Raw genomic sequence first — 57,671 nt, forward strand, 5'->3', positions numbered from 1 at the left:
GTATGGAATCAAATAAAATCAGATTTGATTGATGCGAAAGAGTTGCTGAGCAGCGATTTTCGTGATATAAGCCTTTTGTCGAAAACGTCAGAACGGGTGAGGCCAACAAGATGGAGCGCAAGCGCACTTCTATCCAGAGTATATTTATACACAGGCGAATATAATGCAGCTATCTCAGAAGCGACAAATGTAATTAACGAGAAAAATTTGTTTGATACTGTTGAGATTGAACACGTTTTTTTGAAGAACAATCGAGAAGCGATTTGGCAGTTACAGCCGGTGGATGTTGGGTTTAATACTAGAGAAGCACGGACGTTTGTAATCCCTCCTTCCGGATTTACAGGCGAGTCGTACCCCGTTTACATGAGTGCTAACTTGATAGAATCATTCGATTTGCGGGACAAGAGGTTACAGACATGGGTAGGTTCGATATCTTTCAACGGTGACATATATAGGTTTCCATACAAATATAAGCTATATGAACAGACTGGGGATTTAGAAGAGTATTCAACTGTGTTGAGATTAGCTGAGCAATTCTTAATTCGAGCTGAAGCACGACTGCGGGTGAATGATTTAGTTGGCGCTGTTGATGACATCAATATAATAAGAAAGAGGGCTGGTCTTGACGATTTGGGTTTGAGTACACCTGAGAATATATTAAAATCCCTTATTAAGGAAAGGCAACTAGAGCTATTTAGTGAATGGGGGCATCGGTGGTTTGATATGAAGCGATTGAAAATAGTGGATGATGTTATGACCAAAGTAGATGCGGAGAAGGGCGCTGAATGGAGTGCTTATAAGCAGCAGCTTCCAATTCCCTACTTTGAAATGCGTTCAAATCCATCTCTTGTACAAAATAACGGTTATTAATATCTGCATCTTTAGTCACTCATAATATTTTTCCAAACTAGACGAGTAAGAATTCTTAAGATGTTATATCACTAGTTGATGGTATAATTGTAGTCTATCTTAAAGATATTTAATGTATCACATAGTAATGTGTCTTTTGGGGCGCTACTATGGCCTTAACTCTTACATTCCTGATGTTCTCTACTGCAATTTTCAATTTTCAAATGCCCTGTTAGTTTTAAACAATAGGAGCAATATGTGTATTTATTCACGCGTTGTGACGCATTTGAGATTTATTCCGCTTTGCGAGTGTAAGACGCCGTAATGCGGCATAATGTTCATTTTTTAGGGGGACACATTATGGTGCGGTAGAAACGGAGTAGACTGAGGGACGTGATGTTATGAGAAACAATATGAGTAATCTCAACCAAACTATAAATTGTTAGTAATGTTAAAGAAATTATACTTAAGTACTGTTCTATTTTTCATGCTAAGTGCGTTTTTTGCATTTGGCCAAGATAAGATGTCTTGGAGAATGCAGCCAGTAACGATTCATACCCGTTGGGCTAAAGATGTAAATCCAAATAATCCTTTTTCAGAATATCCACGTCCACAAATGGTCCGGAGTAATTGGTGTAATTTGAACGGCTTGTGGGAATATACTATTACTGATTTGCAGAACGCTGTGCCATCCAGGTACGAAGGCAGAATATTGGTTCCATATCCGTTGGAATCAGCGTTATCAGGTGTGGAAAGGTCTTTACAGCCATATCAGAATCTTTGGTATATGAGGACTTTTGATAAACCTGTTCTTAAAGATGGAGATCGCGTATTGCTTCATTTCGGTGCGGTGGACTGGCAGGCAACAATATATATAAATGATAAGGAAGTTGGTAGCCATACAGGGGGATATCAAGCCTTTACTCTGGATATTACAGAGCAGTTAAGACGTGGTAAGAATAGATTGGTTGTCAAAGTATTTGATCCGACTGACAAGGGGATTGGACCTCATGGTAAGCAAGTACTTAAACCAGGTAACATATATTATACTTCTTCGTCTGGCATTTGGCAGACCGTATGGATGGAAACTGTGCCTGCAGATTATATTACGGGGTTTATGATGACGCCAGATATTGACAAAGGCACTCTAAATGTTAAGGTCAATGCACCAGCTGACGCTTCTATTGAATTGGTTGCTAGCGAAACAGGTAGGGAGGTCGGTAAAATAGGTGGCAAGGCTGGGGCTTTGTTAGAACTACCAGTTAAAAATATGAAGGTATGGTCTCCCGAAACACCCTTTTTGTATGACTTGACTATAAAGCTCATAAAGGGTGATAAGATAATAGACACTGTAAGAACCTACTTTGGAATGCGAAAGATTGCTATACAGAAAGATGAAAGAGGGGTGGATCGCATCTTCTTGAACAATAAGCCTTACTTTAATTTTGGTACACTGGACCAGGGATTCTGGCCGGATGGCTTGTATACAGCGCCTACGGATAGTGCACTGAAGTTCGATATAGAAATCATTAAGGCGATGGGATTTAATACAATCCGTAAACACATCAAAATAGAACCAGCGCGCTGGTATTATTACACCGATAAGCTAGGCATGCTTGTTTGGCAAGACTTAGTTAACCCTAATCAGAGATTACGCGACGGTGCTAAAGAGCAGTACGAAAAAGAAAGTAAGGAAACTCTTGAACAACTGCATAACAATCCATCTATTACAACGTGGGTTATATTTAATGAGAAATGGGGTGCTTATGATCAACAACGGATTACTGAATGGGTTAAAACCATTGATTCTTCCCGTATCGTGAATGGCCACTCTGGCGAAATGTTATATGTAAATAATGAACTTCGTAGTCCAAGTCAGAATCCATGGGTAAGCTCTGATATGACGGATGTTCATTCATATCCGTTCCCTCGTAATGCCCCTAAGCTGCTTGGAAAAGCACGTGTTCTTGGCGAATTTGGAGGCATTGGTGTTCCTGTTATTGGACATCTTTGGGATGATCTGGTGACAGGATGGGGGTATGACGGTATTGTTTCCCCCACTACCATGCAAAGGCAGTATAAGAAAATGATTGATTCGATAAAAGTATTGGAAGGGTTAGGGTTAAGCGGTTCTATATATACTCAACCTTTTGATGTTGAGGGCGAGCAAAATGGTTTAATAACATATGATCGGAATGTGTCTAAAGTTCCTTTATCTGTAATCAGAAGTATAAATTCAATAGTGACTAATAATGTTCTGTCGGAAGCGAAATTGGAACAGTTATTCTCGATCCGGAACGCCGCTGAACAGGATTCGATATATGAGGAAGAAATGAGGAAATTCAAGGTGGGATCTAAGGATTCTCTTCTTTTGCGAAGAATTTCAATATTCGCGCGTGCCAAGAATGACGCTAAAACCGCAGATGTCGCTTCAAATCAGTATATAGAATCGTTGGTTGATCCATTTCAATGGCATAACTTAAAGTTTATTGTGAGTTTTACAGATGAATCAAAAGATGTAGGATTTAATTTCCTCTTGCGGAATTATCAATTAATAGACTCAATATTGGGAGAAAATATAGGTGAGAATGCATTGCTAACAATCTGTTATAACGAAGAATTAAAGCCGCTGGAAATGAGTGAAAAACCCAATTGGGATTCTAGTGAGAAAAGGATTTTATCGAAGTATGGTATCGTTGGACACATATTTTACTTGAATCGAAAGGCAATGTTAGCGGTGGATAGAGATATTCGAACTTTTGTGTCTGCTAAGAACACTTTGCATGAAAGGTACCCAGGCTCAATATCGCCAGTGGATATGAATAATGACGCCTGGACGGTATTTGAAAAATCGGACGATAAGGGATTATTGTCAACAGCATTAGGCTGGGTGAAAAAGGCGATATCAATGGAGGAGGAAAATGCAGCGTATATTGATACATATGCTAACTTATTGTATAAATTGGGTAGTAAGAAAGAGGCCATATCGAATCAAGAGAAAGCCGTTAGATTAGCGCCCAAAGAGAAAAGTTATCTTACTACATTGTCAAAAATGAAAGAAGGTGGACAAACGTGGTAAACTGTTAATCAATCTCTATCTCCTAAATTTTAATCGTATGTATTTAATAAATTCGGAAAAGAAAATTTATGCTCGATGAATAAGGTTCTTAAAACGCTTGTTTTTTTTCTTCTATTTCACAACTGTATTATATTTCAAATATTTTCTCAAGATAAAGCAATAGACATTGATTTCTTAAAACATCAGGACTCTCATGAAACGGATTTCCAAATTAGTAACAGTAAGGAATTCTACGCGGTTGTTCATAGGGGAGAAAATATAGCGGATTCTATTGAAGTTCGGACGATAGATGGAAAGAGAATATTGAAGCTCCTTCCTGAGGATTTAGTAACATCTGGTAGATTTAGCCAAAACGGCGAATGGTACATTTATACATCTTCCAATGGGAATAATGGATATTATAATTTAAAAGAGAAAAAAATAAATGTCATTTCTGGTGAAACCTGCCGATTCATTGATGGCGACAAGAAAACTTACGCTCTATACAGGTTGGACACGAATTGGTATTTGAAATGTCTGGAGGACCGGAGGACAATTCAGGTTGCAATCAAACGAGCTGAGGATCTAATTATCGCTGGGCATATGATACTTTGTCTAAATGCTGATTCAATTGTAACTGTGAATCTTGAAAAGTATGAAAGAAAAGTTATCAAAAAAATAGGAATAGATATATCTGCTGTGATAATTGACAATAATGCCCAGAGGGTCGCTTTTGCCGGGAGACAGTCTTTAAATAAACAGATAATCGACGGGTTGTACTACTTTACAATTGGAGATACGGAATTGATCGCTGGACCTTTTGTAAAAAGGGACCAACAGCAAGAAAAAGAAGAAAGTAAAGCGGTTGTACCGGTGTCATTTGCAAAAAAGGGAGAGGTTTTGATTTACAAAGTTCGCTCGAAGATGGATATGCGGTATTCTGATAGCAGCTACTCAGTGAAGGTTGATATTTGGAATTATAAAGACCCGGTTTCGCTTTCATCTAAATCTTCAATGGAAGATAATTCTTATGAAGAGCACTTTGAGGGAATTAAACTAACTACTGGTGATACATTTCAGGTCTCAAGGCCTGGCGAAATGGTTATTGGAAAGACCGATAATAATAATTATTGTATATTGGAAAATTCCTATAGAAAGTACGATCATTTCTGGAGGAAAGATTCATGGCAAACAGTAACAATTGCAAATATTGGAGATTCGAGCAGAAAGGTTATTATTAATAAAACGAACGATAATATTACTGATATTAAGCTTTCTCCAAACGAAAAATTTGTTATTTGGTTTAATAATACCGATAAGCAATACTATTGTTACAATATAGCCCGTGAGCAGACAAGCTGTATTACAGATAAGTTGCCGGTCGCCATATATGAGAAGGCTGATTTTATAGCAAGTATGAAGCCTTACGGAGTCGCAGGTTGGTCGGATGGTGATTCATCAATTTTAATAAATGATGAGAATGATATTTGGATCATCGATGTTTTGGGCAGTAAATCTCGCCGTATTACTAGTGGTATGGGTAGAAAAAAGGGATTAATGTTTAGGTTGATGCCGAGTCATGCCTTCGAAACCGATTTACTAGTTCAACGGAATGATGTTATAAGACTTGTTGTGTATGACAAGACTACAAAAAGAAACGGATTTGCGTATATAAACAGTTTGAATGATTCTGTTCCACACCTTTTAGCTATGGAGGACGCATTGTTCTATTTCCCCAAGTTATATTATGGAAATGGTTCAATAGACATGGGAGGTATACCTCCAACCCGTTTGGCTGATGGTGATTTTCTAGTGCGGCGTCAAACAGTGGAAAGTGGTATAAGCTATTGTCTAACTAAAGATTTTAGGCACTTTACGGAGGTTTGGCGAGACAGTCCGCCAGTTGGATATGTCTGGATGAAGACAGAACTACATACATGGAAAAATAGCAAGGGAGATTTGCTGCAGGGAATTCTATATAAACCCTCGAACTTTGACGCCCGAAAAAAGTATCCTGTAATCTTCGATTATTACGAAAAAAGGAGTGATGAATTACATCACTTTATGAAACCTCGTTTTTCTACCTGTAGAATTGATATACCATATTATGTAAGCAACGGGTACTTGATTTTTGTTCCGGATATTATATATAAAGCGGGAGAAACGTGCCAGTCAGCAACAGACTGTGTGGTCTCTGCGGCGAGGTATTTATCGACTTTTGATTGGATAGATACGATGAAACTGGGGCTTCAGGGGCACAGTTTTGGGGGGTATCAAACAAATTGTATTATTACTCACTCAAATCTCTTTGCGGCTGCGTGTGAGGCGTCGGGTGCGTCGAATTTAACAAGTGCAAATGGAGAATTATTTGGTGTTAATTATCAAGGTGGAGCGAGACACTTTGTATATGAGGAGTATCAAGGAAATTTACGGTCTCCTATGTTCGAAAATCCTGATTTGTATATTAAAAATTCCCCCGTTTTTTTCGTTAAAAATGTATCCACTCCATTGTTGATAATGCATAATAAGGATGATGGAGCAGTGTTGTTTTCTCAAGCTGTCGAGATGTATTTGGGTCTTTATAGGGCTATGAAACCTGTTTGGCTGCTTCAATATGATGGTCATGGACACGGAACGTGGGGGGAGGCGTCTGTTGATTTTACCATTAGAATGAAACAGTTTTTTGATCATTATCTGAAGGGCGAGAAGGCCCCAGTTTGGATGTCAAAAGGTGTGCCTTATTATTTGAGATCAAAATACTCGGGTCTGGATTTGGAAGATATTCCTATCGAAGAGTAGTTGTGTTTTAACTTGAAGAAGTTGTGATTTAATCTGACAGTTGGGTTAATTTTAAGTTACCACACTTTATCATTAACCCTTTAAACTGCCAGAAATGAATACAGCAGTAAAGTTAATCAAAAACAAGGTTGGCCTATTAAAATTGGCCGAAGAATTAGGCAATGTCTCTCACGCCTGCAAGTTGTTTGGTTATAGCAGAGATAGCTTTTGTAGGTTCAAAGAACTGTATGATGAAGGAGGAGAGCTGGCATTGCAGGAAGTCAGCAGGCGTAAGCCCATATTAAAGAATCGTGTGGAGCCCTAGGTGGAAAAGCCTGTGGTTGAAATGGCGATTGAGCAACCGGCTTTCGGACAACTTAGAGCCAGCAATGAATTAAAGAAGCAAGGCATTATTATCTCACCTGCAGGCGTGCGGGGAGTATGGCTAAGACATAATCTGGAAACATTTAAGAAACGTCTAAAAGCTCTGGAAGAGAAATCTGGAAGTGAAGGCCTGGTTTTAACTGAAGCTCAGGTCATCGCATTGGAAAGAGCAAAAGAGGAAAAGGTTGCTCATGGCGAAATCGAAACACTTCATCCTGGTTATCTCGGCGCACAGGATAACTATTATGTAGGCACTATAAAAGGTGTCGGAAAAATCTATCAGCAGACATTTATTGATACCTACACTAAGGTCGCGTTTGCCAAAATATATGACCGTAAACACGCTTTGGTTGCAGCAGACATGTTAAACGACAGGGTATTACCATTCTATGAGGAATATGGAGTACGCTTGCTGCGTGTATTAACTGATAGAGGCACTGAATACTGTGGAGCAAGAGATCATCATGAATTTGAGCTCTATTTAGCATTAGAGGACATAGATCATGCTAAGACTAAAGCGAGAAGCCCTCAAACCAACGGAATCTGTGAACGATTTAACCGTACGGTTCAAGACGAGTTTTACTCGATAGCCTTCCGGAAGAAGATCTACACTTCTCTTGAGCAGATCCAGACCGATTTAGATGAGTGGATTGATCACTACAATCGTAATCGGACACATACTGGTAAATACTGCTTCGGACGAACTCCTTTACAAACTTTCGAAGAAACAGTACCTTTAGCAAAAGAAAAGCAGCTGGACGAGCTACCGCCAACTGCCTAAAATATTACCCGACTGTCGGATCAAATCGGAGCTATTACATTTAAATGTAGGCAGCCCAACACTGGGCTGCCTCATTCAATTTAATCACTCAGGAAGCAGGTAAACTGTGTTAGCAGGGCAACCAGCTTGTGGATTCCTAATAGTTGTAATAGAAGTAATGAATGTGGTAGTCGCATCAACAGGATCGGTTGTGTACGTAGAAGTGAAAGAAGACGTACATAAGCCGTTAACTCCTGTCTTGTACCACGTTTTAACTGGGGCGAAAGCGGCTTCTTTAGCTTTGAATGCAAAAATACCACCAGCTACTGCCATTAGGGCAACTGCGCCCAAAACGATTCTTGCTTTGTTCATGGTTTATTCGCCTTTCTAAATCAAAAGGCTAAACTTTAGTTAACAAATTATTGGCGCCTACTCTTTTCTACAGGTTTTCGGCTTCCCCATTTATTATTCCGACGTCGAAAAAAATTAATCAATTAGTTTGAGCTTTTGTTTCAGCAGACATTTTCCACCACCGAAGCAAATGGGCCTAGAGTGTTATTAATACAGCATCTATTAGTCTAGTGAAGGCTGAAGTGAACTCATTGCCCTTCTCGGTTCCATGGCCTAAATGTCTGAAGCCTTTAAAGAAAGTCATAGGAACGCTTCGCTGAATTTGACCGACAACAGAAGTCGATAAGTTAACGTTGGCAATTTCACCCTGTGTGAATATGACATATTTATGAAAGGAATTATAAAAGATCCTTTAGCATAGAATTTGGTTTTTTAATTGTCGTTTCCTAAAGCTAATAGTTTAGGTCAACAGAATATTTTATGTAAAGTCTACCGAGAAAGTAAGACCGTTACGAACTTTAACGTATGGTATACAATTCACCACTTTAGATATGGTGTGATTAAATATCAATGTTCATTTTCAATAAAAGTTTAGGTTAACGTGATCATCAGGTTTGTTCCCTTTGTCATTTCAAAGATGATACTATTTTTTTGATTATAGAACTGTATATCTGTGATATTCCCTATGTCCAAAGAGTTTCTCTCTATGTACCAAATGCAACACTAAAGCAGTGAGTGCCACTGAACCTAGGGCGGGAGCGGAGTGTTTGGAATAATCGTGTAGTACGTTGGTGAAAAGTTAGAGGTTCTTCAGCTCGTTTTTACTGATGTCGTTCTTTTGTTTAGTCAGATCTCATGGGCAAAAATAGATGAAAAGGAAGATTCCCGTCGCGAATTAATATCAATATCCTTACATAAAAATTCACGTAAAACCCGCAATCCTTATTTCCCTAGTTTTACCAAAAAAAACTATGGCAAGAACTAAAAATCCATTATTCACCGGCGCAAAAATGGCCCGCGGTAAAATAGCTCCCGGTTTTATCTTAAAAACCCGTGGCGAAAAAGCATTTATCAGTAAATGCCCCGACATGAGCAACGTCGTTCCTTCCGAATTACAGCTCGAATATAAAGATCGATTTAGATCCGCTGTAGAATATGCAAAGAGCATCGTCAGTGATCCATACAAGAAGGCCGCCTATAAGGTAAGGAAGGGTAGTACAGTATACCACTCTGCTATTAAAGACTATCTTGAGAATAATTGACGAAGCAGATCATCGTCAACCTGTGCCAACTATTGTTGTATCTCCATCCTCATATCATACTTCACAAAACAGAGTATATCCTATCGCTCTTAATTGGATGATTCCCCGGTAGCAATCCGGTATCAACGGTGTACCAATGGCCTTAACTTACGTTCATCTTATGTTCAAGACGTAAGTTGAACGTAAGTTAAAGCCATTGGTACTATAGTGGTACTACATACACTAAGGATTGTAACATATAAATTTTCAAAAATTCACGTCTTATAATGATCTTTAAATAATTATTTTTCAGTAAATTAGATAGATATTGTTAATCTCCTGTCTGACATAGTTTACACAACACACTAATTATTTTTTTATTATTAAAAGGATTTAATATGAAAAACACTTCAGTTAATCTCGCCTCAGGCAATTCCATTCTCTGTGCCCCCATTGCTGTTCAGTCTACCCCTATGCTATTACTATACCTACTACGACTACGACTATCCCTACGACTATGTTTCCTACCTGGTTCCCACAATTATTTCTCTCTCTTGCTTAAACCCTATTCGTTAATCTCCATACTCAAATTATATGAAGAATCGTATGCTTATGCTTGCCAAAGGCGGCATTCACGAAATGCTTAATAGTGATACCATCGTCTATATCCGTGTTAATCTTACCTATAGCATCATTAAGTTTTCAGACGGCCGGTCCCAGGCAATTGCTCTTAGTCTGAAACAGTTTGAGAAGTACCTCCCGCCAGATTTATTTTGTCGCACTCACAGAAAGTATATTGTTGCCCTTGATCATGTTAAGAGCGTCTCCCGAGGTGATATAACGGTCACGGGCGGAGAGGAAATACCACTTAGTAAGGACTTCAAGCAAAAGTTTTTCAGCCATTTTGTGGTAATTACCGAAAAAACGGAATTGCAGGAAGAACCTTTATGAGACGGTTTGGGCCTCTTATTTGTTAATTTGGGCCCTTAGTATAGATACTTCAAAACCGCTTTAAAATCCTTCCTAACATTGTATCATCAATCACGGCCAAAGGGGCCGCACCTGTAATAGGAGAGAGGTGCCTCCTGTTACACCCGGCGGTAGTGATGGTGGAGATCTTTCTTTTTATAATCCGTAAAAAAAAATAACATGGCAAAAATAATAAATCAGGAAAATCCTATGATGAACGGCGTGACCGGCACAATAGGTAACTTAACCTTCGCTACGAGAAAAGGGCAAACAATTTCCTTTCCTAAGCGGGGGCCTAATAAAAAGCCACCGACAGAAGAACAGGTGGCGGTTCAGCTGAATTTTGAACGCTTTGCAGCATACGCTCAGGAGGCAGTCGCTGATCCGGTAACGAAGCTGATGTATGCAAAGGCTGCAAAGAAAGGGCAGACCGCCTTTAATGTGGCTTTTCGCGATGCCGCCAGGCCGCCACGGATACCGCAGATCGATACCAGGAAGTATCGTGGACTTGTAAACGATGTGATCAAATTCCTGGTCAAGGACGTCGTTCCTGTAGAATCTGTAACCGTCAGGATCCTGTCTGCGGCCGGTGCGGAGCTCGAACAGGGAGACGCAGCCCGGAGTACGGGCAACTACTGGTCGTATAAGGCAACGGTTGCTAATCCTGCAGTATTTGGTACCCGTGTGCTGGTTACTGCAACTGACCTGCCGGGTAATGTTACTGAAGCGGAATTCGTGATCTAGTGATCATTTAAACGAGAGGTGCTCTGGCCTTATAGCCAGAGCGCTTCTTTATTAATTGGCAGCCGCACTACCAATTAACAGAGATTCGTTTATCCTCCCTTAATCTTCAATTTTAAAGTGAAGAGTAAGAGAGGATAAGTATCTCAAATGGAATTCAAATGAATTGAAACATCTCTCCACCCCCTCACTCATTAAAAAAACAGTAGCTAATTTCTCCCAGCTATTTTGATAAACCATTTTTTAAACTAATTTTGTCTACATAATTAGTAGACTAAAGCCCGTTTGTATCCCACCAGCACATAACGGCTATTACCTATCAATACTTTAGCAACCTTCAGCTCCCGGCAACTGCTGCCGGCGGGTATTCCATTATCTAAATTGTTCGATGTGAAAAAACATTTACACGTCAGTATCATGCTATGCTTACTGGTGGGGCCTTTATTGAGTAATGCACAGACTGTAGCTCCTCCCGACACCACCATTGCTGCTTCCATGAATCGCGCACTCAGCGAAGTGATCGTTGTCGGTTACGGTGCGCAGAGTAAAAAGGCTGTAGTGGGCGCGGTAACGAGCATTAAGGCGGCAGGTACAAAAGACAGACCTGTGGCTAGTTTTGATCAGCAGCTGCAGGGCCGTGCTCCAGGTGTGCAGGTAAGTGCAAACACCGGTGTTCCGGGGGATGGTATTTTCTTTCGTATCCGCGGTACGACTTCTATCAATGCGGGAAACGACCCTTTGTACGTAGTAGATGGCGTATTCATCAATAACCAGTCATTACAGAAGGTGACTACCCAGGGACAGGCAAATAATCCGCTGGCGGATATTAACCCTGCGGATATTGAGTCGATCTCCATTCTGAAAGATGCTACGGCTACTGCCATCTACGGCGCCCGGGCGGCGAATGGGGTCGTATTGATCACGACGAAGCGCGGCGCCTATAATAGTCGCCCGAAAGTAGCTTTCAATACTTACGCCGGCGTGGCATGGGCGCCCGAATTGTGGGAACTGGTAACAGGTCCGGAGCATGCAACTATTATCAACGACGCCTGGGTCAATGATGGGAAGCCTTTTGCTACAAGGCCTTTCAGACCCAAATCAGAAGGTGGTCGCGGCCTGCCGGAAGAGCAGCCTACATACGATCGCCTGCATGATATTTTCCGCACCGGCGCTATACAAAATTATGATCTCTCGCTGTCGGGTGGTAATGAGAAAACGAGGTATTATCTGAGTGGTGGTTATAACAAGCAGTTAGCCAATATCCGAACGAACGACTATCAACGCGCCAGCCTGAAAGTAAATCTCGACCAGCAGGTCAATGACAGGATACGGGTAGGGACCAGTAACTCCCTGTCACGGTCCCGCCGTACCAATGCACGCGTGGGGGATGGACCGCAGGGAGGGATATTGCAGGCGGCCCTGCATACCCCGACATATCTGCCTAAGTTCAATGATGACGGCACCTATGCTAAATGGGCGGGTTTTGACAACCTGGATGTGCTGATCAAATACACGGATATGCATTCTACCAGCACCCGTTATATTGGTAACTTATATGCGGAAGCCGATATTTTGCGTAAGCTGAAGTTCCGTACCAGCTGGAGCCTGGACTATAACGACTACGATGAATATGAATACTGGAACAGCTATACCAACCGGGGAAGCGCCAGTAAAGGCCTGGCTACATCCAGCGTCAGTAAGAACATTGTGTGGGTGAATGAACAGACATTGTCTTACAGGACCAGCCCGGGGCAACGTCACACACTGGGGATACTGGTAGGTAATTCCGTTCAGGGCAATATCGCGCAGCAAACATTTGCACAGGGTACCAATTTCCCCAGCGATGCTTTTAAACAAATTGCTTCCGCTGCAACTACTACAGCTTCCTCCAACCGCGCAGAGAACAGGCAGGTATCTTTCTTCTCCCGTGTGGAATATAACTATGAAGGAAAATACCTCGCGGAAGCGAATTTCCGTGCAGACGCTTCCTCTAAATTCGGCACAGACAATCAATGGGGTTATTTCCCGTCTCTTGGCATAGCATGGCGGGCAAAGGAAGAACGCTTCCTGCAGGCGGTAGACGCTATCAGCGATCTGAAAATAAGAGCGAACTATGGGCTGACGGGTAACCAGAACGGTATCGGCAATTTCGCGTCCCGTGGCCTCTGGGCAGCTGGTTCGAACTACCTGGACAATCCCGGTACGGTGCCGCTGCAACTGGCTAACCCCGAACTGGGATGGGAAACCACCCGGCAATGGAACCTGGGCCTTGACCTCGGACTGATAGATGATCGTATCAGCATCGAATTTAACTGGTATGATAAATATACCTCCGATCTCTTACTGAACCTGCCATTGCCTGTCAGCAGCGGATTCCGCACCATTGCCAGCAATTCAGGCGAGATCAGTAACAAAGGTTTTGAGCTGGGTATCAACACCACGAACATCCGCAGCAAGAATTTTATATGGCAAACAGGATTTAATATCTCCCGCAACATCAACAGGATTGAAAAGCTGAATATCCCGATAGATGCCTCCTATAACGTGGAAAGAATGGCGCAGGGTTATCCCATGCATGCTTTCTTTGTATATCGCCAGTTATACGTCGATACAAAGACAGGAGATGCGGTGTATGAAGATGTCAATAAAGATGGTAAGATCACTGCGGCTGACAGGCAGATGACCGGGCAGGCCACACCTAAATTCTTTGGAGGCCTCAATAATAATGTGAGCTATAAAGGATTTGATCTCGCTGTGTTCTTCAATTTCCAATGGGGTAACAAAGTGTACAACAGCAACCGCTTCTTCCACGAATCAGGCGGTACACGGGATGACCGCAGGGCCATCAACAAAAACCAGCTGAACCGCTGGCAGAAGCCAGGTGATGTGACCGATGTACCAAGGATCACTACCATCGGTACTAATTACACACTCAGTCCTATCAGCCGTTTCCTGGAAGATGGCTCTTTCCTGCGGTTAAGTTCCCTGACACTCGGATACACAGTGCCCACACCATTGGCCAATCGTATTCACGCCAGCAACATCCGTTTTTACCTGAGTGGTACCAATCTCTGGCTGCTGAAAAAATATAAGGGACCAGATCCTGAGGTGAATGTTACTTCCGATCCCAATGTACAGGGATACGATCTTGGAACACCGCCACAACCACGCACGGTACAATTTGGTCTGAACCTTACACTTTAAAATGATGAACATGAGACTAAGCATATATCTTTTAGCAGGCATCTCCCTCTTGGGCGCGTCCTGCAAGAAGTTCCTCGATGTACAACCCGAGCAACAGGTGGACGATTCGCAAGCTATTACCAATCTGGGAAGTGCAGAAACGGCGGTAAATGGTCTTTATAACCTCTTGGGAAATGACAGTTATTATGGCTCCAATTTTCAGGCATTGTCTTACCTGTCTGGCGGCGATATCCAGTGGACAGGCTCGCAGTCGGCGCCGGCGCAGATAGCTAATCGTCAGATAACGGCGGACAATGCTAACGTCGCTTCTTCCTGGGCGGCCATTTACCGGACCATCCTTTCTGCCAATTACATTATCGATGTCATTCCAAAACTTGCTGATCCGCTGTTCACCCAGGTGAAGAAAGATCAGCTGACAGGAGAAGCCTATTTCGTCAGGGCGTTATCGTACTTTGATCTGGCCCGGGGCTGGGGAGGTGTGCAATTGATACTGACGCCTACACGCCTGCCGGGCGATCATGCAGGTATTAAAAGAAGCAGCCTGGACGAGACCTATCAACAGGTGCTCAGCGATCTGAATAAAGCAGCGGAATTGTTGCCACTGAGCACCAACAGGAACAGGGCTACCCGCAAAACTGCTTGGGCCCTGAAAGCCCGTTATTTCCTTTACCGACAGCAATGGGACTCCGCAGACCTGTATGCCACCAGGATCATCGATGATGTAGCCAATTACCGGCTGCTAAAGCCCTACAATGCTTTCTTTGCTAATAATGCAACGGCAACTGCAGAATCGGTTTTTGAGATCAGTTACAGTGTATCCTTTAAGAACGGGCATTTTAACTGGTGGCTGCCGCCCGCCCTGGGAGGCAGAAGGGAATGGGCGCCTAATGCACAGCTGGTGGCGCTCCTGAACGATCCTGCTATTGGCGGTAACAGGAACGCCCTGATCGGTCAGACCGCTCCCCCCGGGAACCTCTGGTATGGAAAGCTATACTATCGTACGCCCACCGGTACCGATCCGGCTTACCTGATAAGGATAGCAGAGCTGTACCTGATACGCGCGGAAGCCAGGGCGAAAAACGGGCTGCTGACGGAAGCCCTGCAGGACCTGAATGCTATCCGCGACCGTGCCGGCATTGCTCCCAGTACGGCAGACACCAAAGAAGCGATCCTGCTGGCTATTGAAAACGAAAGAAGGCTGGAATTTGCGTTCGAAGGCGACCGCTGGTTCGACCTGGTACGTACCGGCAGGGTGGCGAATGTATTAGGGCTAACAGACAAGAACCGATATGTATTCCCGATACCGGCAGATGAACTGCTGGCAGATGGAAACCTGGACCCTAATCCCGGTTATTAGAAGCTGTATATTCAAGGAAAACCTGGTATGACGATGAATAATACCATCCGTAATAAAAAAATGCGATTATAAACCCTTTAAATACGATCTGATGAAACAGTCGATCATGTCATTTTTTTTCGCCGGCTTCCTGTTCCTGGCTGCCGGTGCTATTGCACAGCAAAACACAGGCGCTGATACACAATCATCAAACACAGCCAGGGCCGGTGTTACACAGTCATCAAATATGGCTGCAGCTTCCGTGGAGGCTGACGCTGTTGTAGGTCCTCAGAAAGGCGCCCTGATCATTGTCGGCGGTGGCAAAGTAGGGCCGGAAATATGGGCACGCTTTATAGAGCTGGCTGGCGGTCCTAACGCCAATATCGTAGTGATCCCTACGGCCGGTGAAGATTCAGCCCTTGCTACCGGCAAATCATTCGAAAAAGAACTGCTGCAGGATCTCGGGGTGGCCCAGGTAACAGTACTACACACACGTGATCCTAAAGTCGCCAACACAGCAAGCTTTGTAGCGCCGCTGAAAAAGGCAACCGGTATCTGGTTTCCCGGTGGCCGCCAGTGGAAAATTGCTGATGCCTACCTGCACACATTGGCAGAAAAGGAGATCAAAGCGGTGCTTACCCGCGGTGGTGTAATAGGGGGTACTTCTGCAGGTGCCACCATCCAGGGCTCATTCCTGCTGAGGGGAGACACCAAAGGCAATAGCATCCTGGAAGGAGACCACATACATGGGCTGGACCTGATCCATCATACCGCTATCGACCAGCACATCCTGCGCCGTAACCGGCAGTTTGACCTGGTAGGTGTGATAAAGGCGCATCCTGACCTGCTGGGCATCGGTATTGACGAGAGTACGGCCATCGTGGTGCAGAAAGATACGTTTGAAGTGATCGGAAACTCCTATGTAGCTATTTATGACATTGCCCATATCAACGAAAAACAGAAAAGTCCTACGGGGGAATATAACACCGATGGGCCCTTCTATTTCCTCGGCAGGGGACAACGATTCGATCTGCAGCAGCGTAAAGTGATCACAAATACCAGCCGTTCCGCAGTGGTAAATACACCCAGGCTGAGTAACAACTAGGTGATCAGTTAGTTGTGCCACAGCAAAAAAGCCGTCCTGAAATATATCGGGGACGGCTTTTTTTTCTTAAAATATAGCAATAATATTACGCTATCCTAACCGGCAGGCATCCATAAAAACCAGACTATGAAACTTTGCGTAGCACAGGCAAAAGCAGTAAAAGGAGACATCCGGAGTAATATCGAAAACCATAAAAAGATCATTGATCTGGCTATTTCTCACGGTGCTGACACCATTATCTTCCCGGAATTGTCCATAACAGGTTATGAGCCCACATTGGCGAAAGACCTGGCTATTTGTATGGACGATGCTTGCCTGGACGATTTTCAGGAGATCAGCGACAGCAGGCAGGTGACAATCGGGGTAGGGGTACCGCTGAAAGCAGATACGGGTATCACGATCAGTATGGTCTTATTCCAGCCAGGTAAGCAACGGGAAGTCTATGCGAAGAAGTACCTGCATGCAGATGAGGATCCTTATTTCGTTAGCGGACAAAGCACTATCAGCATGCTGGGAGAAGAAAGCGATGTAGCACTGGCTATTTGTTATGAGCTGTCTGTGCCGGCACATGTGGAAGATGCCTATAAATGCGGTGCAGTGGTATATGTTGCCAGCGCGGTGAAATCGACAGGAGGGATCGATAAAGCGATTGCCAGGCTGTCTGAAATAGGAGAGCAGTATGAAATGACGGTATTGCTGGCAAATGCGGTAGGGGAGTCTGATGGATTTGAATGCGCGGGAAAGTCCGGCATATGGGATAATACCGGCGCGTTGATAAGCCAGCTGGATGCCAGCAGCGAAGGCATCCTGGTATTTGATACAAAGACACGGAATGTGGTTACTGCTACCCTGTAATGAATGACTGGCAAGTTTTAGTAAAAGCATAAAAGCGATCCGGCCATCCGGACATCTCCAAAAGTGTCTGACTTTTTGGGGACGTCCGGATGGCCGGATCGCTTTTATACCTGAAAATTATTGTACAAGCAATTTACCCGTATGCCTGTTCTTCCCATCAGACACTTCAACAATATACACACCGCTATGCAGGCTGGATATATCCAGCGTAACCCTTCTCTGGCTGCCTTCACCATATCTTACTGTGCGTTGCACATTTCCTGAGGCATCAATAATACGGATACTGCTGATAGCAGCTGCAGTACTTTTTTTGGTATCGCCGGGAATCGTGATCACCACCTGGTTCCTGGCCGGATTAGGGCTGAGCAGCATGTTGTAATTTCCCATATAGGTAATGGTCATCTCCGATGAATCGGCAGCGGTCGTATCTTTCCGCATGCGGAAACTGCAGCTGTTGGTGAAATAATAAGGCAATGTTTTCACCTCACCGATACAACCGTTGGTAGCGCCTACCTGGAAATAATGCTGTGTACCGCACTGACCGGCAACCACTACATCACTTTGTTTGGAGCTGGTAGTTTTCTTCAGTACACCGTCTATATACCAATAATAAGGAGGTGGAGCAGATGTCACTACTTCACCGTAAATGCCATAATAAGGCGCGGGCACCAGTTGGATATTCGTGATACCCACATCCGTTACAGGGCCCAGGTGAATGCTTTTGTTGGCTACATTGTTGATGAAACAGGTGCCGCCAACGGTAGCGGTTAAGGTGATATCGCCCGTTCCTAGCCTGTTTACGGTCACCTGGTTGCCGGAAGCTGTTAATGTGGCCATAGCGCTGTTGGAAACCGTCCAGACTACAGGCACGCCGGCAGGAACACCTGAAAGGGTATATGTTTTACTGCCGGTGCAGATCAGGTTATCGCCCGACAGGGAGAGTGACAAAGTCGCATTCGTCAATGCAGAGACGTTAGTGGTATTAGTGGTCAGCGCATTACTGCCGGACGGGTCCAGCCAGTTGCTCAGGCGACTGGCATTGGTACCGCCGCCGGTCCAGGATACATCCAACCTTCCATATTCACCACGCCGTTGTGCGCAATAATTACCCTGGTTCAGCTGATCGCCATGCAGCTGACCTACCACCCTGTGGTTCATGTCGTACAGGGGAGAACCGGATGATCCGGGTTGCACGGTGCCCTGTTCGAAGACAGACACCCAGTGATTGTTAGTACCTCCCCAGGAGCTGACACCGGCAAGGTCAAAATCACGGCTGAATTTCATCAGGTCTCCCGCAGGATGATGCAGGCCCACAGTACCTGCCGGTGCTGCGGTATTTCTGTTCCAGCCGGAATACCTGATCCCTGAGTTAGCGGGAGGTACCTGGTTCAGCTCCAGCAGGGCAAAATCGGATGCTACACTGTTGGCCCGCAGCGTTGCGCCGTTGAATTGTACGTCTTCCAGCCAGCCGCTGTTGCCGGTGCAGGTATTGCTCCAGGTCTGGAACTGGAATACCCAGTTGGCAACACTGCCGGCAGCCAGGCAATGGTTGGCGGTCAGGAAGAATGGCCTGTTGGTATTACAGGTATTCATCACCAAGGCCCCGGTGCAGGACTCATTGCCATTCACCACGATCATGGCAACAGAATTTCGTTCATTATCCCAGCCTGTGGCTTCCGGGCAAACAACGTTGATGTTGCAGGAGGCGGATTGCCCGGGATTGCCATAGAAGTTGGCGCCAAATTGCTTAAATCCGAAATTGACCTGGCCAATCTTCAGCGCGGCCTGACCTTTCTCTTCCGCGGGCAGCTTCAGGGAGAGGCTTAAGGTATCGTCCTGGTAGACCCGGGAGGCCCAGACCTTGTACTGGTTGTTTTCCCTGGCAGTGATGCTGTCGGTCAGCTCATAGCGGGTGTAAATACTTAGCACCGCATTGTCCGGTAAAATGAATGATTTAAAGTCAACAGAGATGTTCTTTGCACCTTTTGCAGCCAGCGCCAGGTCGTAGGTTATAAACCCATTGTCTTCGCTTACGGCAGCGGTGGATAGTACGTCGATGTCTACCTGTTTTGATACAGCGAAACGGTTAACATATTCCAGCGGTACGCTGCCTGCCTGTGCCTTTAAAAGTTTGTTGAGGTCGGGAGGGGCTTCCAGGGTGGTAACAGGGATCTTCTTCACCGCTTTTCTCGCAGCGGGCAGTCCTTGTGGGAAAATGCGGGTTTTGACCTGGGCATGGCTGTACGATGTGAACAGGCATGCCGCCACGATCAACATGAGTCGAGGTAATTTTGGGATCATATGTTACTGGTTTTTAGTCCAGGGCGTAATTGAGAGACACTCCGATGCCTGCTCCCCGTAACACTTTATTTCTTGTCCCGGAGGAGGTCTCTTCTGGAAACACTGCGTCGGTTTTCCAGATGTCGAAAATTGGCAATAGCAGGGTTGGGCCTATTCCAAACTTGTTATAATGTTTAATAATGCTGAAGTTAAGCAAGGCAGATGCGCCGAAGTACCTGCTTTCAGTTCGCTTTTTGTCCTTGCTTCCTTCCGGGTTATTGGTAAGATGATATCGCTGTGAAATTGTGTAATAGTTTTGAAGATCCAGTCCTATAAGGGCCTCGCAACTGTTTGTCATGGGAAGGCTTTTTTCCAGTCCTATACTGGCGCTAAGGGTATTATACCAGTATTTGTCGGTCTGAAAAGGGATGAGCAGGGGACTGATGTAATTGATGTTCCTTGCTTCACTTTTCCCGGTTAAGGTATTCGTTCTCTCAATATGATTAAAGGTATATTTATAATAGCCGATGCCTGGTTTGATGGCCAGCGTCTTTGATACCGGCAGCTTGTAAGCCAGTCCTATTCCAAAACTGCTGCCCCGCATTTTTACTTCATCTGTACTGGACCTGTCGTCGATCACATAAGAAAATTTAGGGTACCAGTCCAACCGGTAGTACGGACGTAATTCCAGGGCGCCTTTCTGACCGAATGAAAAACAGCTGATGAACATCAATGCAGCTACGAAACAGGTTACTTTCACGTTCTCTGGTTTATGTGGTTGATAATGAATGGTGATTGGGTGACTGGGTAAATGGTGTTTTGTTATGCCATGGTATTTATTGAGTCAACTTATAAAAGAGTTCAGGGACGTATATTGGTACCATGAATATACAAAAAAGCGGTAAATATTCAAATAGCGGTGGTATGTCACTTTAAAAAGAAATGCGATCTGTCGAAGCAATAGTGACCATCAGTGTCCATCTATCTTGCTATCACGGTGAGGGCAACAGGGATAGATAAAGCTATCAGAAAATCGTTATTTGTTAACATGCTATTAACTGAAGAATGCAGCAAATTTTGTAGTATGCATGTTAGTGAACGACAGAATGCTCAAAATAACTTTCGGGGTGCTTAACTAATCTACAGGATCAACATCTGAAATAACCAGAACGTAAACGATTGGCATTTATAATGTAATTAAATATGCCGGCCTATAGGTCGGGGGACTTTACACTGCTGCATGCTGCCGCCAGGCATGGGACATTTACGCTAATGCATCATCACATCACTCACCTTCAAAAATCAATACGCTATGAAAAAGATTAAGCTATTATTCTCTGCATTGGCGCTGCTCGCCGGCACCACCAGCGCTATAGCTGTAAATATGCAGTCGGCCGGTTCCGGTATACTGTACGACTGGATAGACTGGAACGGCGACACAATACTCTGGGGCGTAACCAAAGAGCAGGCGCAAACGTTCTGTGCTCCCTCTATTAATGTTTGCCTGCGTGCGAAGAACAACGTGTTAATTTATACCACCGGCGATTTACCCTGGTAGTATACCAGCCTAACCAACCCGCTGCTGCCATGGAACTAGTAATAACCGGGATTTTGAACCAGGGATGGATTTAAACTGATCTGCGTCGCAGGAATGGGCCAGAGCGCAGCACTGTTTTTCCAGCCTTGCTTCAGGGATTGCAGTACACTGTCCGTTTGGCCTGTTCGTTTCAGGTCCATCCACCGGTGTCCCAGCTCCGCGAAATACTCGGTTCTTCGCTCATGTAGTATTGTTGCCAGAAGATCGTCTGCATTTATTCCTGCATGGGTATTGGATATAAGCGGAAGGCCCGCCCTTTGGCGTATGGCATCGACATCACTTATGGCGGCGGATAATTCGCCCAGTCTGGTACGGCATTCTGCACGGATCAGGTATAATTCTGCCAGGCGAAGTAATACGGTATATTCTGATAGTTTGACATCAGTAGCCGATTCAGGTCTTTTTTTATACTTGAATGGATAGGAATAGCTGATGCCGTTCACTATTTTACTGGCTACCCAGCTGGTTTTCCGTTTGTCGCCTGTCTCAAAGGCATTTAGCAATGCAGGTGTTAGCGCAAAGTTAGGCCGTATATTGCCCGATGGTATAAACAGCTGACCATCCAGGGTCTGATACCGTTTAATTACAGGCTGTATCTGTAACAGGGCCTCCCGGCTGCTGATCAGGAATACACTGTCTGCCGGGACCAGTTGGTAAAGGCCGCTGTTGATAACGGCAGTTGCCTCTGCTGCAGCCTGTGCCCAGTTTTTCTCGTAAAGGTAAAAGCGGGCGAGTAGGGCTTTGGCGCACCATTTATTCACCCTTGCCCGCTCATGCGTTGGGTATACCGGGGACAGTAGTTCCACGGCATCGTCAAGATCTGTGAGGATGGCTGCTTTTATTACGACAAGGGGTGTGCGCGGCATATGCTCATTAAAGGATTGATCGGTAATAGTTACTAATGGCACATCACCAAAATATTGTATCAGGTGAAAGTACAGCATAGCTCTTAAAAACTTAGCCTCTCCCACCAACTGGTCCCGTAGGGCTTTACCTATTGCCTGGCTGGCTATCAGGCCCTCTATACAGGCATTGGTGCGGTAAATAAAGTAGTAGCTGTTCTTCCAGAAAATGCTCTCTAAGGTTGTATTGCCCGAAGTAAGGGTACTATTGGAAAACTCAACTACCGGTACAGATAGCCCGGTATAGATCAGTTCATCTGCATATATACCGGCATATACGGATGCACCTCCACAGAAAATATTGGTGTTAGATGCAATCCCCTCATAAATACCTGTTACTGCGGCAATAGCCGAATCGGCATTCTCAAACACCTGCCTGCCCGCTACTTCATCCAGGGGCACATCTGCTGTTATAAGAGAGCAGGCTTCTAAAACGATTGCGATAAGTACAATATAGCCGGTTATTTTACTGCGTATCATCATAATTGTCGAAATGATTGCTTGTTACAGAGATACTTTTATGCCGAATGAGACTGTCCTGAGTGTTGAAAGTGACAGTACGTTTGCGATTTCCGGATCGCCTGCCGGGTAGTTTGAAATGGTAAAAAGGTTACGCCCAATGAAGAAAACGCTGGCATCCCTGCAGTGCAGGAGGGACTTCAGCTTTTTTGGCAGGGTATAGCGCAGGGACAATTCCCGTAGCTTGGCATAACTGGTATTGGCATAAGACCGATCTGAATTAATGATCAGGTTTTTGTTGCCATTTACTGCTCCTCCCGGCAAACTGGAAAGCTTTTGGTATTTTTTCCCCTCATCGCCAGGCTGCCGCCAGCGGTCGCGCAGGTCGGTGATCTGGTTCGACATACCACCAGGGTATTGATCGGCCAGCATCATAGGGTACAGATAGGAGAGTCCCATCTGTTTCCGGATGTCCCACACCATATCCAGTGTCATATTTTTCCACGAAAAGCTTAATTCAAAACCGGCCAATAGCCTTGGGTCGAGAGAACCTATCTTAGTATAATCATCTTTGTTATAGCCCGGAACACCGTCGAGATCTTTCATCTTGTATAAGCCATCCGTCTTATCCACTCCTTCCGATTGGAGCTTATTTAAGACCGTTACCGGCGCATTCAAAAGCAGGGTGCCGTGGTAGGGGGATGTCTCCAGCTTTTCAAAGGCTACCACTTTATTACTGGGAAGGGTAATATTAGCCGCGAGGGAAAGCCGTACAGTGGAAGATTTCACCACATTGGCGCTTAACACCATTTCAACACCGGTATTTAAAATCACAGCGGGACTGTTACGCAGCATGTTGCTGAAGCCTGACTGGGCAGGCAACTCTGTTTGTAAGATCTGGTTATAGCTTTTGTTACGGAAATAAGAAAAGCTGGTTTGTATTAGGTCTTCCCCAAAAGTAAGATCAAGGGCCATTTCTTTTTTAAGACAACGTTCCCATGAGAAATACGGGTTGTAGGGCGCCTGGGGACTAAGCCCCTGTACTCCCTGATAAGGGTTGTTTGTCGGATTGGAGGCCCATACGGCCTGGTATTGGTTATCTTCCACCAGGTCGCTGCCTGTGAGGCCAATACTGCCACGCAGTTTGCCGAAACGCAACCAGGGCAGGCCGGATTTAATGAGAGCGGCTTCCGAAAAGATCCAGGCGCTTCCCAGCGACCAGAAATAACCGGAGTTCTTTTCCGGACTGAATCTGCTGCTTGCATCTCTCCGCAGGCTGGCATTGACGATGTATCTGTCCAGCCAATGGTATTTTAGCTGCGCAAAAAGAGCACCGTATTTGTAAGCTGAGGTCTTTTTAAAATTGACTGATAAGTAGGTGGCTTTATCAAGTTTTGACAGATCTGCATCATTGGTATAGCCTTCTGCTGTGATGATGCGGTTGGTAGTAGTGGTGTACTGGAAAGATGCACCTGCTAACAGGGTAAGTCCCCGTAAATAAAGCGGCTGGTATTCTATTATTGGTTCAGCAATATATCCCAATACATCTTTGCCTGCAATGGTGGCACTGCCGGTGAGACCGGCAGATAAGAAAGGGTTCTGGCTGGCAATGGGCAGTTTATCATTTTCGTTGGTATTTAAACCACTGATCCCCAGGTTGGTTCTGACTATAAGACCTTCAAAGGGTTTCCATTGCATGGAGGCGCTGATAAGATAGTTCCTTTTCGCCAGAGAATACCGTTTCAGGAAATCAGCATAGGGATTGTTCAACCCCGGCTCCCAGTACAGGTTATTATGGTCGTCCCGGCTTGCCTTTGCATTGGGCGGTGTAAATACTGCTTTAACAGAACTGTTAAACGAATAGACACCATCTGCAGCATAAAAACCATAGGTGCTTACCTTAAAGCTGGTATCTTTACTGATGTGATCTAACGTAAAGTTCACACCTGCTCTGTCATAACGCAGATCCCGTCTGAAAACGGATGTTTCTTTGTAGTAATTGCCCCCAATGCGTACCCAGGTCCGTTCATCTCCAAAACTCAGGGCCAGGTTTCCGTCCGTGATGATAGCCGACCTGCCCATTAGTTCCTTTTGCCAGTCTGTGTATTTAAAACGGTCCCATACCGTGAGGTCCGGGGCATAATTGATACCAGGGTCTTTTCCCGGTATAAGCCCGTCGTTACGGAAGGCCTCCTCCCGCATATCCAGGTACTCTCCGGTGTCGAACAGATGGTACTTGTGGGCCACTTTACCCCAGCCTCTGAGCAGGGTAGCGTCCAGCATCAGTTTACCGGGTTTCCCTCTTACTGTTTGAATAACTATTACGCCATTCGCGCCCTTTGAACCATAAATAGCGGTAGCTTCGGCATCCTTCAGTACGGTAATGGATTCAATTTCGCCAAACATCTGGAGGCTGAACGAACTGATGCCGCCATTCACATTTTGGGAGGAGAGGGAAGACCCCAGGTTGGCGACAGGCAAACTGCCCGCGTAGGGGATCCCGTTGATCACCAGCAGTGGCATAGCAATGCTCATCAGCGAATTTCGCCCCCGTAACTGTATTGTAACAGCACTACCGGGCATGCCGCTGGTTTGATCTATTTGTAAACCCGGCACCTTGCCTTGCAAGGCGGTAAGCGCATTACTGCTGCCTGCCTGTTCTGTGGGTATAAGCGTTACCCGCGTTACAGCACCCACAACAAATCTTTTGGCTCCCTCGGAGTATCCCGTAATGACTACCTCATCCAGGGACTTGTCAGCCGGCTTCATTTGAATGCGGATGGTTTCCTGGCCGTTAAGAGCTACCCGCCGGGTTTCATAACTCATCAACTGCACCTCCAGCGTGGCATCTGCGCGGGGAACCTGCAATTGAAACCTGCCTGCCGTATCAGTATTTGTTCCCCAGTTTCCTCCTTGTACCCGTATATGCACGCCGGGAAGCGGTAGCAAGGCTTCATCCGTAATGATGCCTGTTACCACTTTATTGGCGGGTGCCGGCTGCGATGGCTGGCTTTCTGCCGGCATTACCCACTCGGCAGATGGCGGATAGAGGATGATATTCCCATCTGCTGTCCATCGGCAGGTGTACCCTAAGGGTACAAGATATTGCTGTAAAAAGGCGTCAATGGTCGTCTCCCGCAGTGGTATGGTAATACGGGTGGCCCTGTTGTAGGTACCCAAAAAATGGGGGCCCCCCTGTTCTTCTATACGCTTAAAAACGGTTTTTAACAGCGCACGGGTGAATGCCAGTCTTACTGACTTAGCTCCCGGTGTGGAATTGTGTTTTTGCCCAAGCGAGGGACCAATGAATAAAAGTAAAGCCAGCACCATCAGGTATAGGCCCCTGCGGCATACAGCGTTTTTCATAATTAATTAAATGTATTGTACCGTAAAGAGTCCTTTATAAATATGTTCCCATATATAAAGTCTCAGCAAACGGTACAAAAAGACAAATGGTAAAAAAAATATTTATGGATGTTCCAATGCGGCTCCAGGTTGGTTTTTTTAGGGGAAATGGCTAAAGGGTGGCAGCTAGTATTCCACCGGTAAAAGTTTTTTTTAATTTTTTTTTTCGTCTTGTGTTCAAAATGCCATTTTGCCAAGACTTATTATTAGAATCTCCTTCAAAATAACATCTGGAAGATCAATCCGATAAGTATCAGTGACATTTAAACGTGCTTTTATTTATTCACCTTTAAAATATTTAAAACATTACTTAATAATGACACCAGAACAAGAACAAGAACTGATGAAGTGTTTAAAAGAGGGGGATAAAAATGCATTTAAAACCATATATGAAGAATATAAGCCGGTTGTCGAACAGTCTCTGAGAGCACAGGGTTTAGGGGAAAACGATATAAATGACATTCTGCAGGAAGTATTCTGCAGCCTTTGGGAAAGACGTGCCAAACTTGACGTAACGACCGGTTTAAAAGTGTATTTGATAGGAGCCGCACGCAAAAGACGTTACACACTTTTTCGAAACACGCAAACCAGTGCTAAAAGGCATGTGCTATATGAACATAGCAAAGGAGTTCTGGCAACAGACCTGCAAGCCAAACAGGAGTTGTATGAATTATTACAGCGGCAACTGGACCAGGTGGATAAAATAGAAAAGGAGATTTTTAACGCAGCGTATGAAAATGGCAAGAAACCAAAGGAGATAGGAGCGCAATTTGGTATTGAACCGCATAAAGTCAGGCGTATACTAAAAAAAATTCGCGGGGTTTTCAAGACATATATCAATAAGTAACAATGATCCTGCAAAAACAACATTGATTCCTGCCCAAAAAAAACCAAATATGAAAAAGACTACTGATTATATAACCGCCCTTATTATAGCTCGCATCACCGGATCCATCACTCCACAGGAAGAGGTCCTGTTAAATAACTTATTGGAAAAATTTCCCGAAGTAAGGGCACTTTCTGATTTTTTGAATGAAACCCCACCTCCGGTAAATATTCCTGATCGCGACATCCTCGAACAGGAAGCGATGAATATTATCAGGATGGCAGAATCCCGTAATCAGATGACGTCTGCGTCTCATGTCAGGCTGAAAAGAAGGAGGTACGTCCGCCCAACAACCATAGCCGCCTGCATGGTGGCCATAATAGCGGTAGGCGTTATAGCGAGGTACCTTATTCAACAACGCCCACAGAACGTACATACCGGAAGAAAGGATGCCGTCAGCGTTAGCCTGCTGATAGGCGGAGATACGGTGCCGTTATCAGGTGAAAAACTAACCATCGATCCCGATAAGGGTTTACTGATAGACGATGCTTATCTGCTACGCACTTTAAAGAATATTAACAAAGATCTTACAGCCACCCTGGCGGTACCGGCAGGCAAGCGGTACGCACTGGAGTTGAGCGACGGCTCCAAAGCTTCAGTCAACTCTGCTACTGAGTTAAAGTTTCCATTGCGTTTTAAAGAACGGGAGCGTGCAGTGAACGTAAACGGTGAAGCCTATTTTACAGTGAAAGCCAATGCCAGCAGGCCCTTCATAGTGCAGTTGCCAAACAGTAAGGCAATTGCTATGGGAACCGAGTTTAATGTGAATAGCTATAATGAACAGCAACCGAGGATCGCCCTGGTATCTGGCAATGTACAGGTGACCAATGGCCATAGTACAGCCCTGCTGAAACCAGGGGAGGTAGCTACCGGCTTTGACAGGCAGCTGAAGGTAGGTCCGATGGATAAAGATGAGACAAGTTGGTTAAACGACGAAATATACATACACGACGCCAGCGAAAAAGAGATCGTGAAACTTACCTGGATATATTGGCAAAAAAAGCTAACGATAGATAAGCCATTGGAGAATAACATGATCAGCCTTATTATCGACAGAAGGAAGCCGATCGATTCGTTCCTGGTACAACTGGCTCCCTTAGACAAAATCCACCCGGACGGTGACGGCTATCGTATTGAAAGGTAATGGTAATAGTATTAAAATAATGGTTAGTTAAACAACATCCTGTAAAATCCTAAAAGTGGCGGTGTTTATAAGCCATGTACAGTTCCCAAGGTAGATTAAGCACGCCATATGTTTGTTAACAGCATTAGCTTTAAGAATGGGCCGGTAAATCTTTACTGGCTTTATTCTTTTGGGGCTGACTGGACCGGGCTGCCTGGGCAACTACCAAACTCCCTGTAATGATCGTGGGCGCCGGCTTCGGAATGTCATGAGTGATTTCTCCCGGCTGTTGATGGTGCCAAAAATTAGACACTTTTTTGGCACTTCACTTTTTGATAAACCCTTTTTTTATTCGATATCAGGATAACAAAAAGAGCGCCCCCGAAACGGAGACGCCCTTCCTTGCTATAATGAAATGGATGATGATCTTACTTCTTTTCCAGCAGTTTGAAGAACTGGTCAAGCTGTGGCAGTATCACGATACGTGTACGGCGGTTAGCGGCCCTGCCTTCAGGTGTATCGTTGGAAGCAACAGGCAGATATTCACCTCTACCTGCGGCAGTGATATGGGCAGGAGGAATGCCATAGTCATTCTGCAATACCCTTGTTACGGCAGTAGCCCTCTTCACACTCAGGTCCCAGTTATCCAGCAACACGCCTCTCTTGAAAGGATTGGTGTCTGTATGGCCTTCCACCATAAACTCGATATCAGGCTGGTTAAGCAATACTTTCGCTACCTTTCCGAGTACTTCCTTCGCCCTGGCAGTGATATCGTAGCTACCGCTTTCAAACAGCAGTTTATCTGATATGTCGATATACACTACGCCTTTTTCTACTTTGATGTTAATGTCTTTGTCATCCAGGTTGCCAATAGCGCCCTTCAGGTTCATCACAAGTGCCATGTTCAGAGAGTCTTTACGCGCAATGGCGGATTGCAGGTCCTGTATATAGGCATCTTTGGCGCCTATATTATCCAGCGATTTCTTAATGCTTTCTGCCTGTGAATTGCTGATAACAGACAGGTCTTTCAGCTGGTTCAGTAACGTATTATTATTCTGCTTTAACCCTTCCAGTCTTTCTTCGTTCATATTTCTGCTACGCTCAAACGCAGAAGCAGTATCGCGCAGGCTACGCTGGCAATCATCCAGTTTGCTCTGCAGGCTTGCGTATTTGCCAGCTAAATCGGCATACCTGGCTTCAGAAGCCTTGAATTTTTTGGTGCTGACGCAGGAGAATAATAGTACGGGACATGATAATGCTAATAAGAATATGACTCTTCGTTTCATACAAATTGTGTTTGTTTTTAATGACTCTTACTGTTGTTCCTTGTAACCCCCATAAATCCAACACCATGCCACATTTCACAACATACTCATCCATATTCCTGTTAAATTGTTAAAATGTATCAACTAATGGGAAATTCGCTTTTCGTTATATTGTATTACCATACGGGAAATGCATAGTATGATTGTTATATTTTAGAGCAGTGTAGAAATACATTATCCACGACACAAGGGTCTCTAAATCCAAAATCGCATCAAAGTCACTATGAAGAAGACAATTTGTTTACGTCTCTTACTGGGCATCCAACTATTAATGCCTGCCATGTTAAAAGCGCAGGTAAAACCAGCCGCCACGCCGCTCGCTACACTGCAACAGCAATTCGTTGATCTGCGTTTCGGCATGTTTATCCATTTTAACATTCCTACTTTCGCCAACCAGGACTGGCCCGATCCCGAAACACCGGTATCAGTGTTCAATCCGGCAAAACTTGACTGTAACCAGTGGGCAGCTACTGCCAAAGCAGCCAACATGAGCTACGGCTGCCTCACCACCAAACATCACAGCGGTTTCTGTATCTGGGATACAAAGACTACGGACTATAACGTGATGAACAGTCCCTATAAAAAAGATGTGGTAAGGGAATATGTCAATGCTTTCCGCGCCAAAGGACTGAAAGTAATGCTGTACTATTCCATACTGGATACCCATCACAAACTGCGTCCGCACGAAATTACGCGCAAGCATGTTGAAATGGTGAAGGCACAGTTGACAGAGCTGCTGACCAACTACGGGGAGATCACTGCGCTGATCATCGATGGTTGGGATGCACCCTGGTCCAGGATCTCTTATGATGAAATCCCTTTTGAAGAGGTTTACCGCCTCATTAAGAGCCTGCAGCCTAATTGCCTGGTGATGGACCTCAACGCGGCAAAATATCCTACAGAGGCTTTATTTTATACAGATATCAAATCGTACGAGCAGGGTGCAGGACAGCACATCTCCAAAGAGGCCAACAGGTTGCCTGCATTATCCTGTCTGCCTATCAACAGCGCATGGTTCTGGAAAACGAATTTCCCAACCACGCCTGTGAAAGATCCGGTAAAACTGGTAGACGAGATCCTGATACCGCTGAACAAAGCCTGGTGTAACTTCATCCTCAACGTAGCGCCTAACACGGATGGGTTGATCGATCCTAACGCTGTGAAAGCCCTGGAAGAAGTAGGTAAACGCTGGAAGAATACCGGGGCTATGCCTGCATTGCCTCCGGCTATTGCGCCGATCATCTCTTCCAATATCGCCAAGTTCCAGCGCAGCAATTCCAGCTGGAGCGATGATATGAACATCATGGACTTCGCAAATGATGATCGTTTTACCACCAGCTGGCAGTCTAATTCCACTGTAAAGCAACCATGGTATGAAATAGACTTCGACAAAGCGCAGCGCTTTAATATGATCAGCATTGTGGAAGATGGCAGCAATATCAAAAAGTATCATCTTGAGTACGAAGATAACGGCGCCTGGAAACCTTTGGCTAAAGGTGAAGGAGAGGGCCGTGTGAAGATACACCGCTTTGACAGTGTATGGGGTGGACGCGTACGTATCGTGATCGACGAGTTCAGTGCGCCTCCTGCTATCGCAGAATTTGGTGTGTATAATGAAAGAAGATAGTCGTTCCCGTTAGAAGATAATATCCGGCAACGGTATACGCCGTGAAGGAACACAAGAAAGGCCGTCCCGCCATTTGGGGGACGGCCTTTAGGTTTATACATAGTCTATATCCGGTCATCATTCAGTAAAATACTGCCCAGGCAGATCATGGCTACATCCTCTACAAGCCCTGCAATAGGATCGGGCGTGCCCGTGATCTTCCCGAATTTCTTCCTGGCATAATAGGTGACATAAGCGCCTGCACAGGCTGCAGCGGCGCCTATCAAAGCGCCCAGCCACATACTCTTATGTCTTCTTCTGCTAACGATGGCCCCGGTAAGGGCGCCGGAAATGCTTCTGCTAATTAGTCCTGCCGGTTCGATCCTGTCGCCTATGCCGGGTAGTTTGTCAAGGTAGGTCTCTCCGGCAGCCATTAAAGTAAGTACTTTGCTTTCAGGGAAAACAAGCGCAGGTGCCAGTGTAGTACGCGAGCCTGCAATGGCGCTCACGCCGGCAATAACAGCGATATCCCTGGTCTTATGACCGTTCACCGGCTGCTTTACTATCCCTGCTCCTGTCCTTTGTCTGGCAATACCTGCGGTGGTGGTTGTACCGTTTCTCATGCCGTGCGTTTTAAGTGAAACAATGTTGGGGACACTCGGATTAATATTATACCACTTTCGTACCAGTAAATACCGGGTACAGCAGCACGCCCTACACATAAGTACCAGCTATAGATGAAATGAGGATGTGTCCAAAATAGCTACAGCAAACGATTGCAGCGGATAGATGATCAATTTTTACTGCCGTGGAATAACAAGAAAAATACAGTGATATCAATAGCTTTACACCGTGCTCAGGCAGTACTGCAGCGGGTTTGTGTGTAAAATGTACTACATTCTGGCACCTTATTTGAAACCAGTATAGTATATACGTCTCAGCTTTTATTAAATGCGATAGGCCTTTCATCCATGCGCCATTAACTGACCCGATCCCAAGGAACAGCAACTTTTCCCTCATTTTTTTCTTTTTGTGGGGCGGTCCTGCTATACTCAACCTGCTAAGGCCCTTAGCCTCATTGATATATAAAAAATTTCCATACTTTGAAATTATATTGATATATTTGTCATGATTGAGTGTTTGTTACGGACTACCATACCCTACCTATGAATAAAATAACCTATGGATTGGGGTTATGCCTATTATTGACATCCTGTTTTAAAGAAGTAGGAATACCGGTTACTACTGATTTTATTTACACTGCAAAAGATAGCATATACACCGCTCCCGCAAATATCAGTTTTACGAACCGTACTATCGGTGCAACCCACTTTAAATGGACATTTGAAGGAGGAGACCCGGCATCGTCTGACTATGAAAATCCGGGCACTGTCGTGTTCAAACGGGCAGGCGATTACAAGATCACCCTCGAGGCCTGGAACGAGGACGAAAGACAGGTAAAAACACAGCAGATCCATATTGACAGCACCGTTAATATTGCCTTTGATGCAAAGGTGCTGGTAAACGATTTTTCACCGGTAACAGTTCATCTTATCAATAATACCATCGGCGCCTCCGCATATAAATGGACATTTGAGAATGGTGAGCCTGCCAGCGCTACTGCTCAGTCGCCGCCGGATGTAACGTTCACAACACCCGGTACGCATAAGATCATACTACAGGTAACGAACGGCGGACAGGAATTCACAACAGAGAAGATCATAACAGTAAAGCCCGCATTGACGAATGATTTTACAATGGAGCCCTCATTTGAGGATGATGATTATGAAGCCCCGCTGACAGCCATACTGGAGAGCAAAGCAGCAAATTTACTGACAAGGAAATGGACGGCTACCGGAGGCGCAATTGCCAATGACACCGCAGCTAACACGACCATCTACTTCAAAGACCCCGGCACTTACCAGGTAACACTTACCGCTGAGAATGGAAAAGAATCAAAGACTGTCACAAAGATCATAGACGTAAAAGCAAACACCGGCCTGCGCACCCTCAGGGATGTTAAGCTCGGTATCAATGCCGCCCAATCGGCGATCGGGGCCTATTATGCCACCCGCCTGCGTAAAGTGTTCAGGAAAGGGGACGACCTGACAACTGCAGGGAAGGACATTGATATCGTATTCTTCGGCCTGAACCAGGGTTTTAGTTACAACAAATTCATCTCGCCCGATTCAACATCGACCTATGCATTCGGCAGTATACCCGGCGCTACCTACACCCGTTATATTAACAGCCAGGAAGCCTGCGGATGCGGCTTGTCCTTCACAGCGGCAGACTTTGACGCTATGACAGATGATGCGCCCCTGAAGAGCCTGAGTATCAGCAACAGCGCTGAAGGTGGAGTGCCTTTTACGAACGCCCTCAGCCCGCGTATTGTACTGTTCCGTACGGCAGATGGAAGAATGGGAGCCATTAAAGTTAAATCGTTTGTACCTGATGGTACATCCTCATATATAATCGTTGACATTAAAGTGCAGAAGTAGAGCAAACTGATTACTGTAACACAGTAGATCCCTTACGTGTATGAAATATTTATTGTATTGTTTGGGCCTCCTGCTGTTGCCGCCGGCATTGCGCGCGCAACAGGTGGATCTTGCCAATCTGAAAGGAATGTTCGGTAAGGGCGCTCCTTTAAAAGTGAATGGTGGATTGAATGCCAGTACCATTTTCCATAACGGAAGTGAAATGTCGGGCAGGCAACCCTTTACCTGGTACCTGAATGGAAATATGAACCTGAATATCTATAGCCAGGTGAATCTGCCGTTCTCTTTCAACCTTACTAATGCAGGTATTAATTATACCTATCCTACCACGCCCAACAGGTTGAGTTTACACCCCACCTACAAGGGCATTACCGGTCATATAGGAGATGTCGCCATGACCTTCTCCCCCTATACGCTCAACGGTATACAGTTCCGGGGCATAGGTGTGGATGTGGCCACTACCAATGAATGGAGCGTCAGCGCCATGTACGGCCGCCTGTCGCGGGCTGTTGCCTACGACAGTACCAACAGGAATGTATTGCCCACATTTCAACGCATAGGTTATGGTACCAAACTGACATTGAACGAAGAAAATTACGGACTGGGGTTTTCTATCTTCGCTGCCAAGGATGATCCTTCTTCTATTCCCGCGCTGCCCGATAGCCTCTATATCTCTCCTAAAAAGAATGTGACCTTCAGTATCAACGGTATGCTGCGGCCCTCCAAAGGACTGGAGCTGAGCCTTGAATACGCCAACAGTGCCGTGCAGATGGACAAGAGAGACTTTAATATCGTGAAGGAACAAGGTGGTAACCTGCTGGGCAGCGTATTCATGTACGATCACAAATCCACCCTGTTCTATAAAGCCATTAAAGCAGGGATGAACTATACCTTCTTTAAAAGCACGATCGGACTGGGCTATGAAAGGATCGATCCCGGTTACCAGACACTGGGCGCATATTATTTCAATAATGACCTCGAAAATATTACGGTGAATTTCTCACAGCCTTTCCTGAAAAACAAGGCCAACGTGAGCGTTAACGTGGGGTACCAGCGGGATGACCTGGCGCATACAAAATCCGGGCAGACCTCCCGTATGGTAAGCTCCATTAACATGAACTACAACCCGGGAGACAGGCTGAACATGAGCCTTACCTACTCTAACTTCCAGACCTATATGAATATGCGTTCCCAGTTTGACCTCATCAACCAGACAACGCCGATTCAGAACCTGGATACACTGAACTTTAAGCAGATCTCACAGAATACCACACTGAATGTGAACTATATCCTGAAAACAGATAAGCGCAAAAGCCAGAACCTGAATATGAACTTCAGCTTACAGGATGCGGCAGACCTGCGGGAAGGTGTGCTGCACAAAGGTGATGGTTCCCGTTTTTATAACGGCAATCTCGCCTACTCGCTCATGTTCATACCCGCACAGCTCAATGTGACCGCCGCTTTTAACCTGAGCTACAATACCATTGGCAGGGACGATTATCTCACCTGGGGGCCGACAGCCGCCGTGAACAGCCGCCTGTTCAACAAAAAGATGACGGCCGGCGGCAGCGTGTCTTACAATGCCAGTACCGCCAGCGGCGTACAGCAGGGAAAGGTACTGAACCTCCGGGCCAATGCCGGGTACAGGGTGCAGAAGAAACATAACCTGAACCTGAGCGCTATCCAGCAATTACGCTGGGTACCTTTGAAGGGAACAGTGAACGACCAGACAGTGACGCTGGGATATAATTACAATTTTTAACGTTACGTATTACCGCTACCTATGAATAAGTATTACCCGCTCTCTTTACTGTTGATGCTGCTTTGGTGCAGCACGAAGGCGTGGGCCGGCGACCCGGATTCTTCCCGCTTACATGGCCCCGGTAAAGAATTTCCGGTGAACAATATCATGATGACCGAACAACGCAGCTTTCCGCAGATGGACCAGCTGCTGGCAGGCAGCGCATTGCCCGCCGCTACGGAATCATTGTTCACTACAGCGTACCTCAGCAGCCTGTTCCCGGCAGATAGTTCCGTGAATGCCTACCAGCTGAAAGCGCAGGAAGAGTTTGAAAAACTGGACAAATCAAATCACTATACCAGCGAACTGGGGCCCGACGATCTGAACGAGCTGCCCATCGGTTTGCAACAGCAGGTTGGGAATACCAATGTGAAGATCGCTGTGAGCAGCGTGATATTTCACCCCGGTTATGCTGAGCTGACAGTATATGCAAAGCTGGAGATCCCGCAGAACCCGAAAAAGATCTTCTTTGGTATCAAAGGATTGAAGCTTTCCTATACCGGTGGCATCATCGGCGATTCCAAACTGGTGCTGCTGGGGAATATTCCTATCAACATCAATGGCGGCAGTGCTGCCATCATACTGAAAGGAGGCATGAACATGCAGACAGGAGAGGGCCTGGATCAGACCTATGTTACCATGGACTGCTCCGGTTTTAAAGAGCTGAGCATTTCAGCCGATATCATGTTCCCCCGTTCCCTGCTCACCCCACTGGATGCGAAAGATGAAAGGGAAAAAGATACGGCGAAGGTGGTGAAGGCTGCTTTCCAGACCACAGTAAGGGACTGGAACGATATCCTTGTTAGTGTATCACTACCTGCTTTTGAGATCACTTCTCTGAAAGACTTCGGCTTTCATGTGGGAAAAGCGGTGTACGATGGCAGTGATATCAGGAATAGTACAGACATCGTTTACCCGAAAGGATATGCAGAACGCTATATGCCGGCAGGTACGCCGGAATTGTGGAGAGGGGTATATATCCAGGACCTGGAGGTGATTCTGCCCAGGCAGTTCAGCAAAGGCAAAAATATCAAGGAACGGGTCTCCTTTGGAGCGAAGAACCTGGTGATCGATAATAACGGCATTTCAGGCACTATTTTCGGCCAGAATATACTACCGGCAGGTTCGGCCTCCGGATGGAAATTTTCGGTAGATAAATTCAATTTAGACCTGGAAGCCAACCATCTCACAGGAGCCGGTTTTGATGGCACCATCCAGCTGCCTGTTTCTTCCACGCCATTTTTCTATTCTGCGGTCATTACGGCCGACAATGAATACCTGTTGAAAATGGGTACGCTGAAGAAACTATCATTCGATGTATGGGGCGCCAAAGCCGATCTCGATTCCAATTCCTGGGTGCAGCTGAAACTGGCGGACGGTCAGTTCGAGCCGGAGGCTAATCTGAATGGAAAGATAGGCATCACTACTTCAGGCACTGCCGGCGATGCAGACGATACGAAGAAAAAGATCGTCAGCTTCCAGGGCATCAAATTCACTAACCTGCACCTGCAAACAAAAGCGCCTTATCTCACCGCTACTTACTTCGGTTATAATGATGAAGCGAAGTTCAGCAACTTCCCTGTTACTATTACAGAGATCGGCCTGTCTGCAAATGAGAAGAACGCCTCCCTGTTCTTTGGTGTCAAAGTGAACCTCATGTCGGGCAAGTTCGGCGGAGAGACCCGCGTGTCTGTAGTGGGCGCTTTTGAAGAGAAGGGCGATTATCAATCCTGGAAATTCCAGAAACTACAACTGGACCTGATCTCCATACACGCGGAACTGGGCAGCGCCATGACCATAGATGGCACCCTGCAGATCATGCGGGATGATCCTGTATATGGCGACGCTATCGGCGGTTCCATCAAGATGAAAGTACTGAATGGAAAAGTGAAGGTGGATGCCAGGGCATTGTTCGGCAGTAAGGATTTCCGTTACTGGTACGTAGAGGCGAAAGCCGACCTGGGGCTGGGCATCATGGTGATACCGCCTATTGCCATCAATGGTTTTGGCGGCGGTGCCTACTACCATATGAAGAAAGACGGTGTGAATATGCAGGCTTCCCTGACGGGCGTGAACTATGTGCCGGACGAGAACACAGGACTGGGGCTCAAGGCCACCGTACTGTTTACCGTCGGCGCTAAAGTGGCGAACGGGGAGGTCACCTTTGAAGTAGCTTTCAATAACAGCGGTGGTATCAATTTCATGGGCTTCTATGGTTATGCTACCATTCTCAAAATAATACCTGGTGTAGGTAACATCACCGAGCGGCTGGGCAAGAAATTCCAGCAGCTGGCCGATGCGGAAGCCAAAGCCATCAAAGACCTGGGTGGTGTAGGAGACAAGCTGGCGGCGCTTAAAGTATCCAATCCATCCGCAGCGGGACAGGCCCTGGCTAAAGATGATTATCGCGTGGGAGAGACCGGCCTGTCTGCCTATGTAGGTATTCAATACGATTTTACCTCTTCTACCTTCCATGCCAATTTCGATGTGTATGTCAATGCCGCAGGTGGTATGCTGACGGGCACCGCTACGGGCAACCGGGCAGGATGGGCCGTGATCCATATTGCACCGGGAGAATGGTATTTCTATATGGGTACGCCTGAAAACAGGCTGGGCCTCAAATTCAGTATAGGCAGTATCAAGATACAGACAGGGGCCTACCTGATGGCAGGTGATAACATCCCGGGATCTCCGCCTCCTCCGCAGGAAGTGGCCGACATCCTGGGTGTACAAATGAGTGAACTGGATTATATGCGCGACCTCAACGCTACCGGCGGTGGTAAAGGCTTTGCCTTCGGCGCCAATATCACCGTGGAAACCGGCGATATCACCTTCCTCATTCTCTATGCAAACTTTAAATGTGGCGTCGGTTTCGATATCATGCTGAAAGATTACGGCGAGTCGCATTGTGTGGGTAAAACAGAACCAATTGGTATGGATGGCTGGTACGCCAATGGCCAGGCCTACGTATACCTGCAGGGTGAAGTGGGTGTGAAGGTGAATCTCCGCTTCATTAAAGGGCGCTTCCCGATCATCTCCGGAGCTGCGGCTGTACTGATGCAGGCCAAACTGCCTAATCCTACCTGGATGCGCGGGTATATGGCGGTGAAGTTCAGCGTGCTCGGTGGATTGGTAAAAGGAAATCTGCGCATGAAAGTGACCATTGGTGAAGAATGCCAGATCGTGAACGGTTCCGGTAGCCCTATAGATGTGCAGATGATATCTGACGTAACACCGGCAGATAAGAGCGACGGGGTGGATGTGTTCACCGCTCCGCAGGCTGCTTTCAATATGAGTGTGGGGAAAGTGTTCGAAGTGGAAGACGATAACGGTAAGCGTTCCTATCGCTCCCGCTTGTCTGCCTTCACCATCACCGACAATGGTGTGGCCGTACCGGGTACATTGAAATGGAATGATAACGGCGATATCGTTTCTTTCTATTCGAAAGAGATACTGCCTTCCAACAGGCCGCTGAAAGCATATGTGAAGATCACCTTTGAAGAAGTGGTGAATGGCAACTGGCAGACTTACTATGCAGATGGTAAGGAATGCATGGAAGAAAAAACAGTCAGCTTCACAACAGGTACAGCACCCGATTATATACCTGTCAGCAACCTGGCATACACCTACCCGGTGATAAACCAGCAAAACTTCTACAGGGATGAATATCCACAGGGCTTCGTCACCCTGAGAAGAGGACAGGCTTACCTCTTCGATCCGCGCTGGAAGTATGAAGTGAGAGTAGCTGGTGCAGGCGGTAATACGCTGAAGGCTGAAATGTCTTACGACTCCATCAACCAGGTGATCCGCTATAACCAGGCGCCGCTGGCACTGGGTACGGCTTACCGCTTTGATATCATCGCCATACCACCAAATGCATCGGCCACTGATACCGTGGCGGTATACGACCAACCTAAGAAAGAAGAAAGTGAGGATGGCAGCTACGAGGTAGCGAACAACAAAGCACAGGTAGTGACAAGAGGGGATATTACGAAGTCCTTGCTGAATTACAGTTTCCGCTCCAGCGTGTATAAGACATTTGCAGAGAAGATGGGTAAACTGAAACTGAAGGATGGATTGTATGAGCGTGTTACTTCAGACGTGATCAGGCTCCTGGCGGATGTAGGTGACTATGAAGGCTTCGAGGTGGCAGAAATGACAGGTAACAATGGTACTGGTTTCAGTCCGCTGGTCACCGCTACTGCTACTATGGAAGACGCCTATTTCGGTAGTGATATCAACCCGCTTTTATATCAGCATTACCAGGAGAATGGTGAGATCACCATCGTGAACAGGGACGTACACATTTTAGGTGTGGTGCCCGATAAAGCCCTGCTCATTATGCCAAGCTACCTGGCAGAAGCAGCGACTGGTGGTGTTACTTCCTGGTATAAAACAAGGATCCCGTACCTCTACGACCTGCCATTTATTTATAAGGCTGACTATATAGACCTGCAGACAAGGGCTGTGCTGAAATACATGCGGACGGGCGATGCCGGTGATGCGAATGTATTGCTCAATAGTACCTTCCCGTTCATGCGCTATGGCAACTATAAAGTGAAATACCAGTATGTACTGCCAGATGGTACGAAGACCAGCAACGCGATGTTTGATTACTATAATTCTCTGAAAATCCGGTAATGAAGAAAGTGAAAATAATATTGTCGCTGTTAATGATGGCCGGAGTGTTCTGCTCCGCTCCTGCAAGTGCACAACGCAAAGCAACCAATAACCTGTACATGAAAGCCACCGTGCGTAAGTCGGGCGTATTGCTGCGCTGGGCGGTGGATAATCCTGCTGCCTGGAAAACCACCAATCAATATGGTTTCGAACTGGTGCGGTACACGGTGGCAAGAGACGGGCAGGTGCTGAAAGCGCCGGAAAAGAAAGTGCTGAACACCACGCCCCTGAAGCCTATGCCGCTGGATGCCTGGGAAGGTATTGCGCAGAAAGACCAGTATGCGGCTATCATCGCACAGGCGATATATGGTAAGACCTTCGAGGTATCGGGTAACACGGGCAATAAAAGTGTGGCCAGCATCATTGCACAATCAGCCGAGCAGGAACAACGTTTTGCCTTCTCCCTGTATGCGGCCGACAACAGTTTTGCTGCCGCTAAAATGGCCGGCTGGGGTTGGGAAGACAATACGGCAAGGCCTACGGAAAGATACCTCTATCGCATCTATACACTGGCGCCTGCCAGTAAGCTGAAAATAGATACCGGCAATGTGTATATCGGTATGAGCAATTATGAAGAGCTTCCGAAGCCCGGTGATGTAGGCGCTATATTCGGAGATAAAAGCGTGATGCTGAGCTGGGAGTATAATGCCTATAAGGCTTACTATACATCCTGGATCGTGGAGAAATCAATGGATAATGGTGTGACGTACGAACGTGCTACCAATCTGCCGGTGGCTAATATTAACGAGAAAGACGATAAGCCTTCTCCGCGCATGTACTACATGGATTCCCTGCCTGACAATGAAAGGACCTGTTATTACCGTGTGAGAGGTATCTCGCCTTTCGGTGAACTGGGGCCTCCATCAGCACCTGCTTCCGGTAAAGGAAAGCACCTCCTGCGGTATGTGCCTAACATCCGCAGTAATAATGTAGACGAAAAAGGCATTGCAACGATCAGCTGGGAATTTGAAGAAGCAGGTAATAAACTGATCAAAGGTTTCCGCCTGAACCAGGCGCCGACTGTGAGCGGACCGTATAAGGTAGTGATGGACAATATTGCGCCTGAGCAGCGTTCCCTGGAATATGCGCATTTGAATCCTACCAACTACTTCACCATGACGGCCGTAGCAAAGGATGGTGGTACCACCACTTCATTCCCTGTGCTGGTCCAGCCGGTGGATTCTACGCCGCCGGTAGCCCCCGTAGGGCTTTCCGCAACGATAGACAGCAATGGGATTGTAAGCCTGAAATGGGAGAAGAATAAGGAGAGCGATCTTTTGGGGTATGCCATCTTCAGGGGGAATAATCCCGGCGAGGAAATGTCGCCCGTGATCGATAGCGTATGGCGTAACAACGAATTCAGAGACAGTGTTGCAGTAAAGTCATTGAACAGTAAAGTGTATTACGCAGTAAAGGCGCTGGACCAGCGGTATAACGAATCTCCCTTCTCTGCAGTGCTGGAAGCAAAGAAACCGGACGTAGTGCCGCCTGCTTCTCCCATCTTCTCCGGTTATAGTGTGAAGAACGATACGGTGTACCTGTCATGGGCACGCAGCAGTGATGAAGATGTGGCGGAACATCTGCTGTACAGGAAAGTAGGATTGGACAAAACCACTAAATGGGATCTTATCAGTCGCATGACGGCGAAGGGCGTGTATGGCTATTCTGATGCGGCCGTTGTTGGCGGTAACACCTACTCTTACATCATCACCGCAAAAGACAGCAGCGGACTGGAATCTGTGCCGGTGCAACCTGTAACGGTGAAGGTGCCGGTGAGCCCTGAATCGATCCGCGTAAAAGGCTTCAACGCTGCGGCCAACAGGCAGGAACGGTACATTGAAGTGTCCTGGAATGCGATAGCAGATAAGACGGCTGAGTACCAGTTGTACAAAGGAGAGAAAGATCAGCCGGTGACGCTGTGGAAAGTAGTGGAGGGAGGTACAAGAAGCATTACAGATCAGCAGTTAAAGATCAATACAACTTACAAATATGGTATCCGTGTGGTAAAGGCGAATGGTGCAATGGGGCAATACCAGGAAATAGAAGTTAAATATTAAGATATAAACACGATGGCTATGAAAAGATTTTTACTCTTTTGGCTGTTCTTATTAGTTACAAGCCGTTGTTTGGCCCAGGAAGCAGTGAAATATGATTTCTTCTGGTCTATCTATATGTATGGGCAGGACGGTACCGCCGGTTGTGAGAGCTATACAAGTGTTGTAGCGGAAATGGAGAATGGGGAAAAGCTTGTAACAAGGACCAAACTGGATGGGGTAGCAACCGGAGGTTTCGGGAACAAAACTTATTTTGGAACTTTTGTCTTTTCGTCTGATAACAAGGTGAAAAGATTCCGCATCTACACCATTAAGAAGAATGGGAACTGTAGCGTAGCTGCGCAGGGAACAACCTATACACCTGATATAGACTATAGTGAAAGATGCCATACGCTCAGTTATAAAGGACTGTTTCCCGGATTCGGTTCCAATTCTGAACTGCAGATTATTATGCGGCCACTCTCGAGCAAGTTCGAGATAAAGTTTGATGTCAACCATAAGCTGAGCCGCTATGCCTACGATTTCGAATCGTACGCTACATTGAATTACACTGATGGTACCAATGAGACCTTTAGCCTGAAAGACAGGTCTTACACACCTGCTTATGAAAATGAACAGATCTGGCGTTCTGTCTCGGAATGGGAGGCGAAAAGGATCAAGGACATCGATATTAATTACCGGTGGAGGAATGAATCCAACCAGGGGTACCAGACGGGTACGAAAAAGATAGCCGTCAACAATAACGGCAATTTCTTTGACATGACGGTGGGTACGCCGTATAATGGCATGTCTGCATCGGATGCGACTATTAATATCAGCCTTTCGCAATATTTCAGTCATATCACCTCGGGGCCGGAGCCTAACAACACAACACTGCCTGTAGATCAGCAGGTATATATAAAGACGCTGAACCCAGACATCAGGGCCGACGTCATGCGATGGTATTATAGCCTCGATAACTGGGTTACTGTCCGGGCTTTTCCTGAGAACCTGCTGTGGAAAAACCCGAGTTATTTCAGCGCCAATGAGCTGCTGTCCGGAGCAGGCCTTGCCAATCTGGGAAAGACAGTGATGATCAAAGGCTACGATGTTTGTGGAAATGAAACATATACGGCTCCCTATAACCTGGTGATCAGTCTTTCGTCCCCGACAATCGTTGATGCAAAAGGTGTTGATGTTTCCTGCTATGGCAAAGCGGACGGAGGAATAAAGCTGAAGTTCAGCAGGCAGCTGTATCCGGGTGAAACACTGGGTCTGCAGGCTGTGGACCCTAATGCAGGGCCGGGAGGAACGGTAAAGAACTTTGATGTGGTAATAGCGGCTGACGGTACTTACACCACACCGGCTGACAGACCCTTGAGTGGCGGAACATATAAACTGACGCTGATCGGTGGTTACCAGGGTAACAGCATTTATAGCGGTTCAAATGCTCATACGGCTACTGTGACGATCTTTGACCCGCAGCCACTGGTATTTTCAACTCCGGTGCCGGGCGCAGTAAAATGTTATGATGGCAGCGATGGTTCCATCACTTTATCGGGCAGCGGTGGTACGCAGCCATACAAGTTATTATACAAGGCAGCGGGAGATGCTGCTTTCAATACAACAGATTTCACTGCCAATCCATATACCTTCAGCAATCTCAGGAAGGGAGATTATGTTGTGTCTATTACGGATAAAAACAGTTGTCCTGCTAAAAATGGCGCTGGCGACACAGAAGCAGCGGTAAGCATCACACAGCCGGATGCGCCCTTACAGAAAGACAACGTGACCGCTGTGGATCCTTTGGCCAATGGCAGTACAGATGGCAGCATCACCGTGCGGCTGAAAGGAGGTTCACCTTTCGCGGATGGCTCGTATAATGTTACCTGGACGAGATCTGACGGGCAAACTTTCACACCGGTAAATACAGTAGGAAATAATATCTATACCACGAAGCTCAGTAACCTGGGCGCTGGCTTGTATACACTGACAGTGAAAGACAAGAACTATGATGCCGCTGCTCCGGCCGGCAATGGTGGCTGTCTCTATACGGAACAGGTACAACTGACAGACCCTCCGGTACTGGAAGCCGGTATTAGTGTTGCCGATAGTATCTCCTGTTATGGCATGAGTGATGGTAGCCTGCTGGCAGTACCTGCGGGCGGTGTGCGGATGGCCGCGGCGCCTTATTATACTTTCCAATGGTATAAACAGGACGTGAACGGTAACTGGCAGGACCTGAACATTACCAGTATCAAGGCTACGGGACTTAATACCGGCCGTTACAGGGTGCTTGTGACAGACGCCAACAATATTCAGAAATATTCAGACCCTAAAGATTTTATAGAACCCGGCGATCTGAAGATACAGTTCAGCGAAACACCGGTATCCTGCTTTGGCGGCAGCAATGGTACTTCCACCGCAACAGTGACGGGTGGTACACCACCATTCAGCTATGCCTGGACAGGAGGAGCTACAACCGTTACAGCTACCAATCTTGCTACAGGTACTTATACACTGAATGTCCAGGACTACCATGCTTGTAAGGTATCTGACCTGTCGTTCATTGCGCAGCCGGCGGAAGCATTACAGATCGTTACTGCGCCTGTTACCTTCCCGCGTGGTTATGGCTATACAGATGGCAATATCAAAGTATTGCTGAAAGGTGGTACAGCAAAAGCGGATGGTTCTTATAACATTACCTGGAAGAAGGCAGATGGAACCGTATTAAGTAATTATACATCATCCGTGCAGCCGGGCGGTTATGAAACGCTGCTCAGCAATATTGGCGCGGGCGATTATGTGTTGACCGTAACAGATGCCAATTATACCGGTACAGGCCTGGCTTCCGATGAACAGGCATGTTATCTTGAACAGCCTTTCCATGTCACCCAGCCAGACCCCATCGTTACAACGGTGACGGAACAGCATTATGTATCCTGTAAAGGAGATGCAGATGGCGCGCTGATCGTGGCCACGACAGGTGGTATGAAATATCCTGCGGGGCAACCACCCTATCTCTATCAATGGTATCGTATAGATGCCGGTACACCTGTGTTATTGCCACAGACGACAGCAATTGCTTCGGGCCTGCCAACAGGCACTTATAAAGTGATCGTGACAGATATGAATACTGTGAGCAGGGAATCTGATTCTTTTGTACTGGTGGAACCAAAACTGCTGGAAGTGAAACTGGCAGCACGTGCGGTGAGCTGTAACAGTGGTACGGATGGTTTTGTGAAATCGACCGTAACAGGTGGTACACTGCCTTACAGCTGGTCCTGGACAAACAGCGCCAATACACAGGATATTATAAATGTGGCAGCAGGTAATTATGGGCTGCTGCTGACAGACGGACATGCCTGTATCGTGCAGAAAGATACTACTGTTATTGAACCGGCTATGCCGCTGGCTGTAGCAGATGTTACGCCGGTTGATCCAAAGGCTTTTGGGTATACAGATGGTAGTATACAGGTAACGCTGACAGGTGGAACATCCGCTGCAAATGGTCTTTATAACATTGAATGGACAGATGCTACAGGTAAGCAGCTCACGACATTCACACAGACAAAAACAGCGAACGGCGTTGTTACTTTATTACAGAATGTAGGTGATGGGAACTATACACTGAAAGTAAAAGATGCGCAGTATGCTATCTCTGCAGATGGCAGTACGACAGGTTGTTACGTCGAAGCTACCTATACCCTGCATGAGCCGCCACTGTTGGAGGCTGTGCTGAGAGAGTACCGCTATATTTCCTGTATCAATATTGCAGACGGGCAACTGGCTGCACATGCGCAGGGTGGTATTCCTTTTACAAGCGGCCTGCCTTATAAATACCAGTGGTATAGCATTGTAAATGGTGCAGAAACACTGATACCGCAAACAGACAGTATCATCACCGGTATGCCGGCAGGTAAATACCTGGTGAAGGTGACGGACTTTAATAATATCACCCGCAGTTCACCGGTATTTACATTACAACAACCAGCCAGACTTGATATCAGCTTCACTACCGCTGCCGTCACCTGTGCATCTGGTATGGATGGTAGTATCGCCGCCAATGTAACGGGTGGTACAACACCTTACCATTACGAATGGACAAACGGTGAAACAACAGCAAATATTAAAGACCTGACAGAAGGCACTTATATGCTGTATGTAACAGATGCGCATGGTTGCGTGGCATTAAAACAGGCGGATATCTTTATTCCGGAAGGTATCAAAACTGCTCCGGTAATAAAAGCGCCGACCTGTAATGGTTTCTGCGACGGCACCATCACAGTTGGTGTAAGCGGAGGCATTGCCCCTTATACCTACGCATGGGATAATGGCAGTAAGAGCAAAGACCTGAGCGGGCTTTGTGCAGGTAAGTATACCCTGACCATTACAGATGCCAATAATTGTAAGCGTATCCAGTCGTTCACACTGACTGATCCGGCGCCGCTTGTTATTAACATCGGTGCAGATAAAACACTCTGCAATGGCCAGGCATGGAACGTCAGCGCGGCTATTCCTGATGCACAGGCGAAATATAAATGGAGCGGTGATAATGGTTTCACTTCGGACAAAGCAGCCGTTACCCTTAACCAGACCGGTAGCTATCATGTGCTGGTGACGGACAGCAAGGGTTGTAAAGGAGCAGATACCATCGCCATCAAACAATACCAGGCAGATATCGCAGCAGAGTTTGTAGCGCCGACACAGGCATTTAATAATGAAACGGTCTCTTTCGTGAATATCAGCTATCCGAGACCTGAATGGGTGGAATGGGTACTGCCGCAGGATAAGGGTGTGACCGTAGTGAGCAAGACAGATATGCTGGCAGAGCTGCAGTTTGCTGATACGGGTTTCTATACGATCAGTCTCCGTGCACATATCGGCGATTGTGAGCAGGTATTTACCAAGCGCATTTCGATCCTGAAAGGGCAGGAATTCCCTGTACCCGGAGGGGCGCAGACGCCGTTCATTCTTGACTTTAACGTGATGCCTAATCCGACGGACGGTCAGTTTACCGTACAGGTGAAACTGGACAAGCAGTCGGAGATCAGGTTACGCATGATCAATATCATTTCCAATCAGCTGGTCAGCGACAGGAAAGAAAGTGCGGCCACGCAGTTCAACATCAACTACCAGCTGAATGTGACGGCGGGTACTTACCTGTTGCTGCTGGAAACACCTATGGGCAATGCAGTCAGGAAAATTGTCATAAACAAGTAGCATCAGAAAAATGAAAATCAGCATACATCACACATTCCGTATAGCACTGCTGGCAGGCATGCTGCTGTGCGCCGGTTATTTCAGATCGGCGGCACAACAGTATCCTGTAAAGGTGCAGGTGCAGTTACTGCAACCGGTATCGCCGCAGCTGGCTAACCTCTACAGTGGTACACAGGCCAGGTTGATCGTCACCCTGCTGAATACTGACCTGCAAAAGCCCTCTTTATCTGTGCGCCTGCGCCTGACCATCAAAGGTGGGAATGCCCTGCTGCGCAATAAGGATTATGGCTATTACCCCAGCCTACAGCTGGACGCCGGTATTCCACTGCGATTGAGCATGGACGACCTGGCCCCTTATTTCCAGCTCAATAACCTGGATGCTTCGGGTATTTCGCCCTCGCAACTGTTGCAGAACAGCCGTTTGCCCGATGGGTACTATACCTTTTGTGTAGAGGTGATAGAGATGAACAGCGGTCAGCTGGTGAGCAACAGTAACCTGGGCTGTTCCCCGCCGGCGTGGATCAGCACCAGTCAGCCTCCCTTACTGAACCTGCCGCTCAAAGGCGGCGGCGTGGCATTCAGGGAACCGCTGAATATTACCTTCAACTGGACGCCCCGGCATATGAGCAGCGCCAATGCTGCTTTCCAGACCGAGTATGAGTTCACGCTGTCTGAGTTGTGGGATACCACCATTGCGCCGGAAGCGGCATTCCTGAACACACCGCCTTTATACCAGACAACAACGGCAGCAACAACCCTGTTGTACGGACCTGCACAGCCACCGCTCATCCCCGGTAAGCGCTATGCCTGGCGCGTAAAAGCGAAAGCCAAGGTGGGCATTGATGAATATGATGTATTCCTGAATAACGGGTACAGTGAGATCTACTGGTTCGTATTGCAGGAGAACTGCCAGCCGCCGCAACAGGTACTGGCTACGATAGAGAAGAACATCGTTACTGTGAGCTGGTTGCCACAGCCTAAAATGTCTGAATACATCGTAGAATATCGCGAAGCCAATAAGGACGATGCTGCCTGGTTCAATGTGAAAACAACTGACGACCATGTAGCTATCTATGACGCCGTACCCGGCAGAAGTTATGAATACCGCGTAGGTGGTTATTGTGTAGCTGAAACAAAAACAATGGGCGACCTGCATGGCTTTAAGATGCCGGCAAAAGATACAGCCCTGAACAAGAACTGCGGATTGCTGCCTGATATCAAACTGGCTAACCAGGAGCCTATCAAAGAGCTGAAGAACGGCGATCAGATCATGGCGGGCGATTTCCCCGTACGTCTCATGACCGTATCGGGCGCTGGTACATTCCAGGGAACGGGTTATGTGATGATCCCATTCCTGAGCGATGCAAAGGTGAAAGTGAAGTTTAACAATATTACTGTCAATACGAGCCGCCAGTTACTGAGCGGGGTGATACAGACCACCTTCGACAGCCTGGAAACACAGGTGGCGAAAGTGGATGATGTGGTGCAGGCGGTAAAAGATCTGGGCAGCGTGGTAATAGACCTGGCGCACCTGACAATAGATAGTGATTACCTGCTGGTAAAAGAACTGGCAGACGAGATCAGGAAACTGGCAGAAGATGAATTGCCGCAGGAGCTGAAAGACCGAATAGTCAAGGCGGCAGATAACCTGGAGAAGGCCAAGAAGGATTACGACGAAGCGAAAGCAGCGTACGATAATGCGAAGACACCGGAGGAGAAAGCAGCGGCGAAAGAGAAGAAAGACAAGGCGGCGCAGGCCTTTGAAGATGCGAAGAAAGAAGTGGATGCCGTGAACAAAGAGAAGGATGCCTTCGTGAAATCGGTTACTGATCTGCTGGTAAAAGCAGTGAAGAAATTGAAAGCTGATTATAATGACAGCAGGCGTAATAAGATCAATGAAGATTACAATGCCAGCCAGAAAGCATTGAATGACCTGATCAGCGAAACGAAGAGCGCATTGCTGAACGGCAGACCAATGCCTGTGGATGAAAATAAAGGCAAGTACTCTATTGTCATTGCAGTAGACAGCGTAGTGGTGTCAAAACCTGGAAATGATGACTTTACGAAGCTGAGTATTGCATTCAAGAATGCAGAACTGCAGAAGAATAAGGTGGTGGTCATAGATATGTTTGACCAGCATATCACCAGTAAGGAATACTACGCCATGGTAACCCAGATACTCAGGATCAACGGTAAGAATCTCGTTGACTACATCATTGCAGAAAGAAAAGATGATGTGGACGATGATGAAATTGTCAGCAATCTGAAAGTACAACTGGAAGAATTAATAACCGATCTGTTGAATAAATAAACAGGTAATATGAAAATGTTACGGAAATATATACTCTTGTTCATCCTGTTATTGCCGGCTGCTGCGGGGTTCGCAACACCGGACAGGGATAGTCTTGTGATGAAGGTGATTGAACGGGGCAGAGTCGCTATCCGGGAGATGGCCAGGCAGAATAAACTGAATGATGAAAAAGGGCTCTCCTCTCAGAATCGATACGTGCTGCATATCAATACTGCAGACCTGATAGATAAGAAGATAGATGCGCTTGACAAGGATTATATCAAACAAAGGAAAATCACTTATAGTACAGATGATGTAGGCGGAAATGCAGCCGGCGAGTACCTGGTGCCTGCCGGTGAAGATCTTGATGATCTGGACGATGACCTGAAGGAATATAACCTGAAGCCGGGCACTCAGGTGCGGGCCTACCTGATCACGATCGATTTCATACCGATGATCTTTAATAATCCGCCGCCCGACATGGGAACGCTGATGAACTATTACCATAATGAAGCGATAGGTACGGAAAACGGGACCATTACGGAAACAGCGAGGGACGATGCCGCTGCCATTGTGAAGGGAATAGCAGCGGGATTGCTGAATGAGCAGGCGGAAGGCAGTGCGGCTCCGGCATTCAATACGGTTTGTTGTGGTATGGTGAACTATAAGATCTACAACAAAAGAGACGTATTGAAAACACTGCGGATATTTTCTCCGTATTGTGACCTGAAGGGGGCCGAACTGGAATCGTACAACCTGTTGCTGGGAAAACACCTGATGTCGGTAAGGGGCAATACAGGTCCCAAAATGATTGAGGCATTTATACGTGCTATTATCCGTAATAATACTGACTATAAAGTATTGCCCTATGTAAAGGAGCGGATCATGTCTGTTACGGATAGTGATACAATGGGATTACTGTTATCCGGCCTGAGTGAGCATGCGTATGACCAGTTTACATACGAGGAGCGTATGCATGCCATCAAGGTGCTCTCATCGAAAGGATGGATAAATGCGCCCGGCCAGGAAAAGATCGTGTCTTTATTATCAACAACAGATCTTGAAACTGATGCCGCCAGGCTGAAGGAAGACCTCGCCAAACCGAATGAGTATGTCCCGAAAACGAAAGAGATCTCTGACGGAGCGACAGATATGATAACGGTTCATGACGATAACAGTGATCTGAGCCTGCTGCATTTACTGGTAAATGGTATATCAGACCAGCTGCTGGGCGCACAGAGTTATACTGCTTTGACCCAGTTCTTCATCAACTTTGCGAGATCGTCGCCTACTGTGTTTGACGATGCCCTGGCTTTTTACAGGGATCCTAATAAGATGGCCCGCACAATAGTATGGGATAAGAGCTATGCCCTTGAACTGCTGGCCAGTCCCCCGGTGGGTACGAACAGCTATGATGTGACGTTCGACAATAAGACGGATGAGATCACCATTACCAAGTCGCAGCTGAAATTCTATGAGAATAAGGATGGCTATGATAAGCTGCATGACGCAATGCGGGAGTATGTGAAGGACAACGACAGCTTTCTGAAGAAGTTCCTGAAAGAGACAATGATCCCTGCCACCGAAGTAGTAGATGTAATAAGGGTGATAGGCTATTATAATGGGTTGTTTCCCCCCCAACCTGATTGGGAGAAAGAGACGCCTGTGAAGTTAAAGCCCTGGGACCTGGTATCATTTACCAATAAGTCCGACCTGTCACTGCTGGCAGCGGCTGTGGGAGAATCGCCGGAACAGAAGGATCACCAGTCTCAGTTCGTCCCGGCCATTGTACTGAAGTATGCGGCCGACAAGAAGCTAAACCAAAATGTAGGTAAAGGCGTGATGATGGCTTTTGATGTGATCACGCTGATAACACCTGTTGGAGAACTGGCTTACCTGGGAAAAGTTGCCAACTATATTTACAAGGGTGTTGAATACGGCTCTAAAGTGACCGCACTGGGCAACCTGGCGGTAGAAACGGGCGCTATACCTCCGGACAGTAAGCTGGCAGTGCTCATCAAAGACTGCTATGAAGTAAGCAACCTGTTGCAGTTAGGTAACCTGGGGCTTACTGCCACAAATGGCGTTATTGCCAAGCTGTCCAGGGCAGAAGCGACAAAATTCCTTCAGTCTTTTTATGGGGCAGAAAAAGAAGGGATGATGTATTTGCTGAAGGACCCTGAAACGGTAAAGCGGATCATCCGGTTTAAGAGGGAAATAGAAGAAGCAGGCGTTGTGGCAGGATACGGCAAGAACTGGTTCCAGAGTATCAAAGACCAGGTATACAACGGCATTTCTGCTACCGTTGCTAAAATGAAGGATTTAAAGTTCCTGCGGACGGAGGGAAGTGGTAACCTGCTCAAATTTATGGATGATGCCAATCAGCAGGTGATGCATACCATGGCAGATGGTACTGTGGTACTGGATAAAACAGCAGTGACCTTTGCAGAAGATGCCCACCTGGTAGGTACCCTGGACGATGTCCCTGTCCGCACGGCAGAAAATGTGAGCGAGGCTACGGAAGACCTGATGTTCATACAGCGGGCCAATAAAAGTGTAGAGTGTATAAAAGGCGCTTGTTTCATAGCAGGAACACTGGTACATACAAAAGCAGGTCTTACACCTATTGAACAGGTTAAAGAGGGAGAAACCGTACTGGGCGTGAAGGTGGCTAACGGCGATACTACCTGGCAGCAGGTGACACACGCTTTCACGAAACATGCGTCGAAACTGGTGCGTATCATTACCGGCCGCGATACCATCTTCTCCACACCAGAGCATCCCTACCTTACAGAGAACGGCTGGAAAAGTGCGGTGGACCTGAAAGCCGGATGGCGCCTCAGGCTGGCGGGACATGCTTTTGCTACGCTGATCTCAGTAGTGCCGATCGATACCAGCGTAAGCGTGTATAATTTTGAGACCAGCATCACACACAACTATTGTATAGGTACTGAAGGCATCGTTGTACATAATTCCTGCGAGATCTTTAAAAGACTGAAAAGCCGCATCCCGGAAGAGCATTTCGATGATTTTGTAAATGATTTTAAAGATGCGCCAAAAGGTTCAGAAAAGGCGTCGCTGCTGAAAAAGTTCGATGAAGGGAAACTGTCTATCGATGTATGGGAGATTCTGTACAAATACCCTTCGCTGCGTGCATCTGAAGAACTATACCAGTTCCAGGGAATACTGAAAAGAAGTACTGATCCCAACTGCGCAGCTTCCATGCGGGAAGTGATGGCGGGCAACAAGGGATTTGACGTATTGAATGAGGCAGACCAGAAAGAATTCAGGTCGCGTTTTGAGGCGATCATGCTCCGTGCCGAGAACAAAGGGGATAAAGCCCTGGCAGCTGAAATGGAAAAATGCCTGGCCCGGCTCCGCGAAGTATGGGCGGGAGAAGGTATTGCGGCACGGGTGGCCAGAATAAGTAAATTGGCCGATCAGTACAATGCACTGACGCCTGAACAGAAATTGCTGTTCGACAAAGACTTTGCTGAAGCTAGTCCTGCTGCATTGGAACGGATATCCAACGAGACGGAATTCTTAGCACACTGGAAGACAGACAGGGAATATTACCATGTATCTTATGCAGATATGCACCATAAAGACTGGTCTACAGTATACAAGGAAACGACCGCAAGTGGCGAGTTGAATGCCAGCCTTGCAGAGCCGCTTAATGCAGTGACAGAAGACCTTGTAGGAGCAGCCAATTATGATAACTATATCGGGGCATCCGCTACCTACAAAGGCAGACCTGGTGGTGTTGTTGTCAGGTTCAATTACCAGGCGGCCACTGAGCCCCCCTTGATAGAGATGTTCAAACGGCGCCTGAAGTATATGGAAATTATCCGCGAAGATGCGGAGCAAGGTGGCCAGTTGTATAAAACCTTATACAAGGATGTACCTTTAGGAAAAGTGATCGCTGCCGATGTGCCGGGTACACACGCGGAAGTGCTGGCGGTGAATGTAATTGCAAGGGAAATGGAGGCAGCCACGGGCATAAAACTTACAGCGCAGTCAGAGCTTTCGCACATCTCCTGTATGGTAAGGGGAAACAAGTATGGGTCTATGTGCCGTTGCCCGCATTGTTTCTATATCTTGCAGGAAGTAAATATGGTTGGAAACAGGTAATTATGGAACAAGCACTGACTATTGGAAATGAGACTTTCTTATTCAGTTATGACGAACATTCCCGGGAATGGCTACTGAAGGATGCAGATTATTTCGGTGGTTACGACACAGACCTCCGCATTGATAAACGTGTGTTTCCTGATGGAAATGTTAACTGGGAAGAGGTGCAGGCATTTATGCTTTACCTGCGGAATGATCCTGCCCGGGTGATGGACAACATGGTTAGTGCAGGAGTGGTATTAAAATCGCTTTTCCAGGAAGCATACCTACGCAGTGAGGAGCGGGAAGTGAGGCAGGAAGCCTATTTTGAAATGAGTGGCATCTCGTTCAGGGGGTATAGCCAGACTTCTCCCGGCAATTTTATTTACGACTACCTGATGATGCCTTATTACTCCGGAGATAGGCTGATGGATGTAGGTACGTACATGTGGAGGGCCAGTTTTATCGGGTACAGTATTTATGGCGTCAGCAGGGAATATTGATCCGGCTTAAATAACAATTCTGGAAGGCTGTGCGTCATATGGCGGACAGCCTTTCTCTTCTTTATACACTGATTTTCACAAATATCCGTTAATGTTATAAAAAATATTATTAATATTATCCCCTATATCAGATTAAACAGATGGCAAAATATCTGGACTTTTTACAACCATATGCAAAACACCTGGGTGATCCTCAGGGAGTTAGTGAAGCAGAGGTAAAAGCGATCGAACAACAGTATAATGTTAAGCTACCTTTAGCCTACGTAGAGTTTATCTCCATTTTCGGTAAGAAAAAGGGCCGTATCCTCAGGAATTATTCCAGCGAAGTATCTTACCTGGCACAGAACAGGAAAGACGCCCTTAAAGCGTTGGGAGATATGGGGAACGGCAGTTTCAGCATCAAAGACAGCCATTTCTTCTTTGGCCAGTGGCAGGGACTTTCTTCTTATTTCTTTGATTGTGAGCAACTGGAAGACGATCCCCCGGTATATGTCCTGGATGCAGGTAAGGCGGATGTTTTTAAGCCTTCATTTTCGCAGCTGATCAGGGAAGAACTAAATAAAGTATTAAAATTTGATGGGGTTATCAAAAAATAGCGTCCCAGCTATTGTACCTTACTCACATCCGACAATCGTACTATTTCAGGCATCACGCAGATGGCCAGGCAAATCACTGCCGGAGGCGTGTCTGTAGCATGCATGTTAAATGCAATGGTGTCGCCCAGGCTGATCTCAACCGGTAGTACGGTTGTAATGGTACTGTCCGTCCCCAGGATGTTAACCTTGTAAAGTCTGCCGCCTTCTGCAGATGAGCAGCAATTGTCCGCCGTTGTTACTACCCCTTTAAAAGACCTGCTGTTTTCTTTCGAGCAGGATAGCATAGAGATAAGGCATAGAAAAATAAAAATCTGTTTCATTGCAATTAGTCTGGTTGATAACTAGGGTATTAATGACCGTATAACGGGTGCAGGGTGGAAAAGTTACAACCTGTTGCCCGCTCTCCCGGCTAATGGACATGCTATTTTCCATATATTTATCTTCCGGCCAGAATGTATAACATGATAAATCCGAATCTGACAGAACAGGAGGCGATCGATATCCAGCAGCAGTTAAGGGGCCAGGTCATTGCCACCGACCACCTGCCTGCCGAAATAAAACTGATCGCAGGCGTAGATGTAGAATACGATAAGGACAGCAATGCCATTGCCGGTGCTTTTGTATTGCTGGACTATCATACCCTGGAAGTGGTGGAAGTGGCCACGCATTGTATGGAGGTAACTTTCCCCTATATACCCGGCCTGTTTTCCTTCCGTGAAATGCCGGTGCTGCTGGAAGCATGGCAGAAACTGCAACAGCATCCGGATATCATCATCTGCGATGGGCAGGGGAGGGCGCATCCCCGCCGTTTCGGCCTGGCATGCCATATGGGAGTATTGTTGGACAAGCCGACCCTGGGATGCGGTAAAACAAGATTATTCGGGAAATACGACCCACCGGCTGCTGAGCGGGGAGCCGTCAGTCCATTGCTGGCAGAAGACGACGGAGAGCATATCGGGAATGCGCTGCGCACGCAAAAGGACATCAACCCCGTATTTGTTTCTGTGGGGCATAAGATCTCGCTGGATACTGCCACCAGTCTGGTGTTGAAGATGTGTACGGAATACCGCCTGCCGGAAACGACCCGCAAAGCAGATCATTACGGGCGGGAGGCATTCCTGGCATATAAGAACGGCACTATTCCGCCGCTTCAATAACAATCTTTTCCGGTGCGAGGATGTCAATGTTATAATAGCGATCGTAAGTGGAATACGCGCGGATCTTACCATTCACAAATGCAGCCTTTATGAAGGGATTGGTAGCGGTACTGAATAAGGCCCAGATCAGCTGATCATCGTTTTCTGTCAGTGCCACGAAACCCTCGTTCCCCATTGCTCCCTCGCCGAAATGAACTTTCTTCCCGTCAGGAAGCGTCAGGGCGCCGGGATGGCGTTCTATCTGCGACCATACATCGTCATTATATTTCTCAACACTTTTCAGGTTGGTTTCACAGACAGGATTCACATAATGTAACTTCCTGCCTTCCGTTGATATGGTATAAAAGTCAAGCATGATCATCGTGCCATCTGCAAAAAGAATAGCATCTATACCCGGTAATTCGTTATTGCTCCAATGCTCCTGGATAATGTTCGTCATGTGTTTATTATTTATTCGGATATACGATCTTCGGTTGCTTCGGTGAACCATGCGGCCGCAGATCAGCTTTCTGAAGATCGGGTCTTTTCTTTGGTTTGGAATTCAGTTTCTTTTCAAGGTTGCTGCGATAGGTACCGCCATCAGGACGAGGATCGTCCAGGTTGACGATACGTATTGGCACCTGCGGCACTTCTGCCATTTGTGCTGCCATCAGCCGCCTGTTGTCGAGGCTCACGCGGTGACCGTCTATCTCTGCTACTTCCAGCGGACTTCTTGACCAGTCCCATTTACCGTCTTTCATCAGCTGTGCATATTCCTCTACCTGGTGCCCAACGTATCCCTGGGAGAAGTTCAGCGATTTCGGATCTACCCACTCAACAGGATCCAGTCCGAAGATGTCTACATAGGCATCGGGCTTCTTCACATATGCATAAAGATGGATGCCGCCGAATAATCCCGCAGGATCATGGCTGATATAACTGCCTTCCTCCGGACTATAATACCTGAACCTGTTGTAATAAAGACCTGTCTCGGCATCCTCATACTGTCCCTGGTAGCGGAAAGGTACGAAGTGGCGGTCGCCTGCTAACTTACGGACGTTTCCATAAATATCCAATTCGCAGGACCATACATTGTTGCCTTCATCGTCGTATGCTTCGCAGGGCGTGCCGAGGTAATCGGTAAGGATAGAATATTTCTTACCGGCACTGATCCGCGCAGCGGGAACCGCATGATCGGCCTCAAAGGTCCAGGTGATCAATGTTTCAGCCGGCACCGGTTCGGGTGGTGTCGATATATTACCGTCTTCATCGATGGTGGTAACAGGACGTTGTTTTACAGGATAATGCCATTCATGGAGTGGTACATGTCCATCCCAGAGCCAGCGGGTGATCTGTTGTTTGTAGATCTTTGCTGTTCGCCGGCCTAAGGCATCGTATTCAAATGAAACGACCTGCCTGTCTGGCCTGATCACCTGTTTAAGCATACCGTTACCATACCATGCATACTCCCATACCTTCAGGTCTTTAGTGATCTTCCGGGTGAGATTGCCTTCTTCATCGTATTCGAAACGGGCGGCTGCGCTTTCTTTTAATTGTCCGCCGGCACTGTATTTCCTGTCTTTA

34 protein-coding genes and 1 pseudogene (2 of these 35 cut by a window edge) are annotated in these 57,671 nt (G+C 46.5%); 25 read left to right on the forward strand and 10 right to left on the reverse strand.

Annotation, left to right across the window (positions count from 1 at the left end; translation table 11 throughout):
• The 4 genes and pseudogenes from MYF79_RS10925 to MYF79_RS10940 form a co-directional block, all read left to right on the forward strand.
• A protein-coding gene (locus MYF79_RS10925; protein WP_247813908.1) for a RagB/SusD family nutrient uptake outer membrane protein crosses the window boundary here: on the forward strand, nucleotides 1-870 show its 3' portion. Its footprint begins 579 nt before the window's first position; the window shows 870 of its 1,449 coding nt (coding positions 580-1,449); its start codon lies beyond the left edge, outside the window; the stop codon is at nucleotides 868-870.
• Between the two features lie 427 nt (nucleotides 871-1,297).
• Nucleotides 1,298-3,928 (forward strand): glycoside hydrolase family 2 protein, encoded by a 2,631-nt coding sequence (locus MYF79_RS10930; protein ID WP_247813909.1) that lies wholly within the window; start codon nucleotides 1,298-1,300, stop codon nucleotides 3,926-3,928.
• A gap of 75 nt (nucleotides 3,929-4,003) precedes the next feature.
• A complete protein-coding gene (locus MYF79_RS10935; protein ID WP_247813910.1) occupies nucleotides 4,004-6,706 on the forward strand; it encodes an alpha/beta hydrolase family protein in 2,703 nt (900 codons plus the stop codon).
• A 94-nt stretch (nucleotides 6,707-6,800) separates the two neighbouring features.
• Nucleotides 6,801-7,850: pseudogene (locus MYF79_RS10940) on the forward strand (IS481 family transposase).
• Nucleotides 7,851-7,934: 84 nt separating this feature from the next.
• Here MYF79_RS10940 and MYF79_RS10945 read toward each other — a convergent pair.
• Nucleotides 7,935-8,201: a hypothetical protein gene (locus MYF79_RS10945; RefSeq protein WP_247813911.1), complete on the reverse strand. Its 267-nt coding sequence runs from the start codon at nucleotides 8,199-8,201 to the stop codon at nucleotides 7,935-7,937.
• A 950-nt stretch (nucleotides 8,202-9,151) separates the two neighbouring features.
• On the opposite strand from MYF79_RS10945, the gene MYF79_RS10950 reads away from it, so the two are divergent.
• The 7 genes from MYF79_RS10950 (at nucleotide 9,152) to MYF79_RS10980 (ending at nucleotide 17,631) form a co-directional block, all read left to right on the forward strand.
• Nucleotides 9,152-9,442 (forward strand): nuclear pore complex Nup93/Nic96 family protein, encoded by a 291-nt coding sequence (locus MYF79_RS10950; RefSeq protein ID WP_247813912.1) that lies wholly within the window; start codon nucleotides 9,152-9,154, stop codon nucleotides 9,440-9,442.
• A 573-nt stretch (nucleotides 9,443-10,015) separates the two neighbouring features.
• Nucleotides 10,016-10,372, forward strand: a complete 357-nt coding sequence (locus MYF79_RS10955) for a LytR/AlgR family response regulator transcription factor (RefSeq protein ID WP_247813913.1) — start codon at nucleotides 10,016-10,018, stop codon at nucleotides 10,370-10,372.
• Between the two features lie 198 nt (nucleotides 10,373-10,570).
• Complete coding sequence (locus MYF79_RS10960) at nucleotides 10,571-11,134, forward strand: hypothetical protein (protein ID WP_247813914.1); 564 nt, start codon at nucleotides 10,571-10,573, stop codon at nucleotides 11,132-11,134.
• 387 nt (nucleotides 11,135-11,521) lie between these two features.
• Nucleotides 11,522-14,335 (forward strand): SusC/RagA family TonB-linked outer membrane protein, encoded by a 2,814-nt coding sequence (locus tag MYF79_RS10965; protein ID WP_247813915.1) that lies wholly within the window; start codon nucleotides 11,522-11,524, stop codon nucleotides 14,333-14,335.
• Nucleotides 14,336-14,345: 10 nt separating this feature from the next.
• Nucleotides 14,346-15,692, forward strand: coding sequence for a RagB/SusD family nutrient uptake outer membrane protein (locus tag MYF79_RS10970; RefSeq protein ID WP_247813916.1), 1,347 nt, complete (start codon nucleotides 14,346-14,348; stop codon nucleotides 15,690-15,692).
• A gap of 106 nt (nucleotides 15,693-15,798) precedes the next feature.
• Entirely contained in the window at nucleotides 15,799-16,776 is a 978-nt protein-coding gene (locus tag MYF79_RS10975) for a cyanophycinase (protein ID WP_247813917.1), read from the forward strand.
• Nucleotides 16,777-16,902: 126 nt separating this feature from the next.
• Nucleotides 16,903-17,631, forward strand: a complete 729-nt coding sequence (locus tag MYF79_RS10980) for a carbon-nitrogen hydrolase family protein (RefSeq protein WP_247813918.1) — start codon at nucleotides 16,903-16,905, stop codon at nucleotides 17,629-17,631.
• Nucleotides 17,632-17,748: 117 nt separating this feature from the next.
• On the opposite strand, the gene MYF79_RS10985 is transcribed toward MYF79_RS10980, so the two are convergent.
• Together MYF79_RS10985 and MYF79_RS10990 are read right to left on the reverse strand one after the other, a co-directional pair.
• Nucleotides 17,749-19,932, reverse strand: coding sequence for a T9SS type A sorting domain-containing protein (locus MYF79_RS10985; RefSeq protein ID WP_247813919.1), 2,184 nt, complete (start codon nucleotides 19,930-19,932; stop codon nucleotides 17,749-17,751).
• A 13-nt stretch (nucleotides 19,933-19,945) separates the two neighbouring features.
• Nucleotides 19,946-20,671, reverse strand: coding sequence for a hypothetical protein (locus MYF79_RS10990; RefSeq protein WP_247813920.1), 726 nt, complete (start codon nucleotides 20,669-20,671; stop codon nucleotides 19,946-19,948).
• 552 nt (nucleotides 20,672-21,223) lie between these two features.
• Between MYF79_RS10990 and MYF79_RS10995 the strand changes: the two genes are divergently transcribed.
• The gene (locus MYF79_RS10995) at nucleotides 21,224-21,469 is read left to right on the forward strand and encodes a hypothetical protein (protein WP_247813921.1); all 246 of its coding nucleotides are present in this window, start codon (nucleotides 21,224-21,226) and stop codon (nucleotides 21,467-21,469) included.
• A 35-nt stretch (nucleotides 21,470-21,504) separates the two neighbouring features.
• Here the strand turns inward: MYF79_RS10995 and MYF79_RS11000 are convergent, their stop codons facing one another.
• Both MYF79_RS11000 and MYF79_RS11005 read right to left on the reverse strand, forming a co-directional pair.
• Entirely contained in the window at nucleotides 21,505-22,893 is a 1,389-nt protein-coding gene (locus tag MYF79_RS11000; protein WP_247813922.1) for a RagB/SusD family nutrient uptake outer membrane protein, read from the reverse strand.
• Nucleotides 22,894-22,914: 21 nt separating this feature from the next.
• Complete coding sequence (locus MYF79_RS11005) at nucleotides 22,915-26,235, reverse strand: SusC/RagA family TonB-linked outer membrane protein (RefSeq protein ID WP_247813923.1); 3,321 nt, start codon at nucleotides 26,233-26,235, stop codon at nucleotides 22,915-22,917.
• A 355-nt stretch (nucleotides 26,236-26,590) separates the two neighbouring features.
• Here MYF79_RS11005 and MYF79_RS11010 point away from each other — a divergent pair, with 355 nt between their 5' ends.
• Nucleotides 26,591-27,121 (forward strand): RNA polymerase sigma factor, encoded by a 531-nt coding sequence (locus MYF79_RS11010; protein ID WP_247813924.1) that lies wholly within the window; start codon nucleotides 26,591-26,593, stop codon nucleotides 27,119-27,121.
• A gap of 49 nt (nucleotides 27,122-27,170) precedes the next feature.
• On the forward strand, nucleotides 27,171-28,304 hold the full coding sequence (locus tag MYF79_RS11015) for a FecR family protein (protein WP_247813925.1): 1,134 nt from the start codon (nucleotides 27,171-27,173) through the stop codon (nucleotides 28,302-28,304).
• A gap of 407 nt (nucleotides 28,305-28,711) precedes the next feature.
• On the opposite strand, the gene MYF79_RS11020 is transcribed toward MYF79_RS11015, so the two are convergent.
• Nucleotides 28,712-29,569 carry a flagellar motor protein MotB gene (locus tag MYF79_RS11020; protein ID WP_247813926.1) on the reverse strand — a complete coding sequence of 286 codons (858 nt, stop codon included), beginning with the start codon at nucleotides 29,567-29,569 and terminating at the stop codon, nucleotides 28,712-28,714.
• 262 nt (nucleotides 29,570-29,831) lie between these two features.
• On the opposite strand from MYF79_RS11020, the gene MYF79_RS11025 reads away from it, so the two are divergent.
• The gene (locus MYF79_RS11025; protein WP_247813927.1) at nucleotides 29,832-31,235 is read left to right on the forward strand and encodes an alpha-L-fucosidase; all 1,404 of its coding nucleotides are present in this window, start codon (nucleotides 29,832-29,834) and stop codon (nucleotides 31,233-31,235) included.
• A gap of 104 nt (nucleotides 31,236-31,339) precedes the next feature.
• Here the strand turns inward: MYF79_RS11025 and MYF79_RS11030 are convergent, their stop codons facing one another.
• Nucleotides 31,340-31,837 carry a hypothetical protein gene (locus MYF79_RS11030; RefSeq protein WP_247813928.1) on the reverse strand — a complete coding sequence of 166 codons (498 nt, stop codon included), beginning with the start codon at nucleotides 31,835-31,837 and terminating at the stop codon, nucleotides 31,340-31,342.
• A 543-nt stretch (nucleotides 31,838-32,380) separates the two neighbouring features.
• Here MYF79_RS11030 and MYF79_RS11035 point away from each other — a divergent pair.
• The 9 genes from MYF79_RS11035 to MYF79_RS11075 all read left to right on the forward strand — a co-directional run bounded on the left by MYF79_RS11035 (nucleotide 32,381) and on the right by MYF79_RS11075 (nucleotide 54,951).
• A complete protein-coding gene (locus MYF79_RS11035; protein ID WP_247813929.1) occupies nucleotides 32,381-33,715 on the forward strand; it encodes a PKD domain-containing protein in 1,335 nt (444 codons plus the stop codon).
• 40 nt (nucleotides 33,716-33,755) lie between these two features.
• Complete coding sequence (locus MYF79_RS11040) at nucleotides 33,756-35,477, forward strand: hypothetical protein (RefSeq protein WP_247813930.1); 1,722 nt, start codon at nucleotides 33,756-33,758, stop codon at nucleotides 35,475-35,477.
• Nucleotides 35,478-35,498: 21 nt separating this feature from the next.
• On the forward strand, nucleotides 35,499-40,157 hold the full coding sequence (locus MYF79_RS11045) for a hypothetical protein (protein WP_247813931.1): 4,659 nt from the start codon (nucleotides 35,499-35,501) through the stop codon (nucleotides 40,155-40,157).
• Nucleotides 40,157-42,253 (forward strand): fibronectin type III domain-containing protein, encoded by a 2,097-nt coding sequence (locus MYF79_RS11050; protein ID WP_247813932.1) that lies wholly within the window; start codon nucleotides 40,157-40,159, stop codon nucleotides 42,251-42,253. The genes MYF79_RS11045 and MYF79_RS11050 overlap by 1 nt, the downstream gene beginning before the upstream one ends.
• 18 nt (nucleotides 42,254-42,271) lie before the next feature.
• Complete coding sequence (locus tag MYF79_RS11055) at nucleotides 42,272-47,452, forward strand: T9SS type A sorting domain-containing protein (protein ID WP_247813933.1); 5,181 nt, start codon at nucleotides 42,272-42,274, stop codon at nucleotides 47,450-47,452.
• A gap of 10 nt (nucleotides 47,453-47,462) precedes the next feature.
• The gene (locus tag MYF79_RS11060; RefSeq protein ID WP_247813934.1) at nucleotides 47,463-49,763 is read left to right on the forward strand and encodes a fibronectin type III domain-containing protein; all 2,301 of its coding nucleotides are present in this window, start codon (nucleotides 47,463-47,465) and stop codon (nucleotides 49,761-49,763) included.
• Nucleotides 49,764-49,772: 9 nt separating this feature from the next.
• Nucleotides 49,773-53,873, forward strand: coding sequence for a polymorphic toxin-type HINT domain-containing protein (locus MYF79_RS11065; protein WP_247813935.1), 4,101 nt, complete (start codon nucleotides 49,773-49,775; stop codon nucleotides 53,871-53,873).
• 2 nt (nucleotides 53,874-53,875) lie between these two features.
• The gene (locus tag MYF79_RS11070; RefSeq protein ID WP_247813936.1) at nucleotides 53,876-54,355 is read left to right on the forward strand and encodes a hypothetical protein; all 480 of its coding nucleotides are present in this window, start codon (nucleotides 53,876-53,878) and stop codon (nucleotides 54,353-54,355) included.
• Nucleotides 54,356-54,495: 140 nt separating this feature from the next.
• Nucleotides 54,496-54,951, forward strand: coding sequence for an SMI1/KNR4 family protein (locus MYF79_RS11075; RefSeq protein WP_247813937.1), 456 nt, complete (start codon nucleotides 54,496-54,498; stop codon nucleotides 54,949-54,951).
• Nucleotides 54,952-54,959: 8 nt separating this feature from the next.
• On the opposite strand, the gene MYF79_RS11080 is transcribed toward MYF79_RS11075, so the two are convergent.
• Entirely contained in the window at nucleotides 54,960-55,271 is a 312-nt protein-coding gene (locus tag MYF79_RS11080; protein WP_247813938.1) for a hypothetical protein, read from the reverse strand.
• A gap of 141 nt (nucleotides 55,272-55,412) precedes the next feature.
• Here MYF79_RS11080 and nfi point away from each other — a divergent pair, with 141 nt between their 5' ends.
• Nucleotides 55,413-56,108 carry a deoxyribonuclease V gene (nfi, locus tag MYF79_RS11085; protein ID WP_247813939.1) on the forward strand — a complete coding sequence of 232 codons (696 nt, stop codon included), beginning with the start codon at nucleotides 55,413-55,415 and terminating at the stop codon, nucleotides 56,106-56,108.
• Here nfi and MYF79_RS11090 read toward each other — a convergent pair.
• Together MYF79_RS11090 and MYF79_RS11095 are read right to left on the reverse strand one after the other, a co-directional pair.
• The gene (locus MYF79_RS11090; protein WP_247813940.1) at nucleotides 56,089-56,547 is read right to left on the reverse strand and encodes a hypothetical protein; all 459 of its coding nucleotides are present in this window, start codon (nucleotides 56,545-56,547) and stop codon (nucleotides 56,089-56,091) included. The genes nfi and MYF79_RS11090 overlap by 20 nt on opposite strands.
• A gap of 7 nt (nucleotides 56,548-56,554) precedes the next feature.
• Nucleotides 56,555-57,671 carry the final stretch of a DUF6531 domain-containing protein gene (locus MYF79_RS11095; protein ID WP_247813941.1) on the reverse strand. 2,948 nt of this gene lie beyond the right edge of the window, so the window shows 1,117 of its 4,065 coding nt (coding positions 2,949-4,065); its start codon lies off the right edge, out of view; the stop codon is at nucleotides 56,555-56,557.

Source organism: Chitinophaga filiformis (assembly GCF_023100805.1).
Taxonomy (GTDB): domain Bacteria; phylum Bacteroidota; class Bacteroidia; order Chitinophagales; family Chitinophagaceae; genus Chitinophaga; species Chitinophaga filiformis_B.

Coding starts and splice junctions, on each gene's coding strand:
- MYF79_RS10930 (WP_247813909.1), top strand. CDS start 1,298: ATGTTAAAGAAATTATACTTAAGTACTGTTCTATTTTTCATGCTAAGT.
- MYF79_RS10935 (WP_247813910.1), top strand. CDS start 4,004: ATGAATAAGGTTCTTAAAACGCTTGTTTTTTTTCTTCTATTTCACAAC.
- MYF79_RS10945 (WP_247813911.1), bottom strand. CDS start 8,201: ATGAACAAAGCAAGAATCGTTTTGGGCGCAGTTGCCCTAATGGCAGTA.
- MYF79_RS10950 (WP_247813912.1), top strand. CDS start 9,152: ATGGCAAGAACTAAAAATCCATTATTCACCGGCGCAAAAATGGCCCGC.
- MYF79_RS10955 (WP_247813913.1), top strand. CDS start 10,016: ATGAAGAATCGTATGCTTATGCTTGCCAAAGGCGGCATTCACGAAATG.
- MYF79_RS10960 (WP_247813914.1), top strand. CDS start 10,571: ATGGCAAAAATAATAAATCAGGAAAATCCTATGATGAACGGCGTGACC.
- MYF79_RS10970 (WP_247813916.1), top strand. CDS start 14,346: ATGAGACTAAGCATATATCTTTTAGCAGGCATCTCCCTCTTGGGCGCG.
- MYF79_RS10975 (WP_247813917.1), top strand. CDS start 15,799: ATGTCATTTTTTTTCGCCGGCTTCCTGTTCCTGGCTGCCGGTGCTATT.
- MYF79_RS10980 (WP_247813918.1), top strand. CDS start 16,903: ATGAAACTTTGCGTAGCACAGGCAAAAGCAGTAAAAGGAGACATCCGG.
- MYF79_RS10985 (WP_247813919.1), bottom strand. CDS start 19,932: ATGATCCCAAAATTACCTCGACTCATGTTGATCGTGGCGGCATGCCTG.
- MYF79_RS10995 (WP_247813921.1), top strand. CDS start 21,224: ATGAAAAAGATTAAGCTATTATTCTCTGCATTGGCGCTGCTCGCCGGC.
- MYF79_RS11000 (WP_247813922.1), bottom strand. CDS start 22,893: ATGATGATACGCAGTAAAATAACCGGCTATATTGTACTTATCGCAATC.
- MYF79_RS11005 (WP_247813923.1), bottom strand. CDS start 26,235: ATGAAAAACGCTGTATGCCGCAGGGGCCTATACCTGATGGTGCTGGCT.
- MYF79_RS11010 (WP_247813924.1), top strand. CDS start 26,591: ATGACACCAGAACAAGAACAAGAACTGATGAAGTGTTTAAAAGAGGGG.
- MYF79_RS11015 (WP_247813925.1), top strand. CDS start 27,171: ATGAAAAAGACTACTGATTATATAACCGCCCTTATTATAGCTCGCATC.
- MYF79_RS11020 (WP_247813926.1), bottom strand. CDS start 29,569: ATGAAACGAAGAGTCATATTCTTATTAGCATTATCATGTCCCGTACTA.
- MYF79_RS11025 (WP_247813927.1), top strand. CDS start 29,832: ATGAAGAAGACAATTTGTTTACGTCTCTTACTGGGCATCCAACTATTA.
- MYF79_RS11030 (WP_247813928.1), bottom strand. CDS start 31,837: ATGAGAAACGGTACAACCACCACCGCAGGTATTGCCAGACAAAGGACA.
- MYF79_RS11035 (WP_247813929.1), top strand. CDS start 32,381: ATGAATAAAATAACCTATGGATTGGGGTTATGCCTATTATTGACATCC.
- MYF79_RS11040 (WP_247813930.1), top strand. CDS start 33,756: ATGAAATATTTATTGTATTGTTTGGGCCTCCTGCTGTTGCCGCCGGCA.
- MYF79_RS11045 (WP_247813931.1), top strand. CDS start 35,499: ATGAATAAGTATTACCCGCTCTCTTTACTGTTGATGCTGCTTTGGTGC.
- MYF79_RS11050 (WP_247813932.1), top strand. CDS start 40,157: ATGAAGAAAGTGAAAATAATATTGTCGCTGTTAATGATGGCCGGAGTG.
- MYF79_RS11055 (WP_247813933.1), top strand. CDS start 42,272: ATGAAAAGATTTTTACTCTTTTGGCTGTTCTTATTAGTTACAAGCCGT.
- MYF79_RS11060 (WP_247813934.1), top strand. CDS start 47,463: ATGAAAATCAGCATACATCACACATTCCGTATAGCACTGCTGGCAGGC.
- MYF79_RS11065 (WP_247813935.1), top strand. CDS start 49,773: ATGAAAATGTTACGGAAATATATACTCTTGTTCATCCTGTTATTGCCG.
- MYF79_RS11070 (WP_247813936.1), top strand. CDS start 53,876: ATGGAACAAGCACTGACTATTGGAAATGAGACTTTCTTATTCAGTTAT.
- MYF79_RS11075 (WP_247813937.1), top strand. CDS start 54,496: ATGGCAAAATATCTGGACTTTTTACAACCATATGCAAAACACCTGGGT.
- MYF79_RS11080 (WP_247813938.1), bottom strand. CDS start 55,271: ATGAAACAGATTTTTATTTTTCTATGCCTTATCTCTATGCTATCCTGC.
- nfi (WP_247813939.1), top strand. CDS start 55,413: ATGATAAATCCGAATCTGACAGAACAGGAGGCGATCGATATCCAGCAG.
- MYF79_RS11090 (WP_247813940.1), bottom strand. CDS start 56,547: ATGACGAACATTATCCAGGAGCATTGGAGCAATAACGAATTACCGGGT.